Genomic DNA, 57,671 nt, shown 5'->3' with positions numbered 1-57,671 from the left:
AAAACTGGCTTGTGTCTGAGCATCGATCCCTACGGTAGGCTCATCCAACACAAGTAAGTCAGGATGGTTTATGAGAGCACGAGCTAGAAATACACGTTGCTGTTGTCCCCCAGAGAGCTCTCCTACACGTTTACTCGCAATATCTTGAATACGCATTACTTCTAATGCATCATCACACTGTTGGTGCATGGCACGACTCACTCGGCGAAAGAGTGATTTATTATTGTACATTCCCGAGAGGACTACTTCACGTACCGTTGCTGGAAAGAGCGGATTGAAATTATTTTTTTGAGGAACGTAACCAATTCTCTCCCAATCTTTAAACTTTTCAATGGGTTGACCGAATAGATTGATACTTCCTTTTTCCGTAGGCAGTAAACCCACAATCATTTTCATTAAGGTTGACTTGCCGGCTCCATTAGATCCAATGATGCCAACAAAATCGCGTTCTTTCACGACAAAATTGACGTCTGATAATACTTTCTGATTTCTATATGAGAAAGATACGTTATCAATTTCAATAATATGCTGATGACAATCTTGGGCCGCCAGTGACTGCATAAGTACTCCGCCCTTCTAAATTAAATTATACCTTTATTCTAAGGCTAACTTTAAATTTTGTAAATTTTTCTCCATTAAAGTAAAGTAATTGTCTTTGTTCTTTTCCTGTTCCTTGGTCAAGCCCTCAATGGGATTAAGAACCATCGTCTTTATCTTAGCTTCACCAGCTAACGTCTTCGCTAATCGATCTGAGACCAATTCTTCAAAAAAGATATATTTAATACCCTCTTCTTTTACAAGCTTCGCTAACTCAATCAGGTCCTGTGCACGCGGCTCTGCATCAGGAGATAACCCCATAATAGAATGCTGAGTAAGACCATAATCACGTGTTAAGTAACCAAAAGCTTGATGAGAGACGACAATTTCTTTATTGGGCATCTTCGCAAGCTCCGATTCAAATTTAGAATCCAATTCCACCAATTTATCATTTAAATCTTGAGATCTTTGTTCATACTGACTTTGATGGGTTGGATCAACCTCGATGAAGCTATTCTTGATATTCTCAGCCATTATAATGGCTGATTTAGGGCTTACCCAAGTATGTGGATCAATATGATGTTGGTCAGAATCTGTCTTCGTACTAGCTTCTTCACCCTCATGTTCATGATCAGTATCGGATTCAATGAGGTTCACACCTTTACTTACTTCCACAGCTTTAACTTCGCTATCTTTATCAAGAGCCTTTAAGAAGCCAGGAGCCCATCCTTCTAATCCGGCACCATTATACATAAATAACTGAGCCTTCGACGTATTTACAATTTCTTGACTTCTCGGCGTCCAATCATGAGGCTCTACACCAACCGGAAGAAGATTTACCACATGGGCATTATCTCCACCAATGAATTGAGCAAATTCATAGATAGGGTAGAATGTGGTCACCACATTTACTTTGCCTTCCTCCATGCCTCCATTTGATGTTTTACCACAACCGGTTATCATCAAAATTAAGATCAAACCTACAATGAAGGGTGTCATTCTATAGTTCATTTTCTTCAAGTTACTATTCAACTCCATTTGTTTAATCGTAATGATTACCATTGAATTATAGAATAGGCGCGATTCAATTGTCAACCAAAGCTTTTCCAAATAAAACGGTATCCTCATTAGAGGATACCGTTCGTGTATTCTAGAAGCAGCCGTTTTATTTCACAATAGCACCATTAGGCATATTGTCTGGAACAGTCGCTAATGTTAATTGGTCTCCATGAGAAGCAGCAAGTATCATCCCTTGTGATAATTCGCCACGCAACTTCACGGGTTTCAAATTTATAACACATATCACTTTACGTCCTACTAATTCCTCAGGAGTGTAAAATTTAGCAATACCTGAAACTACCTGTCGTTGCTCAAATCCTAGATCCAATTGAAGTTTTAGTAACTTATCAGCCTTCTTAACTGGTTCTGCTGAAATGACCTGAGCGACACGAAGCTCAACTTTAGCGAAATCTTCTATCCCAATTTCTTCACAATGTTCGATAGGTTCTTGATCGCTTGCTTGTTGAACAGCTGCTTCTGCCGCTTTCACTCCACCTGACATTGCCTCAGCAATATAAGCAACTTCTTGCTCCACATCGAGACGAGGGAATATTGGGTCCCCCTTCACTAACTTCGTTCCGCTAGGAAATAATCCGAATGTCTTACCACTATCCCAAGCCGTAAGCTCTCCTTGTTGTAAGCCTAGTTGCTCCCATATTTTAAGAGGAGCTTGAGTTAAGAAAGGTTGTAAGAGAATCGAAGCAATCCGTAGGCTTTCAACAAGATGTGTCATGACTGACGCAAGTTCATTGACTTTAGATTCATCTTTGGCAAGAACCCAAGGTTGAGTCTCATCAATATATTTGTTACAACGACTTACGAATTGTCCAATGACAGTCAAGGCAACCGAGAACTCCATGTTTTCCATAGATTCTTCCACTTTTTGATAAGTTGCTACTGCAGCTTCTTCCACTGCTTGGTCATATGGTGTTACTCCAGCTTGATATGCTGGAACAATTCCGTCGAAATATTTATCTACCATAGCCACTGTACGATTCAACAAATTCCCTAGATCATTGGCCAGATCCGAATTCACACGTTCTACGAAGCTCTCAGGAGTGAATGTTCCGTCTGCACCAAAGGGTACTTCACGAAGTAAGTAGTAACGAAGAGAGTCCAACCCATAGCGACTAATCAACGTGACAGGATCTACGACATTCCCTTTCGATTTGGACATTTTACCATCTTTCATTAGTAACCATCCATGTGCAAATACTTTCGTAGGCAACGGTAACTCTAATGCCATCAACATAATCGGCCAATAAATCGTATGGAACCGTACAATCTCTTTACTCATTAAGTGAACATCCGCTGGCCAATACTTGTCGAATAATTCCGTATTATCTGAGCCATATCCTAGAGCTGTAATGTAGTTAAGCAGTGCATCAATCCATACATAGATGACATGTTTAGGATCACTTTTAACTTTAATTCCCCATTCATACGTCGTACGAGACACAGCCAAATCTTCAAGACCTGGCTTAATGAAGTTGTTGATCATCTCATTCTTACGAGACACAGGCTGAATAAAGTCAGGATGATCTTCGTAATGCTTCAATAGACGATCAACATACTTACTCATCCGGAAGAAATAACTCTCTTCTTTCACGCGTTCTACAGGTCTGCCACAGTCAGGACAATTTCCATTTACAAGTTGACGTTCTAAGAAAAAGGATTCATCAGGTGTACAGTACCAACCTTCATATTCACCTTTGTAAATATCACCTTGTTGTAGTAAACGTTCAAATACATCCTGTACGACCTTTTTATGTCGTTCTTCTGTTGTACGAATGAAATCATCATTGGAGATATCTAGCGTCCCCCATAATTCCTTGATTCCAGCTACGATATCATCAACAAATTGTTGAGGTGTCTTGCCTGCTTCTGCCGCTTTACGTTCAATCTTCTGTCCGTGTTCATCTGTTCCCGTCAAATAGCGAACATCGTACCCACGAAGCTTCTTATATCGAACCAATGCATCCCCCGCTACTGTTGTGTACGCATGCCCGATATGTAGCTTGTCACTTGGATAATATATCGGAGTTGTTAAATAAAATGTTTTCTTCTCAGTCATTTGTCATCATCCTTTCACATTATAGTTAGAGCGTCTGATCTTATTGACCAAAAAACACAAAAAACTCCCATCCCAATATGGGACGAGAGTTATCTCACGTGTTACCACCCAAATTCCTTACACCCTCACAGGTGAAAGGCTCCATCAGTTCCTAATAAACCAGAACTGTCCATTAACGCTGGCACACGTTGTCCCCTTACGAAGAATAACCCGTAGGTTTCCTTCAAGCTCGAAAACAATTCCTCCCGGACCATATTCTGAGATATCCATTAGACCGGTTTACAGCTACCCCGGCTCTCTGTACTAAACGATATTCTCATACTCATCCGTTCCTCGGAAATCAACATATATTGTTTAATATACTTAAGACCGTAGCTATTTGTCAAGTCAACCGATTACCCACTCTTGATAACATCCTGATCCCTAGTCATTCCTTTCGTGGAGGCACTAGATCGACTCCTCCGGCATGGAAGGGTTGACATTTAGCTATTCTTCTTACAGCAAGCCAAGTCCCCTTAGCGGCACCATGGACCTCTATAGCTTCAAGGGCATAGGCAGAGCAGGTAGGATAGAATCGGCAAGTTGGTGGTGTTAATGGTGAAATGACTTTACGATAAAATATAATTGGTCCTTTCATTACCATACGTGGTAATTTCCTCATCACAATTCACCATTCATCCATTTAATTATCCGTTCAGTGGATAGCATTACGCCATCCTCCTAGTGTTACATGAAGCACAACAATTGCTTATTCAGGATTCCTACTATTAATAATGCAACAGAATGACACCTTCGTCAATTATGCACCGATTTCTTAAACAATAAAAAAGAACCTCACATATTCGTGAGATTCTCTATTTAGAAAAATATGAATGTATAAGTGCTTTATTTACGTTCAGGCATTGGTGTAAAAATAAAGTTTACAGGTAAGTTACTACCTGGTGCTGCTGTGAACCAAATCTCAACCTTTTGTTCATAATTACCTGTGCGGTAAATTACACTTGTATCATTTGGTGTAGAGAGAGAACCTGCAATACCACTTCCATCAGGTACAGCTACAATCTCACCATTCACTAGGACCATACCAGAATATTCTCCTCCACGCGGATTAAACGTGATGAGTGTATTAGCAGCGACACGATTCATACTAATCTTATACATCACTCCGAAATTACCAAGATTGGATTCAGGTAGACCTGTCATACCATCTACACCGATAAGATTAGCATCTCCTCTGTTATCACCCAAAGAGATCCGCTGAGGTGATGTACCCACAACTTCATTATATTCAATCAGACGTGTCGCATCAGGATACGTTCCACGATTGTGAACACCATCTCTTCCTATATCTTGTAGATACGGAAGACTTGTAAGAGCATCTTGGTTAGCATCAATCATAATAACTGTATATTCTACAGGTAAATTACTAAACACATCTGCCAATAAAGAAATAACCTGTGTAGGCTTCATCTTCAACTCGTTCAATTCGTTAAAGATAACCTTACTCTCACCTGGGGCAAGTGAAACGTCCTCTCTATCGGAATAGTTCTGCATAGATTGGAAGTAACGTTCTACAGACAACTTACCTACTAAAGTTGCATATATATTGGGTCCCGCAAATCCAGAGTCCTGAATATTGACGTTCACAGATTCTGTATTCTTATTGGTAGCAATTACATACATTCTTACATCTTTATCTAATGCATTTACATGATGGACCATAAAACGAGCGGAACCTACAGCAGTCTCACGATAAACCACACCTTCAGAATAGACTGTTTCTGGGCTATTACTGCGTATTAGCATACTAGGTTCTGAAGTCATACTATATGGAACTTGAGCCATAGCCGGAACTAAAGAACCATCGAATCTGTATTGGCTACCGATAGGTGCAAATAACTTATTGAAGTCCGTTTCATTGTACAATGTTTCACCAGTAATCGTAATCATTTTTTCAACAATATCCACTGCCCCTCGACCATCCGTTACTTTCAGTTGAATTGTCACTGGACCTGGTTTAAAAAATGCTAGTTGATTATTCATCCACTCGCGTTTCACAATGTTATTCTCATCATCTGTACTTAGATCTGTAATGGTAACTAATTCACCCATTTTATATTCTTGCTTATCTGTAGTGAACACAGCTACTGGCGGCAAGTTTGGCGCCTTCACTTCAATCGTTAACGAATAGGGATCACTCCAATTGCCACTGCTATCAAGAACAGAATACGTTACTACGTGTGATCCAGCCTCTTGGAATATCTCTTGATTCCCTTCCCATCGTTCTTCAATAACGGGTAGACCCGTTGGGGAATAAGAATACGTTTGATAAGTAACTGTTGTTTCTCCTGCAACGATCTCTTTCTGTGGAACCGTAAATGAAGCAACTGGTTTAGTAGAAAGATTAAGTACTACTCTTTTTTGTACAGCATCATAGGTATATGGAATGTTAAGGGCTTGTGTAATCGATGTCACAGGAACCATAAATATATTATTCTGCTGGAAAGATGCTCCCTTCATCACTTTCGATACACCATTGACTGTATATTTATTACTGTTGAGCTTGAAGCGTAATTCATTGCTACCACTTATAATAATAGTTTCTTTAGTCTTAGCATCATATGTAAGTTTTAGGCCCACACGATCAACCATTGAGCGAACCGCCACATAGGAAACACCTTGTTTCACCATCATAGGTTGACTCGCTGTATATAACTTACCGTTCTGATACATTTTGTTACTGTTCATCATCAAAATCAAATCACTTGATTTAATGGATTCTGTAGGTATATCAGTTTCATCCACAATCGGTGTGATGATCTCGTTGCCACTACTTCCGTACACATCTTCCGTTACTACCGGACTCGTTACTACCGCATTCGTTTCTGTCGCATTCGTTTCTACTGCTTCAGAATTATCTGCACTTGCTGTATTCATCCATGCGGTCTGAGATAATGTAAATACTGCCAATAAAGCTAACACTGTTATTTTCTTAAAATTCATTCGTAAGCTCCTCTATCTCCTAATTTCTCAACTCTCTTATCTTACAGTTAATAGACGCAAATAAACATAAAAAGTTGCTTCTCCAGAAAAAAAACCCCCTCTTATAAATAATGATTAAATTTTGGGCTGTTATCCAAGACAATTTTTCCTAATGAAATAGCTGCTCAAGGATTAAACACCTTGAACCACTAATTTTTTTGGGGAACCACTATTATATTGAATGAAAAATGGACTGCCTCATCAGTAGATTAGCCTACATCTGAGACAGCCCATTAAAATTATTTAACTATAATAGATTGCTTGCGTCCCTCTTCAATAAGTCGATAGGCTCGCTGTACTTCTTCTTCGGAAGGAGATGAAACACCCTCTAGTGGATAATCAATTCCAAGCTCTTTCCATTTGTAGATACCCATCTGATGATAAGGTAAAATCTCAAATTTCTCTACACCTTGTAATGTGCCAATAAACTGACCTAACCGGACAAGATCTTCTTCTTCGTTATGAATACCTGGTACATATACATGTCGGATCCACATCTTGTGACCGTGTTCTGATAACCATTCTGCCGTTTTTAGCGTTCGTTCATTACTCTTCGCAGTTAGTTTAATATGTTTCTCATCATCAATGTGTTTGATATCTAACAATACCAAGTCTGTAACATCCAATAGATCTCTAATTTTATCTGCATCATTGAAGCCGTTGCTATCTAATGTGGTATGAAGATTCCAGCGACTCTTGACTTCCTTAAATAGTTCCGCAACAAATCGAGCTTGTAAACTAGGCTCGCCTCCTGAAACCGTAAGTCCGCCTCCTGAAGAACGATAATAGTTAATATATGGCTCAATCTCTGACAGTACATCTTCTACTGTCATTTCTTTGCCCTCATTCAGTCCCCATGTATCGGGATTATGACAGTATTGGCACCGCATTAGGCAACCCTGCATGAATAGGACAAAGCGGATTCCTGGTCCATCTACTGTTCCGAAGGTCTCCATAGAGTGTACATGTCCTTTAATCATATGAAGTCACCCTTTCCGCATCCGCTGTCTTAAAAGTATAGTAATATTTACCCGTTTCCGTTACATCGAACCATGGAATGTACGATTGATAACATCCAATTGTTGTTCACGAGATAATTTAATGAAGTTAACTGCATATCCAGATACACGAATCGTCAACTGTGGATATTCTTCTGGATGTTCCATCGCATCAATCAACTGTTCACGATTAAAGACGTTGACATTAAGATGATGAGCACCACTACCAAAGTATCCATCCATCATGGAAACAAGATTAGATTTACGAGTTTCTTCTTCTTTACCCAATGCTTTAGGTACGATTGAGAATGTATTAGAAATTCCATCCAAGCTATCTTCATATGGAAGTTTAGCAACAGAACTTAATGAAGCCAAAGCACCCTTCTTGTCACGTCCGTGCATTGGGTTAGCCCCTGGTGCAAACGGCTCGCCTGCTTTACGTCCATCAGGTGTAGTACCTGTTTTCTTACCATATACGACGTTAGAAGTAATCGTCAAGATAGATTGTGTAGGTAACGCATTACGATACGCTTTATTCTGACGGATCATTCCCATGAATGTTTCAACCAATTCAATAGCAATGTTATCTACGCGATCATCATTGTTACCATAACAAGGATATTCACCTTCAATGATAAAGTCAACAGCGATTCCTTGTTCGTTACGAATCGGTTTAACAGTAGCATATTTAATTGCACTAAGTGAGTCAGCTGCTACAGATAGACCGGCAATTCCGCAAGCCATAGTCCGAAGAATATCACGGTCATGTAGAGCCATTTCAATTCTTTCATAAGCATATTTATCATGCATGTAATGGATGACGTTCAAAGAGTTCATATAAAGTTTAGACAACCATTTCATCATAGGTTTGAAACGTTTCAGTACTTCATCGTAGTTCAGAACTTCCCCTGTAACAGCTGGGTATTCTGGTCCAACTTGTGCTCCTGATTTCTCATCTACGCCACCATTGATTGCATACAACAAACATTTAGCAAGGTTGGCACGAGCACCAAAGAATTGCATTTGTTTACCAATTTTCATAGCAGATACACAACAAGCTATGCCATAATCATCACCGTAGATTGGACGCATTAGATCGTCATTCTCATACTGAATTGCACTAGTCTCAATTGATACTTTCGAACAATATTTCTTGAATGCTTCTGGAAGTTGCTCTGACCACAATACAGTTAAGTTAGGTTCAGGAGCTGCTCCAAGGTTATATAGCGTATGAAGGAAACGGAAGCTACTCTTTGTTACACGAGTCTGACCATTAACGGACATACCTCCGATGGATTCTGTAACCCATGTAGGATCTCCACTAAACAATTCATTATAGTCAGGTGTACGTAGGAATTTAACCATACGCAATTTCATAACGAAATGATCGACCATTTCTTGTGCTTGTTCTTCTGTCAAAGTACCTTCAGCTATATCACGCTGTACATATATGTCAAGGAATGAAGATACGCGTCCAAGGGACATCGCAGCACCATTTTGTTCTTTAATTGCAGCTAGGTATCCAAAATATACCCATTGGAATGCTTCTTTAGCTGTTTTCGCAGGTTCAGAAATATCGAAGCCATGCATATCAGCCATTTTCTTAAGTTCAGCTAGAGCACGAATTTGTTCTGAAAGTTCTTCACGAAGGCGAATAACATCTTCGTCAATAACATCTACTTCCATTTCATTCAATTCGTTCTTCTTATCTTTAATTAGGAAGTTAATACCATAGAGTGCTACACGACGATAATCACCAATGATACGACCACGACCGTATGCATCAGGTAGTCCTGTAATAATACCCGCTTTACGAGCAGCTCTCATGTCTGAAGTATAGGCATCAAAAACACCTTGGTTATGCGTTTTACGAATATCAGTAAATGTTTTAATAACATCTTCGGATAATTTAAATCCATATGCTTCACAAGCGTCAATCATCATCCGAATGCCGCCTTGTGGTTGAATGGAACGTTTAAAAGGTGCATCTGTTTGCACACCCACAATTTGTTCTTTGTCTTTATCTAGATATCCTGGATTATGAGAAACAATTGTAGCAGGTGTATTAACATCTACATCTAACACGCCACCGTTATCTCTTTCTTGCTTCGTTAAGTCTGATACGATTTTCCATAGATCAGTTGTGTTCTGTGTAGGACCAACTAGGAAAGCTTCATCGCCTAGGTAAGGAGTAATGTTGTTGATAATAAAGTCATTAACATTAACCTTCTTAGACCATTTACCTTTCTTGAACTCTCTCCAACCAGACTGTACTTCTTTCATTTCTTTTTCTGTAACCGACATTTAAAATCCCTCCATCTATATATTTTTATTTTATTTAGAGAAGTGAGCTTGAAGGTTATCTCAAATCTCTTGGATCCTAGAATAAATTCGACATTGTAACTTTTTTCACATTTATTATCGCGTCGTTGCCACATGAAACGAAATCCCCGTATCTACTATTACCCTAGGAACTCTATCCATAATCAATTATACTTCAAATCTTGGAAAACAACTGTGACAAATATCACTTTGGAGGTGATATTTGTCACGTTGGTTTAGAGCAGGTTCCTCTTATTCAAATCTACCGTAGAATGCATCTCTATATACGTCTGCAAGTTCAGTTACTAATGGTAGTTTAGGGTTCGCTGTTGTACATTGGTCTTCGAATGCACGATCTGCTAAGTAGTCAACACCTGATTCGAATTCCTTAGGATCGAATCCTAGTTGTTGGAATGATTCTTCGATTCCCAATGTTTTATTCATTTTACGGATTGCATTAATTAAGCTATTTACGCCTTCTTCTGTTGTGCGTGCAGGTAATCCTAGGATACGAGCAATTTCAGCATAACGTTCGTCAGCTACAAAGTGTGAATATTTAGGGAACGAAGCGAACTTCGTTGGTTTTTTCGCATTGTAACGAATAACGTGAGGCAATAGAATTGCATTCGTACGACCATGTGCTGTGTGGTATTTACCACCCCACTTATGAGCTAAGCTGTGGTTAATTCCTAAGAACGCGTTAGCGAAGGCCATCCCTGCAATCGTCGATGCGTTATGCATTTTCTCACGAGCCAATTTGTCGCCTTCCAATGCTGACTTCTCAAGATATTGAAATACCAATTGGATCGCTTTGATCGCAAGACCATCCGTATAATCGTTAGCCATAACGGATACATAAGCTTCAATCGCATGTGTTAGTACATCCATACCTGTATCTGCTACAGCAACGCGAGGTAGAGAGTAAACAAACTCAGGATCTACGATAGCAACATCTGGAGTTAACTCATAATCTGCTAAAGGATATTTCGTATGTCCATTATTCTTATCTGTGATAACTGCAAAAGATGTAACTTCAGAACCCGTACCAGATGTTGTTGGGATAGCTACAAACTTCGCTTTTTTGCCTAGTGATGGATATTTATATATACGTTTGCGAATATCCAAGAATTTTTGTTTCAAACCGTTGAAATCAGCATCTGGGTATTCATAAAATAACCACATTGCTTTGGCAGCATCCATCGGTGAACCACCACCAAGTGCAATAATACAGTCAGGATTAAATCTATTCATCATAGCTGTACCACGACTTACTGTATCTGTAGATGGATCTGGTTCTACTTCTGAGAACACTTCAATAGCAACAGGAACTCGACGTTGACGAAGGTAGTGTTCAACTTTCTCAACATAGCCTAGTTTTACCATCATAGGGTCAGTGATAATAGCTACACGAGTGATATCAGGCATTTGGGCAAGATACTGAGTTGAACCTTTTTCAAAATAGACCTTGTTCGGAATTTTGAACCATTGCATATTCACAGTACGACGAGCCACCCTTTTCACATTGATCAAATTGAGTGCTCCTACGTTAGATGAAACCGAGTTTTTACCGTAAGATCCACAACCTAATGTCAATGATGCTAAATTTGTATTATAAAGATCACCAATTGCTCCATGTGTCGAAGGTGAGTTGACTAGGATCCGGCATGTTTGCAAGCGAGCCGAGAACTTCATAATAACTTCTTCATTATTAGAATGAATAACAGATGAATGTCCCATGCCGCCAAATTCAACGATTTCAGCTGCACGTGCAATTCCTTGTTCAGCATTCTTCACTTTATAGCAAGCAAGTACTGGACTTAATTTTTCAGCAGACAATGGATACTTAGTACCCACACCTTCAATTTCAGCTACCAGAATCTTCGTTCCAGCTGGAACTTGAATGCCAGACATTTCAGCAATCTTCACTGCAGATTGACCAACAATCACTGGGTTAACAGCACATTTCTCTGTGATCATTGCACCTGCAGTTAACTTCACAACTTCTTCTTTATTTAAAAAGTAACAATTATTAGCGATCATCTTTTTCTTCACTTGATCGAAAATAGGTTCTTCTATTATAACAGCCTGTTCAGAAGCACAAATCATACCATTATCGAATGATTTAGAAAGAATAAGATCCGTTACCGCTTGATCGATATCAGCACTCTTTTCGATAAAGCAAGGAACATTACCAGGTCCTACACCAAGTGCTGGCTTACCGCAACTATAAGCTGCTTTAACCATTGCTGAACCACCGGTTGCTAAGATCATTGAAACACCAGGATGATTCATTAGGATGTTTGTTTTGTCCATTGTAGGTTCTTCAATCCATTGAATACAGTTAGCAGGAGCTCCGGCTTTCACTGCAGCTTCTACAAGGATTCTTGCTGCTTCACTACTACACTTTTGAGCGGATGGATGAAAACCAAAGATAATTGGGTTACGAGTCTTAATAGAGATGAGAGCTTTAAACATCGTTGTTGAAGTTGGATTAGTTACAGGAGTGATACCCATGATCGTTCCGACTGGCTCAGCAATTTTTTGGAAACTTTCATATGCATTATCTTCGATAACGCCCACTGTTTTTTCATTCTTTATTCCGTGGTAAACATATTCTGTTGCGAACATATTCTTAATGATCTTGTCTTCATAAACACCTCTACCTGTTTCTTCCACTGCTAATTTTGCAAGATACATATGTTGGTCTGAACCCGCGATAGCCATAGCCTGAACAATTTTATCAATCTGTTCTTGATCCATTTCCATGAATGCTGCTTGAGCGACATTAGCTTTGTCAATCAAGGACTGAATGTATTCCTCTGTTCCTTGTTTCTTATCTTGGACTACTTCATTTTTAACTGCCATTTCTCTCAGCTCCCCTGAAAAATTTGTTTATCTATTTCTTGAATTCATCATAACATAACTGTCGAATGATTCATAGTGAAAACTTTCACAATCTTTAATTTTTATTTGATTTGTTTTCAAAAACGCTTACATTTATATTTATAACTTATTATTCATCTTTATGTATTTATTGGTTTTTATTTGTTCCTTCTACTATTTAAACAATTTAAGCCTAGATAAATCAGGCATCTCTTCTATGTTTCATCATAAAATAAGCTTCAAAAAGTGAAATTTATCACAAAGTTTTTAAATTCGCCACTTTTTAATGCTTTAATACTCCCACAAATGTGATTTTTAACGGTATAATTAGTTTAAAATTTACTGAAAATTAAAGACAAGGGGATAACGAATATGAAAGAACATCTTAATGTTATCGAAGCCCATGGAAATACGAGCTGCTTTTCCGAATCGAATTTTAATCGTCTATTAGTTAGTATGAAAGACCGCATCGTTCCTGAAGGATCTCATCTTTTCTGGGAAGGTGATTTCTCGGATAAGCTCTATTACATTAAACGTGGCCGCATCAAATTAACTAAATCTACTGACGAAGGTAAAGAACTTATCCTATATATGTATCAAGCAGGCGATATGGTAGGTCAGGCTGATCCATTCTTTAGCACCAAACACAGCTTTAACGCTGAAGTACTTGAAGAGAGTGAGATCGGTGTTATTGAACATAAAGATTTAGAAATACTAATCTGTCAGCATTGTGAATTCGCTATTGATTTCATGAAGTGGATGGGGATTCATCATCGTTTAACACAAACGAAATTCCGTGATTTAATGCTATACGGTAAACCAGGAGCTCTCTGCTCTACCCTTATCCGACTTGGTAACACTTACGGAGAAGAACAAGGGGATAATGTTATTATCAACAAGAAAATTACCCATACCGATCTTTCCAATATGATTGGTGCCACTCGTGAGAGTGTCAATCGGATGCTAAGCGATCTGCGTAAAAAAGATGCGATCGAATATGACAGCGGCATGATTGTTATTAAGAATCTTTCTATGCTTCAAGAAATTTGCCACTGTGAGCTATGTCCAGACGAAATTTGCCGGATTTAGTTCTCATGTTAAAGAAAGTCCTTCCTCTACAAGAAACCTCTTGTGGAGGAAGGACTTTCTTTCTTCATAAGAACACTTCAGATAGATAACCATCATAACAAAAACGACAACCGATACGGAGCAATTAAGACTCCCTTCGACTGTCGTTTTTGTGATATCTAATATAATTAGACCACTTGCTTAATAATATTATTTCTTTTTATTCCGAACAGGTGAAATGAACCAATAAGCCATGCCCACGAACAGTCCACCACCAACAATATTTCCTAAAGTAACCGGGATCATATTATGTAACCATCCAGCTATAGATATTGTTTCAGGATGATTCGGTAATAAAGTAGCTATACTCAATAACGTCATATTAGCCACGCTATGCTCATAACCACTTGCGATAAAGGCAAATAGACACCACCAGATGAGAATTAATTTAGCGACTTCCTCTTTTGCTCGCATCGACATCCAGATAGCTAGACATACTAGCCAGTTACAAAGAATTCCTCGGAAAAATAACTCCATGACGGGGAGATTCATCTTTTTAGCTACAGCTGTAAAAATAAGGTGTTCCGCAGGGATATCTTTAAATAGGCCGGCTCCTAAAACCAATAAACAAAGTACCAAAGCACCTAGTAAATTACCTATAAATACGATGCTCCAGTTCTTAAGGGTATCCTTCACCGTTGTCTTCCCTGCTAATGTACTCATCGTAAAGAGCATATTATTCCCAGTAAATAACTCTGAACCCGCAAAGATGACCAAAGTCAGTGCAATTCCGAACGAGCCTCCCATAATGAGTGATTGGAATGGAGACTTTATTGCAGCTAGTGGGGCACCTAATGAGAAAATAAGGATAATCCCTATTCCCACATAGGCGCCAGCTAATGCAGCAGCTATTATATAACGAACTAAACTTTCATTCATCTTTTCTTTTTTCTTAACCGCTGTCTCCACCATGGTCTCTACACTTTGTGTATATATGTGGACCACCTCCTGGTATATCTAATGTCTATAGTAGTTACTTATAAAATCCAATTTGAATATCTCTATTATTTACAATAACAGGATAGGTCACAACTTGCCCAGAGTCTGGAGCTTGCACAGCTCCAGTCGTTAGGTCAATCTTCCAGTCATACAAAGGGTCATATATATAATGACCCGATATAATTCCTTCCGCTAATGGTCCGCCCTTAGGATGTGGAGATTTATTTGCCAATGCGTAAATGTTCCCATCCGAAGTCCGGAATATAGCAATCTCCTGACCTTCAATAATAACAACTCGACCTACCTGTACTAAACACTCATCTAGCGAACCAACAGAATAATATTGTGTTGTCATTTCCATTTGATCCATCTCCATTTCTTTCAAAAGCTCATGTGTGTTATTGTACAGAAATTATTGATTTTTGGTTTTCATACAAAGCTTTACGTGTTTTTTCATCATGAAGCATTTTTGCCCATGGTTCTTCTACTTGTTGTAGTGCAAGTTCAATTCGTTTAACGAGCTCTTTACGGTTATCAAGATTATCCAATACCGCTGACTGAATCTGTGCAAGTCCTACCCGTTCTACCCACTCTGATGTTCTCTCCAAGTAGTTGCCAGTTTCACGATAATATTGCATAATTGCTCCACAAATTTCAATTAATTCTTCATCACTCTTAACTTTACAGAAGCTATCCGCAATACGAGGTTTGATACCTCCATTACCACCGACAAAGATTTCCCATCCTCCATCATTTCCGACGATACCGATATCTTTCGTACACGATTCCGCACAGTTCCGCGGACAACCATTCACAGCGTATTTAAATTTAGCAGGTAAATCGAGTCTCTCGAATTTACGTTCTAACAGAGCACCCATAGCCATAGAATCCTGTGTTCCGAATCGGCAGAATTGAGAACCTACACATGTCTTCACCGTACGTAGTGACTTGGCATAAGCATAGCCTGAAGGCATATCAAGTTCTTCCCATACGCTAGGCAAGTCTTCTTTCTTAACCCCAATTAGATCCAAGCGTTGTCCACCTGTCACTTTTACTACCTTAACATCATATTTTAAGGAAACATCAGCAATCTTCTTGAGTTCCTCTGGTGTTGTTACGCCGCCGTACATCCGTGGAACAACGGTATACGTACCATCCTTTTGGATATTTGCATTCATACGCTCATTCACAAAGCGTGATTCTTTCTCATCTTCATGAGTCTCAGGGTTCAACATCCCTAGATAATAATTAATTGCGGGACGGCACTTAGAGCATCCTTCTTGATTACTCCAACCCAGTACATTCATTACTTCACGCGTTGTAGATAACCCTTTAGCGGTAATCTGTGCTACAACTTCATCTCTATCGAGAGTCGTACAACCACAAATTCCTTGTTTGGCTGCTGTCTTGAATCCATCTCCAAGAACATACTGCAATATTTGCTCAACGACTGGTTTACAGCCACCACATGATCGGGTTGCACCAGTACAAGCTTTAATCTCATCTACTGTTGTTAGACCCTGATCCGTTATAACATCAACAATTGTTTTTTTAGTTACACCATTACATCCACAAACAATTTCATCGTCAGCCATAGTCTCTACCGATGACTGTTTATTAGCGCCACCACCACAACATCCTGTTCCCATAATCGTGCTGTAAATTTCATCTGTCATTTCAGACTGTTGTTTAATCAATTTTTGTAGATTGGAAGACTCCGTTACATCCCCGAATAATACTGCTCCCACAATGACGTTATCACATAGAAGGACTTTCTTATATGTTCTTTTCCACTCGTCTTTAGCAGAGATCACCGTATGTTTGGGCTCTTCAACAAACTCTCCTGCTGAGAATACGTCGACACCAGAGATCTTTAGCTTAGTTGCCACGATAGAACCTTCATATGGATTCGTATCTACTCCGCAAATATGCTTAGCCAATACATTTCCTTGTTCAAATAATGGTGCTACAAGCCCATAACATATTCCTCTATGCTCTGTACACTCACCAACAGAATATACACCATCACATGAAGTAAGCATGTAATCATCTACAATAATACCTCGTCCTACTTCCATGTTACTAGCTTTGGCAAGAGCTATGTTCGGTTTAATACCTACAGCCATAACCACAAGTTCTGCATCCAAAATACTACCGTCGCTGAAACGCAACCCACTTACTCGATCTTCCCCAATAAGTTCAGAAGTTTGTTTTCCCATAGCGAATTTAATGCCTTGACGTTCCAATTCCGCTTGTAACATCGAAGAAGCGCTGTGATCTAGTTGACGCTCCATAATATCTTCCATAAGATGAACGACAGTTACATCCATTCCCAAATTCACAAGTCCTTTGGCTGCTTCTAACCCTAACAGCCCCCCACCAATAACCGCAGCTTTTTTATATTTCTTAGCAGCTTCAAGCATTTGGTTACAGTCACTAATATCTCGGAAGCCTACTACGCCCTCTTTGTCGCTGCCAGGAATAGGTAGAATGAACGGATTAGAACCTGTAGCAATGATAAGTTTGTCGTAACTTTCCGTCATACCCTTATCAGTTGTTATCTGTTTATTTGTTGTATCAATATGTGTCACTGTTGTCGTCGTATGCAATGTAATGTTATTGTCCTTGTACCAACTCCAATCGTTCAGAACGATATCGTCAACCGTTTTGCTACCCTCTAGAACGTAGGAGAGCATTATACGGTTATAGTTAGGATGTGGTTCACTACCAAATACCGTAATATCAAATGAATCACTTAATTTTAGAATTTGTTCAACTGTACTTATGCCAGCCATACCATTACCAATAACGATTAATTTTTCTCTTTTAGATGATACCATGTTCGATTGCCTCCCTCTCTGCCTTGCTTATAAAAATATTATAACATGGGAATGAACACTAATTGTGATTTCATTCACATGAATTGTGAATAATATCACAAATATGTTCACAATTTAAAATACATGTGAACATATCCCATGATAAATGACCTTGCTGTTTCGACATATCCGTTTGTCACAAGGTTAATATTTGCAAATATATTTTGAATACTCTTATAAGCTATGCTGAATTCCTACCTGTTATGTTTGGACTAGCAAATGGTAACATAGCAGAGTTCAGCACAGCTTAAAAACCAATTCCAACCAAATTCCATTCCCTTAGGAGGATTGCATTCCTACTATCTCAGGACTGAACCCGTCCCATGATAAGGAATTACCACAGTATCAGGCTTGAAAACGCGGAAACAATATATTGTTCTCTAAATGCACATGTTCATATGTCATTCGTTCAAGTTCAGCAAGTCTTTCGTACGTTAAACGATACGTAGTGCAAGCATGGATCGGAGGTGTGAAATCATTCGTGATTTCTCTGATCTCTTTTAGAATATCACCTGCTTTGTCATGCTCCTCCTCCAATGTCCCAATAGCATTGTTAAGCTCTTGGTTAGCAGATCCATCAAGTGATTGATCTAGGGCAACCATCTTAGGAAAGATTTGCTCTTCTTCATTAGATGTATGTTCAAGCAATTCATCCTTTAGCTGTGTGAACAGAACGTATAATTGTGCCAAATGAAGATCATGATCACCATGAACTCGATTAACTCTCGCCACATTCTTATATATAGCAGGAAGTTCCTCGCGTAAATAATCGTGATGTTTACTTACAATATAATGAATTAAAGCTTCTGAACTCATTTCAGTAAAATAGTTAGCTCCTTCATGATCTTCATTTAAGCCGGCATGGTTGTCTGCAAGATTGCGTAACTCCTCTAATACTTGATTAATATCCAAGCCTTTCTCCTCAACCGCTTCGATTAGTGGCCGTTTGCCACCACAACAGAAGTCAATTTTGTGATCTCGGAAATAATCGCTGGCTTTCGGAAATTGTATAACAATATCACTTACTATGTTATCACTACTGAAAAGGGGTTTAGTTGACATTATGAATTCCTCCTAGGGTTGCTTTCTTTCTTACCTTTTTAGGCTACACCTAGGAGAGAAGGAGGATTGTGATTGTACTCACAAGAATCATATTACTTTCAAATTAGTTGATAGAAGCTTCCATAAAGGTTCTGCATCCATTACTATTTTTAAGATATGGACCAATGCCTTGAAAGTTGGAACGGTTAATGTATACCCCTGTCATCCAAGTACCCTTCAAAGGAGTTCCTTCTGTTTGGATCAGTAAAGAGGGAGCTGGGATTAATTCTTGGTAGATCGGGAGCTTGGTCTTATGCTTCTTATAAGGTTTGCCAAGTTCAATAAGAGGATTAACACTCATATAGGTAGGTACAAAATACGAAGAGATCGTCTCTAGTTCTTCACTATTATAAAAGGCATCTTGCCCCAAAAAGGGATGCAGCAAAATGATTTTTTCAAATTGGGACCATATCATCATTTGTAGAATCATGCTTTGCAATTTGGCATTAGGTAGGCTTCTTTGTTCCTTATTCCCATCTATCGTTGTCTGCCACTCATAACCGATGCATTTCCAACCCTTTGGACCTTGAATCCATTTCTGAAATACACCCTCTTGATTGTGATTTGTTATCCTATGAGTAACAGTAGAATGAGTTGAAGGTGGGTCAGTACACACCAACTGAGGCAAATACCGACCAAGCAACTCTAGTGCCTTATCGTAGACATATTGCACTTTTATCGAGGCGTTTTCAAGTTCAGCAATGTCCTCTTTACCATATACGACTTCTTGGGTGGGTACATTTTTTCTCAATCTATCCCCTCCTTCAATACGTATTCAATCATTTTTTTCCAATTATACTACAAATCCCGCATATAGGTGATGAACATTAGACATTTAGAGCAAAAAACCCTCATTTCAATAAAGAAAAATGGGGGTTAACAATAGGGATAGGGTAGATATCCAAATTCTAAGTTAGACTCATTCTACCCAATTCTCAGCCCATGATTGGATTTGTTCCATAACAGGGCGAAGTCCTTTACCTTTTTCCGTTAATTCATACTCAATGCGTACTGGAGTCTCCGGGTAAACGTGGCGTACCACAATCCCCTCAGATTCTAAGTCTTTCATACGTTCTGACAACATCTTATCGCTCATGGTAGGGATTATACTAGATATATCTTTAAATCTCTTCGGGCCACTCATTAAGGTCTGAATAATTAATCCATTCCATCGTTTGCCCAAAAAAGAAAAAGCTGTTTCAAATCGTGGACACAAATGCATTTGATCAAATTCCATGAAACCCTCACCTCATTATATTGAAAGACCTAATAACTTCAAGTCAAATGAATAACTGTATCAAAGCTTTCGATTAGTTAGTATATTTCATTTTACCACATTTCTGGACATTTTAATACATTCGATTGAAATACTATACCATAATTCGTAACATCTAAACCTAACTTTTGTCACGTTGAATTCATTTTATCTACATATTGAAACGGGAATATCAAGCGAAGCTTATACTTTCTACTATTCAAAAAAGGACGGCTACCTCTCGGTAACCGTCCCATTATCTATTTCAGTTCGTACACTAACTCCTTCTATACCCACCACATGTCGCCAAGTGGCTCTTCAATTAGAACTTGTTGAAGATTCTGTACAGCTTTGGAGAAACCTTCTTCAACAGACATCAATCCATCTTCATGTTCAATACTTACGACATAATCATAGCCTACTAGACGAAGAGCACTAATGATATCTGCCCAAGTCTTAAGATCATGACCATAGCCTACACTACGGAACTGCCAAGCACGATCGAGCATTCTCTCATAGGATTGCATATCAGTAAGACCGTATCTATTTACATTAATCGGATCGATTACGGTATCTTTAGCATGGAAATGATGAATGGCTCCTTCGCGACCTAGAATGTGGATAGCCTGCACCGGATCAATACCTTGCCACCACATATGACTCGGGTCTAAGTTAGCACCGATGGTCTCACCGGCTGCTTCACGTAGACGAAGCAATGTAGCAGGTGTATGTACAGAGAATCCTCCATGAAGTTCAAGCCCTATCTTGATATGATGGTCTTTTGCAAACTTCGCTTGTTCGGTCCAATAAGGAATAACTTTATTCTCCCATTGCCACTTCAATACTTCTTGGAAATCGTTCGGCCAAGGAGCGACAGGCCAGTTCGGATACTTAGCATCCTCATGGTCACCCGGACATCCTGAGAACGTATTTACCACAGGTACTTCAAGTCTCTCAGCAAGTAGCACCGAATTCACGAAATCATCATGATCCGCTTTGGCTAAGTGCTTCTGTGGATGCAGTGGATTACCATGACAGCTAAGTGCGCTGATTGTAAGTCCGCGTGATTCTACTGCTTTTTTAAAATTCTTAAGTTCTGTCTCATTGTTTAGAAGATCCTCTGGTGTGCAATGTGCTTTACCTGGGTTCCCTCCACTTCCAATCTCAACCGCCTTAAGACCTTTAGAAGCTACATAATCTAACGCTTCCTCTAGCTTACGACCACCAAATAGCACCATGAATACGCCTAATTTCATCGTAACCCCTCCTTATTTGCTCTTCTCATTGTTTTATTCAAAATAAACAGCTTTACCTGTCTTAGCAGACTCATAGATAGCTTCTAGAATTTCGGTTACGACCAACGCCTGCTCTGGCTTAACGACAGGTTCTGTATCATCAATAACCGCCTGCAACCATAATCTCGCTTCACGATCTGCATCACCTTCTGTTTCTCCCGAGTAGAAAGCAACTCCTCCAGCACCTAAATCAACCTTAGTCTCGTACAAACGGCTCAAATTCTCACCATTGATACGCAAACCATCTTTCATATCTGCTCCGCCTTCTGTACCTGCAAGTATAGTCTGTGCTTCAGCGAAATCAAGTACATTCAGAGCCCAACTAGCTTCAAGAACAATGGTAGCTCCGTTCTGCATCGTAATGAACCCGAATGCGGAATCTTCTACCTTGAATTCTTCCGGATTCCAAGGACCAAAGGCATTCGCTGCATTCTCACGATGTCCAAGCTTATGGAACGTTGAACCCATAACACTTTTCGGCTTATAGTTATCCATTAACCATAATGTTAAATCTAGTGCATGAGTACCGATATCGATCAAAGGCCCTCCACCTTGCTTTTCTTCATCTAGGAACACGCCCCAAGTAGGAACTGCGCGACGACGAGTTGCTAGAGCCTTACCATAATACACGTCACCTAGGTCACCATTGTCACACATTTGTTTTAAGTATTGGCTATCATCACGGAATCTATTTTGATATCCGATCGTAAGTTTTTTTCCTGTACGTTTCGCAGCTTCAAGCATTTCTTTAGCTTGAGCTGTTGTTTTGGCCATTGGTTTCTCACACATGACGTGTTTGCCTGCTTCTAAAGAAGCAACGGTAATTACAGAGTGAGAGTCATTAGGTGTACATACGTGAATAACATCTATACTTTCATCTTTAAGCAATTCACGGAAATCTGTATAGACTTTAGCACCTTCAACACCATATTTCTTAGCAGCTTCTTCAGCGCGTTCTTGTACGATATCACAAAAAGCAACCATTTCTCCCGTAGATTGTTTTGCAAGGCTCGGCATATGTTTCCCTTTTGCAATACCTCCACAACCAATGATCCCAATTCTTAGAAGCTTAGACATTTATAGGTCCCCCGTTTTTCGCATAATTTTTTACCCATTTCATACTTGTAGCAATACTATCAAATGGTGGATTCTGACAAACATCTTGTTCTACAACAATCCACTCTGCTCCTACTTCATTAGCAGCTGCAGCAACAGCCGCCAAATCCACTTCGCCTTCACCAAATGAAACGGTCTGTGCCGATCCATCCTCTTGTCTTGTTACATCTTTCCAGTGTACAATCGGTAACCGACCCGCATACTTATGAATATATTCAACAGGTTCGTACCCTGCAAAGTGTACCCAACATGTATCCATTTCAACTTGGAGTAATGATGCAGGTACTTCTTCATACATTGCATCAAATACGGTCTGGCCATCGCGATAAGATTCAGTGAATTCAAAATCATGGTTATGATACATAAGTACCATATCTTGTTCTTTACACTTTTCACCAAGCACTTTCAGATTGGCAAAAACTTCATCCCATTTGCGTTGTTCTTCAGACAAAAAAGGAACAATAATATATTTATTACCAATTTCTTTATTGTACGTAATAATAGAGTCTAAATCTTCTAACATACTGACATATTGCGTGTGTGTACCGATAGCGACAAGACCATTCTCATCCAACAATTTCTTCACTTCAGTACCACTATGTCCAAAAAAGTCATGAAATTCTACACCTTTGTAACCTAATTCGGCTACCTTTTTCAGTGTTCCTTCGAAATCTTGCTCCATTTGTTCGCGGACTGTATACAGTTGTAATCCTAATTGTAACATTGACTACTCCACCTCTGTTTGGAATTGGTTAATATGGTTTTAGTATTCTGGATGTATTATATAAAGGAATTAATACACTGATTCAGATGCCAATTCTGGCACGTGTCCGTACTGGTAAGTGCTCTCCAGACTAATGTGTCTTCCTTCTAAGGAAGATTTCTGGAACGCGTACATGGCTTCAAGTACATGATATCCTAATCTTCCATTCGCTCGGTGGTCACGTCCTGCACGAATGGATTCAATCATCTCACAAACACCAAGTCCTCGTTCGTTGTGTTCACTCGCAAATACAGGTGTAAGCCATTCCCACTGCTCTTCACCTCTACGACGTAATTTCACATCACCATCAAAAAAGTTAGGATCAGGTACAACTAGCGTACCTTCTGTACCGTATATCTCCATCCAAGGTAGATCAGATCCACCTGGTATATCAAAACTCATAATCATAGTGACCATCGCACCACTCACGAAATCGAGCGTTCCTGAATAGTGTGTTGGTGTTTGAACTGGAATTGGCATTCCACTTTTAGGGCCAGACCCTATCACTCGATTAAGAATTTGTGCACCCGCTGAAGCGCTGACACGATGAATTGGACCAAGCATATCCACTAATGCTGTTAAATAATAGGGTCCCATATCAAGCAATGGCCCTCCACTAGGTGCGTAAAAGAACTCTGGAGACGGATGCCACCCTTCCGGACCTCTTCCCATCAAGAAACATGTTGCAGCAATCGGCTTGCCAATAAGTCCATCATCGATGGCTTGTTTGGCTGTCTGAATCCCTGATCCTAGAAATGTATCTGGAGCTGACCCAACACGTAAGCCTTTCTCCTTAGAGAGATTCAACACTCGTTTGCCATCTTCCAAAGTAGTCGCAAATGGCTTCTCTCCGTACACATGTTTGCCTGCTTCTAACACAGCTATATCAATCTCGGCATGTGTAGCTGGAAGAGTCAAATTAACAATGAATTCGATATCAGGATGAGCTAACATCTCTTCTACAGTGTATACGTTTGCAATACCATACTCTTTAGCTCTCTTCATAGCATGTTCCTTGATCAAATCAGCACAAGCAACAATTTCTACGACAGGACTATTCTTCAAATTCTCTAGATACACGGCGCTAATGTTACCACAACCAATAATACCGGCTTTCATTCTTTCCACTATATGTCACTCCTTTGAAACAAACCCAGTGAAGCCATGTCACCTATATAAATTCAACTATATTATGAGGCCGCACTCTCTCCTTGTGAGGATGTGAAACTCTAGCTCAATCTATCTAGTTACATGGTATTCTGAATTCGTTTATATTAAAATGAATAATATGCTTAAAACATGAACAATCTGGTCATTATTTTTATATAAATACTAGACCAAACCATTTAATGCAGATGTCCTGACTATTCGTCAGATATAAAAGGAGAACAGAAGAATGATTCCCGAAGATTCATGTCAAGTGTACGCAGCAGGATTCTCCTTTCATAGGAAACCTTTCTACACTTCACAATTAGACGGCGTAAACAACTACTTGATGCGCTTTCAAACCGATGGACGTTGTCGCGCTCGATATGATGGAAAGTTAGGTATGATCGAGACAGGTGATCTACTTCTTTACTCCCCATCTGAACCTTACGAATTAAAAATTGATAATGAAATCAATTCAATTGGCGAATTAACGATCGAAAGTGGAGATTACCATATTTTCTTTGGAGGCCAATGGATAGATAAATGGTGGAACTCTCAAGTTCGGCCTACACGTATGCATTTACCTCTTAATGAGGGGTTTTTGAGCTTAATTCGGCAGATTGTACTTGAGCAACGTCGTATGGAGAATCCCTATCCAGAAATTTCAGGGTACTATATGAGAATTCTATGCCTAGAAGTAGATCGTCAATTGAAAGAACAGCCAACGACTACACACAAGACTTATTTAGCATATCAAATCAAACACTATATTGAAGAGAACGCTTCCCATATGTTCAAGTTAGACGATGTCGCGACGCATGTCGGCATTAGTATCTCCCGTGCTGTTCACTTATTTAAGGAAACGTTCGGTACTACCATCATGCAATATACCCTTGACGTAAAACTAGACATGGCACGAGAGCGGATCATATTCAGCCCAATGTCTCTTGAGAATGTAGCGGAAACTTCAGGATTCGCTAACTACACTTATTTCCATCGGGTGTTCAGAGCACGATTCAACATGTCTCCTAAGCAATTTCGTATTGCTAATCGCGATCAATTGAAATAATTACAATGTACCTATGGAACAAATAAACAAGTGGTTCATCCCATCTCTGCATAGGTTCCACTTGTTTAGATGTTCATATAAGTAAATAATTATGAATCTTTGAGTATCAGTATTAGTATACCTTAGGGTCTTCGACTTATAGCTTCCGTAACAACAAAGGCTAGATCATGATTTCCGAAAAGCGAGAGCACGCCTAACAACGTATCGTCTGGAATATCTCCTGCCTCTTCCTTGGATACGGTAAGTTCTAGTACTTTTAACAATCGTTCATTATGTGGTTGATGCGGATACGCTTCGCTGTATAGTTCCTCTGGATCAATACTGTGGTTAATACACCATTGGGCAAAAACCAATATCATCATATCCTCGTCTTCACGATAGCTTTTCTTAATTTGTTCTTCCAAAGATAGTGCTGCAGTTCTATCGTAGTCCTCTTCCATGTTTCTCAACCTTTCTAAACCAATATAAAACCGTATACTTTCTATATTATAGCAAACCATTGTATTTAAGAAGACTTTATCAGAAGGGACTATCATTTTATTACACCAAATTGGTATGATACACAATGAAACCTTTTCACAGAAAGGACTTCTTATGAAGAAACTATTGCTACCGTTAGCCTATGTGCTCATATTAGGTGTAGCATTTATGTATAAATCCACCATTTGGGACTGGATGAACAATAATGACTCACTAACCACTCTGATTCTCATGGCGACATTGTTAGCCCTCTTCCCGATCATTCCATACAAAGTGATCATCGCTGTGCTGGGATATGCTTATGGTACCCTATGGGCATCTCTTATCGCTTGGTCTGGTACTACTCTCGCTGCAGTCATTGCATATGGCATTGTAAGATATGCTTTTCGCGAGCAAGGAAGACGTTATTTGGACAAAAGACGTTCTATCCAATCCTTCACTCGGATGACAGAGACCCATCCTTTTATGGCTATTGTCATTGCACGAATATTACCTATCGTTCCACAGATGATGGTGAATGTATTTGCGGGTGTCGCATCTATTTCTTTGTGGACATACACCTTCGCCTCAGGTCTCGGGAAAATTCCAGGCATTATATTATATGCTTATTTGGGCGGTAACCTAATAACTAAACCCTACATGTCCATTATCCTAATACTAGGATATCTATCCTTGATCGGCATAATACTCCTTGTGTACAAACAAAAGAACAAAGCATAACCCTTAGCAAACCAAGTAGTCACTAGGTTGAGTTCTTGGTTATGGAAAGCAAATGAATTATAATAGAAGTGACTTATATCATTTACAGTCAAAGAAAAGGAGTGATTTCATGAGCAACTCTCAATCAACAACTAATGAAAAGGCTACTTTTGCTGGTGGATGCTTCTGGTGCATGGTAAGTCCGTTCGAGGAACTTCCCGGCATTATAAGAGTCGTCTCCGGATATACAGGTGGACATACAGAGAATCCAACATATGAAGAAGTATGCACACATACAACAGGACATGTAGAAGCAGTCCAAATAACTTACGATCCTAGCGTGTTCCCATATGACAAGTTGCTTGAACTATACTGGCAACAGATTGATCCTACCGATGCCGGTGGACAATTCCACGATAGAGGAAGTTCCTACGGAACTGCTATCTTTTATCATACCGAAGAGCAACGTGAACTAGCGGAACAATCTAAACAAGCTTTAGAGCAGAGTCAACGTTTTGACCAACCAATCGTAACTCCAATTCTGCCCGCAGGCCCTTTCTATGAGGCTGAAGAATATCACCAAGGATACCATAAGAAGAATCCTGGACATTATAAGCGCTACCGTAAAGGTTCGGGACGTGAAGATTATCTTGATACCCACTGGTCAACACCCGTGAACAAAGATGAACTTAAACAACGTCTAACCCCGATCCAATATGCCGTTACACAGCAAAATGGTACAGAACCCGCTTTCAACAACGAATTCTGGGATCATCATGGAGAAGGAATTTATGTCGATATCGTCTCTGGCGAGGCTTTGTTCAGTTCACTTGATAAATACGACTCTGGTTGCGGTTGGCCAAGTTTCACTCGTCCTCTTCGTGAATATACCGTTCGAGAAAAGGTAGACTCCAGCCACTTTATGGTTCGTACCGAGGTTCGTAGTAAAGAAGGCGACTCTCATCTAGGGCATGTATTCAACGATGGACCCGGGCCTAGCGGATTACGTTACTGTATTAACTCTGCAGCGCTTCGTTTTATTCCGATCGAGAAGTTAGAAGAAGAAGGGTATGCTGAGTACCGTACCTTGTTTGAGTAATATAATATACTAACGATCAAAAGGTAGCTTCTTTCTCAAAAGGAGCTACCTTTCTTCATTTTTATAACATTATTTCAATAGTTATGACGAATCGTTTGATTAAACATGGACGGGGTAATATAGAATAAAGATATAATTTTTAATTATTGGAGGAATGATTATGCCTTGGACTAAAAATGATTACCCTTCTATGAAAAATCTAGAACCTCGAATCAGAGACAAAGCTATTGAAATGGCTAATGCCTTATTGGAAGATGGTTCCGAAGAAGGGCGTGCCATAGCAATAGCAACCTCACAGGCGGAGAAATGGGATGCTAACCATCCTAAATAACCTCTGGATACCAAAAAAACCACTAGTTCAATAACGAACTTAGTGGTTTTTATTTTGGCTCGGACAAGACTGTCCTAGAACTACTTATATTATGGTAATAGAGGGCTTTCCATCGTCCCACATCATTAATGCGCACTTTGCATAACCTGTGCAGTCTTCGACTTACCAGATTGAGGTGTAATCCCTTTAGGTAACGCCGGGCTAGTCTTAGTCTTCTTCGTACCATAAGCCACAGTCAACGTGATCATTCTTCCAGCAATACTAACAGCTAGAATGGTATACAACGTCTCTCTTAAAGGCATATAGAAGAGGGAGAATAATAATACAATCGCATCAAACAGAAAAAACACTGTGCCAACTTTTATACCAGTCCAACGACTGATAAGAAGAGACAATATGTCATCCCCACCACTTGCGCCACCAACACGTAATATAATACCGGTAGCAAATCCCGTCAATAATCCTGACAAGAGTGCGGCAATGAACAAATTCTGATGCAGATCAATAACCATAACAGAGTAACGCTCAACTAACGCGTAAAAGATTGAAAAGGATGTAGTCGCGATCATCGTATTCACAAGAAATTTACGTCCATTGAGAAATAACGAAAGTAACATCACAGGAATATCCAATGCGAGTACGCTTAGTGCAGGTGGCAGGCCTAAAACGTATTTGCCCAATAGAGCTAAGCCAACAAATCCACCCTCTGTTAAATGATTCTGAAAGTTAATGTGATAATACGTAAAAGCTAAAATAAGTGTTCCAAGTAATAGTATAGCCGTATGTTGCAACGTTGAAAGCAGTTGTTCTCTTTTCCTCATACAAGTTCCCTCTTCTTCGTAGATTGTTGGTCATAAATGAGACAACCCTCTACGGGGAGAAAACTTGGTGGAGGACACGGTCCTTCGCATACTTAGTTTCCTTCTTTCGCAGAGGTTTGTCATGAATTATCCGACGGGTCTCTACGAGAAAAGCTAAGTGTATGAGTGATCATAACGTTTCCAGATCGTCCTTTGGGGAATGTTCCTTCGGGGACACATGGTATCCTGATCCTTTCTCTTGTTAGATTTGTTCTGAAATGATTATACCACCATTTAGGGCATTCCTAAACAGCTAATTCAGAAAAAAATAATTCTATATTGCCTTTTCCATTCCCGTGTTTAGGATAATAGCCATGTGCCTTCAGATAACATCGTTTATTCCACAATTAGCTTCCCTACCATTTGATTGTGACCCGCACCGCAATGAGCAGCACACTTATATTCGAATTCGCCTTTTTTATTCGCTACAAATGAAATGGAATGATTCGGACGTACTTGTTTGTTATATCCCTTCAATTTGATCCCATGATATCCTTTCTTATTTTTTAATGTTATTTTGACTGTATCTCCTTGATTTACTTTGATTTCTTTCACATCGAATTCAAATGACGTAGCCGTAATTGTGAATTCCTTGGTATCTCCACCAGATCCCTTTTCTGATTCTTCCTTCACTTCTTTCCCACATGCTGTAAAGAGCACAAGAATAATGCTTAGGAGAACAGTAATCTTTATCCACTTCTTCATAAAAGAATCCTCCGTCATATTTATTTATCCCTTGCAAACCTTAATCATCTATAAATAATCGTAGATCAATCTCATTCCCAGCATTGTGATTATAATCACGATGCGAGTCACCTTTTCTTCTATAATAGGATTTGTAACGATAATGATTCTCAGGAGGAATTCAAAATGAACAATATTACCGTCACCGTCAACGCTACCGAATACCCACCGCAATTAAAGCACAAAGTTATCTTTCAAACGTTCAATGATCTCCAACCAACAGAGGCCATGTTATTAGTAAACGATCATGATCCAATCCCTCTACGTTTCCAGTTCGAATCTATGCACCCAGGTGCTTTCACTTGGGAATATATCGAACAAGGACCAGACATGTTCCGCGTCAAAATCAGCAAATTATAGGAGTGGGTAGATGTGGCTGAAATTACAATCGTAGATCCCCAAACAATAAAAATTAAAGTCAGCTTAGAAGATGCAATTATCATGGTAACGGAGGCATCTAGGGATCTTTCCCTATATGCTTCTGATATTGTAACCATTTATGAGAAAATGCCTGTTTTTGAATATACCTACTTCTGTTTCTACGCTTATGATAGTGCCGCTTTATTCGAATTCATGCTAGACATTGACCCTAAACAATACAACTCATTCTCACTGGATGCTCCGGATTCTTTCTTCTATGCATTGTACGGTGGGATGGCGGCTTTGTACGATGTGGCCAAACAACTGCAACCACCCGAAATTTAAAAATATGTAACGCTATAAAAACTTAAGTACATGCTTCCGATGCTAGTTTTTACGAAGTTCGTTCAAGTAGTAACGCTATAAAAACTTAAGTACATGCTTCCGATGCTAGTTTTTACGAAGTTCGTTCAAGTAGTAACGCTATAAAAACTTTTAGGAGTGGTTAACATGGATCGCACAGGACAGACGGTTGAGCTGGATGTTCGTCCGTATTTGAAGAAGAAAATCGAGCCCTTCAAGCTCATCATGGATACCGTAAAAACACTAAACAAGGAAGATATCTTTGTTCTACACGCCCCCTTTAAACCGACTCCTCTCTTTGGATTAATGAAAACTAAAGGGTATAACCATAAGATTGAGAAGCTAGAGTCTGATCACTGGGTCATTACATTCTTGCATAAGAGCAGCGACTTCAAGGTAGATACATTAAGTGAATACCTAGGTGTGGAGGACTTTCAACCTGAAGAGGAATGCCCAGCCGCCCAATCTCTTTCTCAGACCCATAAGTTGGATAACCGCGGATTAGAGCCTCCACAACCTATGATACGAACTTTAAAAAAACTTGAAGAAGCTTCTCTCGGGGACGAAGTTGTTATTCATAATGATCGGGTTCCTGTATTCCTTATCGAAGAACTCAATACTTTGGGCTACGACTACAACATCGAAGAGCAGCTCGACGGGTCAGCAATCATTCATATTCACAAAAAGTAAGGTGGTGTTTACTCCATGTTCCGCCTGCCATTTCTATTCATCATTACAGGTCTAATCAGTTTTGTGTTATTTCAGATCTTTTCCTTATTTGATTTGGCAACGTGGCTAACGGTATTTAGTGATGGACCTAGGTATCCTATCGGATGGACCCGTGTTCATCTGCTCGTTCTTGGTTGGGCAACCATGATTGCGATGGGTGCTGTGTATCAGCTCATTCCTGTCGTACTGCAGAACCATAGCTTATTTAGCAAAAAATTGGGCTATGTTCATTATTTCTTTTTTACAATCGGAACCGCAGGGTTACTCATTGGATTCCAAACGATGCAGGTGATGTGGATTGCAGGATTCGCCACTCTCGCATTCATCGGCATTTTACTATTTGCTGTTAATATTGGCGTAACTCTTGTCCGTGCTAAAAAGTGGAATACCATCACCATTAGCGTCGCCTGTTCTGTCACCTATCTTGTACTTACAGGAACCTCAGGTATGCTCATGGGGTTAAACTTCTATTTCGATCAGTGGGGAGACTTTCACGAGCAATTACTTGGAGCTCACATCTGTTTCGCAGCCTTCGGCTGGTTCGGTCTGCTTATCACAGGTTTCAGTTATAAAATGTTTCCTATGTTCTATCTATCTCATGGACATCCGGAGTTACTACAGAAAGTTGTCATTGCGTTATGGAATGCAGGTGTACTTGTGGGCGCACTATCCTTTTTATTCAATGGCCCTGGATGGCTAACATGGTCTAGTTCATTATTGATCGTACTAGGCATGGTTGCTTACTCCGTTCATCTATCTCAAATTGTTCAACATCGGCACAAACCTAATCCCGGAACAGGTATGAAATGGTCTCTATCACTGGCCCATACTGTAACACTAATCGGAGTCGTTATCGTTATTCTCTTCCCTTTCATTCCTGACATGATACATCAATCCCGAATGATCGTTATCCTTGGGTGGTTGTACTTATGGGGATGGGTCGGACTAACGTTGCTGTCTTATTTATCTAAAATTGTCCCTTTTCTATGGTGGACACAAAAGTATGGTCCTTTAATAGGCAAAAAAAAGATACCTACCATGTCCGATCTAATCAATGATCGCCATGTTCATATTGGATTAATCGTAATCGTGAGCTCATTGTTCATACTCCTGGTAGGCCTAAGTTGGAATCAAACATGGATCACATCCATTGGAGGAAGTGTTCTTGCTCTAAGTTCACTCATTTATATAAGTCTGATTGCTAAGGTATTTACGAAATAGATTAATTTAGGAGGATTTGATATGGAATCTATTACAGAATGTCTTAAGGAAGTATATGATCCAGAACTAGGAGTAAATATTGTCGACCTTGGACTTATTTACGATCTACAATTCGTAGAAGGACATGTGTCTGTAGTGATGACACTCACCACGCCAGGTTGTCCAATGCACGATATGATCGTTGGTGGCGTAACCCGAGCACTCCAAACCTTGCCTGATGTTCGATCGGTCGAAGTCGACGTTGTGTGGGAACCCGCTTGGTCACCAAGCCTCATGTCAGATGAGGCGAAAGAACATCTCGGATATATGTCATAGCTTCATTTCCCTATAAATAGCGATGGTTATCTCAAATTGGAGGCTGTTTACCATGTTCAACTGGAAGTTATACATCATTGTTTTGATCGGCTTTACTATTATTTTATCTGGTTTCTACGTAAATCCTATCCCTATCATCGAAGAGGAACCTGTTTTAGAAACACTGAATCAGCCTCCAGTTGAGCCTATCATCGTGCGAGATGGAAATGTTGTTAAAATCAATATGACTGCGCAAGTCACAAATGTCGAAATTTCTTCAGGTGTTTTCTATAATGCCTGGACGTTTAACGGTACGGTGCCTGGTCCTATCATTCGAGTGAAAGAAGGAGATACTCTCAACTTCACATTAAATAATATGGACCCTGACATGCCACACTCAATGGACTTTCATGCGGTTCAGACGTCTCCTAGTAAGAATTTTGTGGATATTATGCCACTTGAACATGGCTCCTTTACTTACTCAGCTAACATGCCCGGTGTGTTCATGTACCATTGTGGGACGGACCCCGTGTTAGAACATATAGCCAATGGAATGTATGGTTCTATTATCGTTGAACCCCGAGATGGATATCCAACGGATCATGAAGTTGATCGAGAGTATACTATTGTTCAAAGTGAGTGGTATGCAGAACATGATTTCAATGCTTTTTTAGATGGAGATCCTGAGTATGTCGTATTTAATGGAGATGACTTTACGTTAAAGGAACATCCTCTGTTAGCAAAAGTTGGAGACAGAGTTCGATTATATGTTAATAATGTAGGTCCCAATAAAGTATCTTCCTTTCATATCGTGGGAACCATTATGGATCGTGTATATATCGATGGCAATCCGAGAAATATAATGTATGGTCTACAAACAGTCTTACTCCCAGCGAGTGGAGGTGCGATTGTAGAGTTCATTGTAAACGAAGCCGGAGATTATCCTATTGTAACGCATCAATTCAACGATGCCACCAAAGGGGCAAGCGCTGTTCTCAGAGTCACTGAAGATGGATTAGATACAGGTGAACCAACGATGTCACATTGACTTTGGCATTTTTAATCTAGGATTGATTATCCAACAAGTGCAACAGGGATTTACAATTTTTCATAATATTTCGTACCTTTTTGTCGTATTGTGAGCAATGTCATTGCAAAATTTGTTTCGTTCACATTTTATCAACTTTTCATGTGACTAGAAACACACTTTCTTTCTCTGCCCTTCTATATGCTTAATTAGTAGCAAATATTTTATCGCAGGAAAGAGGTCGTTGTATATGTTAGATCAACAAACTATTGAGATAATAAAATCAACCGTTCCGGTATTACAGGTACATGGCAAGACCATCACAACTGCCTTTTACGGAATGTTATTTGAGAACCATCCTGAACTATTGAACATATTCAATCACGCTAACCAACGTCAAGGTAAACAGCAGACTGCCCTGGCTAACGCTGTACTTGCTGCGGCAGCCAATATCGATCAGTTAGAGAACATCCTACCCGTAGTAAAACAGATTGCGGAGAAACACCGTGCATTAGGTGTATTACCTGAACATTATCCTATTGTTGGTGAGACGCTATTAGCTGCCATTCAGCAAGTACTTGGCGATGCAGCGACTCCAGAAATTATGGATGCTTGGGCTAAAGCCTATGGTGTGATTGCCGATGCATTTATCGGTGTTGAAGTAGCTAAGTATCGTGAAGCTGCTGAAGCACCTGGAGGTTGGAGTGGATTCAGAAACTTTGTTGTAAGCCAAAAAATTAAAGAAACTGAGCTTATTACTTCCTTCTACCTTTCTCCTCAGGATCAAGGCGCTATTTCAGCATATTTGCCTGGTCAGTATATTACCGTACGTGTTAAACCTGAAGGTGAGGAATACACACACATTCGCCATTACAGTCTATCGGCCGCGCCTGGACAACCTTATTACCGCATCACCGTTAAACGTGAAGATGCAGCGACTGATAAACCAGCAGGTGTCGTATCTAATTATTTACACGAGGCCGTTCATGTCGGTTCTGTAATAGAAGTGAGCGCCCCAGCTGGAGAATTCACGCTGGATCAAAGTACGAATATTCCGGTAGTTCTTATTAGTGGTGGTGTTGGGTTGACACCAATGATAAGTATGCTTGAGACATTAGCTACGGAGCAGCCTGAACGCAAGGTAACCTATATCCACGCTGCCATTAATGGAAAATTACATGCCATGAAGGGAACAGTAGAGGAATTGAGTCAGTCCCATTCTCATCTGACATCCTATGTGTGTTATGAATTACCTGAAGAAAACGATACGTTCGATAAATTGGGTTACATGGATCTAGCTTGGCTTCAAGAAGTCGCAGATCCTAACGCAGACTTTTATTTCTGTGGACCTACTTCTTTTATGCGTGCTATATATAAAGCGCTATTGGAATGGAACGTACCTCAAGAAAGAATCCATTTTGAATTTTTCGGTCCCGCTGGTAGCTTAGAAGTGTAGAAATCATACATTGATTCGTAAACTATAACGATATCTTAGCCTTACTAAAAAGAGGATAATATGTTCATTATATGAGCATATTATCCTCTTTTTTATTTAAATAATTTAATTTCGATAAATTCACAAAGGTCTATTCCACAGGGTCGATAACACCCTAAGGAATAGACCCTTATTTGCTAGTAGTATGATTACTTTAATCGCAACAAGCGATTTACCGTTTCTCTACGAACACCAATCAACTGACCGATCTCCTCTTGTGTTAGCAGTTCGGTTACATCTACCCCATGAGAATAATCATGTAGCCATTCGCTAAGTAGTTCCAGTCGATCTGCAGGGTTACCCGCAGTCAGATGATCTACTCGTTGTTGCATAAAGCGCAATTTCGCCTGTAGCAACAGAGCCACTTCCATAGGTTTCGCAGGATCCTCCAACAATTGGCGATACCAATCCTTCGCAAGGATGACTTCAACCTCACTGTCCATCAACGCTATTGCTGTACCATGCGCTTCTTTAGCCGTAATAAGAGAGTGATGAGGAACCGTTTCGCCCGAATACAAAATATTAAACAGCACCATATTTCCGTTCTCGTGTAACCGCGTCACCTTAAATAGCCCACGTTTGATATGGTATAAATATTCACCACTATCCCCCTGACGGAACAAAATTTCGCCCTTATGTAGAATCATTTCCTTCCCCCCTGTTTTAACCACATTAATTTTATTATAGCAGAAATGAGGACAACCTTCCTTTAGCCTTCATTTTCATAAATAAGTTGTCTATATTTCATCAATATGAATCAAAATAAAAAGCCCTCTAAAGGGCTCATTTATCATTTTTATATTATTTTATCATTAATATTCTTTGATTAAGCAACGTTTTTCTCTGCCATCATTGCGGCATTATTTTTTTCATCTTGCTTAGCATGTAATTTGACCATCGCAAATCTTGCAATCGGTTGAATCACTAAACTCTCAGCTGCAAGTACAATCAAGAAATTTCTTGGCCAATTCGTTAACCAGTTACTAAATGTCTCGGAACTAAGACCGCCGTTACCTATGACCCCTCCGATAAATGTCATGCACGCTGACATACCAATTACCGTGAATAAGATACGGAATAATATCTTTGCATTAAAGCTATCTGTTGGTGCAGTAAATTTCGCAGCTAATTTCTCTGCAATACGACCTATAACTACCGCTTCAAGAAGCATCGCAATAACGATCATAATCGGATATATCTTCAGAATCGATAGGGCAACTTCTCCATCAAATTTCCCTGCACCTAGAATGGTACCTAGTGATGACATAAACAAAGCAGTTAAGGCACAAATGATCAGACCATACAGCGCTCCCTCTTTGCCGTTTCTTGGTAATCTTGTTTCCTGTTCCATGTTTTTCTTCCTTTCAATTCTTATATAGTTTACTAAAATTCCTTCAATAAGCTTGGTAATACCTGTGAAACTATTTTTAGCGGTTCACTTGTTTTTTTAGTTAAACAAAGCATAATACCACCTTCAATAGAGGCTGTGATCATTAGCGCAACGGAGTGTGCTGTTTCTTTCGAAAAACCATCTGTAACTAACTTGTTCGAATAAATCTCTTCCATCTTTGTGAATGAGAGTTCACATGCCGTTCTAACAGGTTCACTTAGTGATCCTATCTCACTAACGATACTACTAAACGTATACCCCGTAATCATCCCATTTCGATCATATTGATCGATCAATTTCTCAATCATCGCTTGCGTAGCATGTAAAGTAGATGAATGGTGTTGGAATATTTCCTTCATATCCGTTGTTATTGTGTCGTTCAATGAATGAAGACAAGCGATAAGTAATTCTTCTTTCCCATTTGGAAAGTGGTGATAAAGCGAACCTTTTGAAAGGTTACATGCTTTTAAAATTTCGTTTAATCCTACACCCAAATATCCTTTTTGCTGAAAAAGAGATGTTGAGATGTCGATAATTAGCGACTTTGTATCCATTTCCGTAGTGTACCTCCTCCATACCGACCAGTAGGTATGTAAATATATCATAAATTTATTTAGTAGGTCAAACTTTTTTACTTAACTAATCGTAGTTATTTTCACATTTTAGACAAATATCCCCCCTTTAAAACTTCCTCTTAGGACTCTCCAGATCTCACTCTAACTGCACGATAATCAAGTATTATTCCGAAGCTACAAAAAGAGTGTGTCACTATATGAGATGAAATATTTACCTGTGCTCCAATACATGCGAGTTCTGAATTCCACCTAAAATAAATGAGGCGCCTTGTGTTTACAAGACGCCTCATTTATTTAGGTGTTATAGATTCCCATCCTCGGCATCGAACCCTGCTTGAGGGGGTTATTCTTTGACGCCTCCGAGCGCTACGCCCGCGATGATATACCGAGATAACAGGAAGTAAACCACAAACAGCGGTAAAGCCGTCAAAGCCAGACCCATATAGATTGAGCCGAACTCCGTCTTATAAATATCACCTCGAAGCAAGCTAACCATGATTGGCATTGTATACTTTTCCTTCTGTGTCAGTAGAATCAGCGGCATGAACAGGTTGTTCCAATTGGCTACAAAGGCAAAAATAGCCTGCGTCGCCACTGCCGGCACCATGAGCGGCAGGATAATCCGGTTAAAGGTTTTGAACTCACCGGACCCGTCTACGCGTGCTGCTTCCACGATCTCTATCGACAGCGTGGCTAGCAGGTATTGCCGCATAAAGAACACGACCGCTGGCGCTGCAATCGCAGGGAGAATCAGTGGAAGAAAGCTGTTTGTCCAATGAATTTTATACATGAATTGATAGAATCCAATTGCACTTGCTTGGGAAGGAATCATCATCACGCACAAAATAAAGGTAAAGAATGGCCCACGCAACTTCCAGCTATAAGTCACAAGTCCATAAGCTGCTAAGGACGAGAAATAGACCGTTAAGAGGGTTGCTGAAGCAGAGATAATAAATGAATTCATAAACCCTTGAATGGGATCGAAACTCTTGTCAAGCAGCACCCGCAGGTTGCTCATAAAGTGTGTCGAAGGAAGCAATGAAATACCGCTTTGAATTTCTGCTGTAGAGCGAGTGGCGTTCACAAACATGACCCAAAACGGGAGGATACTAATTACCGCCAAAGAGATACAGACGATATAAATAACCGTCTTGTTTATTTTACGGGTGACGGTTCCGGTTTTGTGATTATTGCTCATGTGTTACGCCCCCCTCTTGTCCTTTTTTCGCTGATTTTCTATGCATTTTTTCTATTTTTTTCATTTTTGCCGCGTCACGGTCACGCATTAAATAGAATACGAGTGCAGATAAAATCGCTGAAATCACGAACATGATCATACTCGCCGCTGCAGCACGATTATATAAATAGCTTCCCTTAAAGGCTTGCCCATAAATGAACATGGACGTGGTAAGCGTGGAGTCATCTGGTCCGCCTGCAAGGAAGAGCTGCGGAATATCAAACATGGTCAAACCACCGACCATCGATGTAATCAGCGTAAATAACAAAATCGTCCGAAGACTTGGCAATGTGATACGGAAGAAGGTTTGAAATCCGTTAGCGCCGTCAATCGACGCAGACTCGAAGAGTGCAGGATTTATACCCATAACGCCTGCGATAAGAATGACCATGGTATTACCGTACCACATCCAGAACTGGATGAACGCTACAATGCCCCGTGCTGTCGTCTTATCCTGAAGGAAGAAAATCGGAGCGTCGGACCATCCCATCATTTCAACGAAACTGTTTATTGGACCCATCGGATAGGCAAACAGAGTGCTGAAAAGCACGGCAATTGTACCTGCTGTAATAATATTAGGCATATAGAGTAGAACCTTGAACATACCCTGTCCCTTTATTTTAAGACGCTGGTTCGTGAACCATGCGGTGAGTAAGAGTGCTAGAAGGATCTGGGGAACGAAGTTGGCAAACCAGAGCAACCCGGTGTTAATTAGGGACTTCCTGAATGAGACGTTATCAAAGAGCAGATCTTTGAAGTTTTGAAAAGGGTTATCCAAAATATGTATTGGTTTTGGTATTAATCCCTTTAAATCAGTGAACCCGATGAATGCGGTGTATAAAATAGGATATAGCGAGAAAATAACAAATGCCAAAACAAACGGAAATGTAAAGATATAGCCGTATTTAGAGTAGTTCACACCTTTGCGGCGCATACTCTCACCCCTTTAGTTGATATGAAGGGGCGGGATAACTTCCCGCCCCTTCGATTTCTTTTTATTCGCTGTCGATGTCAAGTTGATCTTTGACTTGCTGCTTGAAGGTTTCGATCGCTTTAGCACGATCCTTGTTGCCTGCAGTATATTCGCGTACTTGATCACGCCAGAGTTTGTTTATTGTTTCGTCGAACTGGGTCAAGTTCTTGCCTGAAGCATTAGCGTTAGCCGGAACAAACACGTCGAACATGTTCTGTCCACCAAGCAATGGAACTTCGCCGTTAGACTTATCCATGACAACGGAGGAAGCAACGCTGTCCTTCGTGCCTTGTTCGCCGTCTTTCATCGTTCCGTTAGCCCAGTAATACTGGAGGCCGGTTTCGGATGTATCGAGTGTTACCCACTTGATAAAGTCCGCAACAGCTTGTTTCTTGGCATCATCCTTGGTTACTTCTTGGTTGGCAAGCAACCAAGTGCCTCCCCAGAAGAAGCCTGTAGGTGGCTCAGTAACTGCCCAGTCACCATTTGTATCTTTTACTTGTTCACTCATTGTATAGTTAATGAGCCAAGCAGGACCGAAGAAACCAAAGGTCGGTTGGGACCCACTACCGGACATATCAGCGAACCAAGCTTCCGACCAGTCTGTTGTATCGTTGTGGAAGCCATTGTCTTTCAGCTTCTTGGAGAGATCAAGGAACTCTTCGCGCTTCGGATCAATATGAAGTTTTCCATCAACAATCCAGCCTTTCTCAGAACTATTCTCGATCGCGTGCCAGATATCGCCATCTCCAGAAACCATGCCATATCCTTTAGTTTTCAGCTTCGCAGCTGCATCGTAGAATTTATCCCAGCCTGGACCGATTTCAGTCTTGATGGCAGCTGGATCATCTGTTCCAAACACTTCTTTGGCGAGCGAGCGGCGATAGATAAAGGCTCCGCCCGTTGCTTGATAACCGAGGCCTTTCAGTTGGCCGTCTTTGCTACCAATATCAACAGAGTACTGAGCAATGCCAGCATCCTTAACCATTTGATCGTCAAGACCTAGATCCGCATAGTTGGCGGAAAAGTTGGATGCATCGCCTTGTGTATACTTGAGCACGAATGCCGCTTCAGCTGCAAAAATATCCGGAGCATCTTTCCCACCAGCAGCCAGAGCCTGGTCAAGCGCAGGTTGATAAGCTCCATCGGTAGTTGCGACAACCGTAGTTTTGAACTCTACGTTTGCGTCAGGATGGGTTTCCATATACTTTTTAGTCATGTTCGGAATCTCGTCCGTGAAACTCCAAAGATTGACGGTCACTTTCTCGCCATTCCCTTTTGCTGGAGTCTCAGTTGCATTGGTTGTTGTTGCTGGACTTGTGCTTGGGCTAGCTGAGTTTGAGTTTGAATTTGAGTTTCCGCCACATGCTGCAAGCGCAGATGACATTACGAGCAATGTAGAGACCCCTACTAAAACACGCTTCATACTTTTCATACTTTGCCTCCCCTTTTTATTGTTTCTTCGGCTTTTTGTAACCGCATACACAATTATAATCCCAAGCTCCTTTGGATATAAGGAACCTATCTTTGGGGAAACTTCCACTATTTTTTGATTTCGTTCCGTGAAAAGCATAAAAAAAGACACCAAAGGTTTTCTTCCTTGGCATCGTCTCCATTTATCTAATAGATTAGTGAACATTTGCGGGAACTTGTCGGTCGCAGTATTTACTTTCGTATCTAGGATAATATCCTACGAATCATTACTGAATCAGGCCTTCAATTCCGTTTCTCATCGATCGGTACCGCCCCGGACTCATTCCTTCGTACTCCTTAAATAGTTTGTTAAAATATTTGACGGCCTGATAACCTGTGCGACTTGCAATTTCTGCTATGGGCAGATTTGTTTTCAGCAACATTTCCTTCGCTTTCTGTAGTTTTCTACGGGCGACGTATTCGCTGAAATTCATCTGACACTGCTCTTTGAAAAGTGCGCTGAAATAACTCCCATTGAGATGTACATGCCCGGCGATTTCCTGCAGACTGATTGGTTCCATTATGTGCATTTCTATATAGTCCATCGCTTGGCGAATCGGATCACTTAGTGCGGCTTCTTCGTCCCTTACGGCCATCAATTGCGGATCTGCCATCTTCTGCATGAAGACGATGTGTTCCCGTTCTTCTCCTGCTTTCAGGGCATTCTCCACAGATTCGATCAGCTTCTCCGGGCTGGCCGGCTTGAGCAGATAGTCCACTACAGACAATTGAAGCGCTTGCTGAGCATACTCGAACAGGGCATGTCCAGAGATAATAATAACGGATGGCTGACGCTGAATTCTCTTCTCCCTCATCTGGGTAACTAGAGCAAGCCCGCTGATTTCAGGCATGCGGATGTCCGTTATCATGAGTTCCACGGGAGTCTCCTCCAGAATTTGCATAGCAGCTAACCCATTACTGGCCGTAAGGATCTCATATTGACCTGCTGCCCATACCCCAAGTATTTTCTTCATTCCTTCTCTCGAACGCGGTTCATCGTCAACAATAAGAATCGTTCGACTCCTCATAACTCTCTACCTCCTTGGACAGGAATTTGGATGCTTATCCGAGTGCCTTGGCCCTTCCAGCTATCAATAGCCATTACCGCACGCTGCTCGTTCTTTCCCGAGAAAAATAGTTGAAGCCTCTTCTTCACATTGGCGAGTCCGAGACCAGAATCTTTAGAAGAGGACACCTTCCCGCTGTCTAGCTCTTCTAATAGGGAACGTAGCTTTTCCTCGTCCATTCCCCCACCGTCGTCTTCCACCATAATAATGATCCGTTCCCCTTCACGAGTGACCGTCACCCTGACCAAGCCGGGTTCAATCTTACTCTCAACTCCATGCAAAATAGCATTCTCCACGAGCGGTTGCAGCAATAGTCGAGGTAACTCAACATCTGTAAATTCGGGCGGAGCCTCGATTTCCCATTCCAAGCGGTCTCCAAATCGCATCTTCATGATGGATAAATATCGACTCACATGCTCCAATTCGTCGCGAAGCTTCACCCATCCCTCTTTACTTGACCCCGTAATGGTATATCGGAATAAATCAGACATGGCCACAACATATCCTGCCAGTTGGACTTCATCCTTTTCCAATAACGACCAGTGTAGAACATCCAGAGAATTAAACAAAAAATGCGGATTAATTTGAGCTTGAAGTGCCTTTAGCTCCGTATGGCTCCGGGCTACCTCTTTCTCATAAACTAACTGAATCAGTTCGTTGATGTTATCGACCATTTGGTTATAGGAATAATTCAGTTCCTGAATTTCCATGGTGAACGACATGTTCTCGATGGGTTTCAGAATGCCGAGACGGGTCTCTCTCATGGCTTTGATCAACTTGAACACAGGCCGTGTGATGAGGGTAGACAAGAAAAAGGAGAGCAAGGCGAACAGCAAAGAACCCATGATAGCTGATACAACCATAGTCATCCGCAAGACCGGTATACCTTGGGTGATAACGTTAACTGGCGTTAAGATGAGTAGCGTCCATCCAGTGACAGAAGAACGTTGTTTGACGACGATAAAAGAGTTCTTATCGATGGTAGCGACCTGATGGTTAGCCCCCTCCACCAGTACGGCCGCTGTCTTTTGCGAAATGCTGTCATCATTGGACGTGATGAGCTTACCGTCGGAACCTATGAGCAAGACCGTTTCCGTCTCCGCTTCCGTCTCCCCCTCTCCAGACAACGAGCCTTTCAGAGCGAACTTGTTGCGGTCTGTACGGATGAGCAAATACCCACCTGTCGCGAAATTTCGATCAATGATGCTGATTTGTCGAATCGCCAAAACCGATGTGGTATCCAACGGATCGATGCCGAACCATATGAGCCCACCTTTATTCTCCGTTGCCTGCTTAATCCAAGCCTCAGGCACCTTATCTCTCAGGTTGCTGCCGTCAAGAGGGTATAACCTTGCCCCGTCCTTCTTGTACAACTCCACAGACTTGATGCCGTCGGTATACATTTGGACTAGATTAATAATGGTTGGCAACGCCTGCCGTTCCGTAAAGGTCGCGCTCTGACCCTCTATATCACGTAAAAGCAGTTGCTGGATATAATCATTGGTCGATACTAACGTCGTCAGAGAATTGATCTGTTCGAGAATACCTTCCAGGCGGCCGTTGGCCTGAACCGCAGTTTGCTGAATATGCTTCTCCGCGTTGTTCTTGAGCATCGTCGAGACTGAATGAAATGTTATCCCCCCGACAAATGTCAGAATGATGAGCATAACAGCAAGAAAACCAAGCAACATCTGATTCCGCAGCTTATTTAACTTTAACCACAATAGCATTCGCCGCACATAGCCTCTTCCTCTCCACGTCATGAGATCATAGAATAATCTCACTCGTATCTGAATAAGTAAGGGCTTACAACCCTTTCTGTCATAATATAACATGTTTATTAATTATCCGCTAAGAGAATTGTAGAACAATGCCTGACCACCAATCCGTGCACTACTACAATTACAGATAGATCAATCGCAACCTTTTTTACGCTCCATATATTGAGAAAAACTCTTTCCTAAATGGAAAGAGCTCCGATTTTCATAATTGATGAGAATATTTCTTTAAATACGGCTTTAATATACTTTATCACCATTAAAAATAGAGTTTTTGACAATAACATAATCTACGTGACGAATGGAGTCTACAGTAGTTCCACCAGCATACGAAATAGAAGATTGAAGATCTTGTTCCATTTCAGTTAGCGTATCCTGTAAGGAGCCTTTATGCTCAACGTACATTTTCTTACCTTCTACGTTCTTCTTTTCACCTTTTTGATATTCAGAAGCAGAGCCAAAATATTCTTTAACAAACTTTCCATCTTTTTCGATAGTTTCGCCTGGTGATTCTTCATGTCCGGCAAAAAGAGAGCCAATCATGACCATCGATGCACCGAAACGGATTGATTTGGCTATATCACCGTGTGTTCGTATTCCACCATCAGCAATAATCGGTTTACTTGCTGCCTTTGCACACCCACGAAGTGCTGCCAACTGCCAGCCTCCAGTCCCGAATCCTGTTTTAATTTTTGTGATACATACTTTACCTGGTCCAATCCCAACTTTTGTCGCATCAGCACCGGCATTCTCAAGTTCCCGCACAGATTCAGGAGTACCCACATTACCAGCAATGACAAAGCTCTTCGGTAGGTTTTTTTTAATATGCTGAATCATATTAATGACAGCATTTGAATGACCATGTGCAATGTCGATCGTTATGAATTCAGGTGTAAGCCCTGCCTTTACAAGCTCTTCAATGAATTGATATTCTTCTTCTTTCACTCCAACACTAATTGAAGCGTAGAAACCTTTTGCCTGCATATCCTCTACAAATGACAGCCGCTTTTCTGGCTCAAAACGATGCATAATATAAAAATACTTATTTGCAGCAAGATAAAGGGCTATCTTTTCATCAATGATTGTTTGCATATTGGCTGGCACAACAGGAAGTTTAAATTGATGGCCTCCTAATGTCACAGTTGTATCACACTCAGAACGGCTGTTAACCACACATTTAGCAGGTATTAACTGAATATCTTCATAATCAAATACTTTTTCCATGATATACACTCCTTAAAGAAAGATTATTAGTCATTTTGGCTAAAGCAACAAAAAAAAGGATCCTAACTATAAATGGGTAGAGTAATCTCACCCATTCGTAGTTAGGATTATTAGGCTCCTAGTAGAGACTCTTAGACCATATTCTAAGAATATACGAATGCTGTTAAATAATTAATTTTTAAACACAAGTTTGATTATAAACGAACTTTTATTACATGTAAATGTTTATTATTCGGGTTTAGATCGATAATTAAAATGAATTTGAACAATATCATCAAAAAAATCCCTTTTTCATAAAATGGGAGGGCTAAATGAAATCAATATATATTTTCCGTTTTTTCAGCCGATACACTCTTTAGATTCAGATTAACTCACTTCCAAAAAATACACTTGCATAACGAACTCATGTTCGGTGTATAATAAAACAAGAATATACGTTCCCATTGTGGTGGTGTTGAAATATGCATGTTAATCCAAGTATAGAAACAGAAGAAGATATTCAAATTATCAAGGAATATACCCTGCTCCCTGTATTGCTCGATATGTTAGCAAGGGATATTGACCATTTAACGATCTATAAAGACAAAATTGTATATAACTATGTTATCTGTCATCTGAGAGATGTTGAGCAATCCATCTACCCTCGATTACAGAACCTTAGGAACCAAATGAAACAGCGACATATTAGCATCTTGAATACAGACATGAATACACTCGGCATTGAGGTTGAATATAAAGTTCGTGGTTATATCCATCATTTCAATATGTTGAGAAGTCTAATAAAGGCAGAAGTATTCACCATGCTTATGAGTTTACGTGGAGGCGGTTAATATGAGCGATCAACGTGAACGGGTTATTTTCCTGGCAGATTGCCAAAGTTTCTACGCTAGTGTAGAGAAAGTCGAACATCCTCAATACAAGAACAGACCTGTGGCTGTAGCCGGTGATCCCGCGCGTCGCTCAGGTATTATTCTAGCTGCCTGTCCTATAGCCAAGAGCTTCGGAGTCACGACAGCAGAACGATTAGGTGAAGCCCTGAACAAGTGCCCTGATCTTGTCGTCATGCGTCCACGGATGCAGCATTATATCGATGTTTCACTTATGATCACTCAAATTTATAAGGAGTATACCGACCTCGTAGAGATATTCTCTATCGATGAGCAGTTTCTGGATGTCACCGGAAGTCTAGGTATCTTCGGGGATCCTGTCAGAATAGCCCAATCGTTACAACAGAAGGTTCTTAAACAAACGGGGGTGAACATACGGGTAGGCATTAGCTCTAACAAAATACTGTCCAAAATCGCAACTGACATATGGGCAAAAAAGAACGAGAGTGGCATTTTCACCTTACCTAAATCAGACATTGAAACGTTATTATGGTCACAGCCTATAAACAAAATGTTCGGAGTTGGATCTCGCATGACTTCCCACTTCTTACGTCTCGGAATGCATACCATTGGGGATATTGCAAGAACACCTTTACCCCGCTTAAAAGAGAGATTTCGAGCGCGCTTCGGCAAACAAAGTGATATTCATGCCGAGGTCATGTGGCGAACGGCTAATGGTCTAGATGACTCCCCTGTGACACCCGGTACTTTTAATACAGCACCCAAATCAGTCGGTCATATGATTACTTTACCTACAGACTATGCCGAATCGGATGATGTGAATACGATACTTCTAGAACTCACAGAAGAAGTCTGTCGCGATTGTCGACGTAAAGGCTATATGGGTTCCGTCATTTCAGTAAGTTGCACGTGTAGCCCTTATGAAGATCCTACAGGATTCTCTCGGCAAATGAAGATGCTTGATCCAACCAATAACACGAACGTCGTCTACGAAGCTGCCAAAACACTCTTTTATCAGTATTGGAATACACTTCCTGTTCGTCGCATTGGGATTACCCTTAGTAACTTTGCATCTGACCAGGAATATCAATTGACTCTATTTGAAGACCAGATCAAGTTACGCGCCTTAGATAAAGTGACCGATACGATAAAAGATCGTTATGGCAGTGCAGCTATTATAAGAGCCTCATCACTAACAGCTTCAGGCCAGGTATTTGAAAGAAGTCATAAAATTGGAGGTCATTATAAATGAGTAAAAAACTAGAAGGCAACGGATTATGGGAATCCAGTCGTATGATGCTTCCTCAACATAAAGAACAATCGTTAGCCATGTCCATTCAGAATGACACTACTCCCCAATCTAAAGAACCCCTTACAAAAAAGGAAATGGAGATGATGCGTGAATACGTCCTTCTTCCTGTCACACTCCACATTATTGAGAAAAAAATCCTTGAAGTAGAAATCTCCCCTCAAATGCTTAAGTTATTGTACTCCACAGCGGCCAAAGTACTAGCCAACCATATCCGAAAGGATATGCAACAATCTAAAAAGAATCTATTCGAACGAAATATTCGCATATTTGAAGACACCAAGAATGATTCCGAACTCACCTATCGCTATACTTGTCGCGGATTAGAGGATCGATTTACGATGACTAAAGACTATATGCGAGCTGAGGTCAGCGTTAGAATTGGACGTTATGTGAGAAAGCTAGCTACAGATATGAAAGAGACCGCCATGTCACATTGATTCAAGCGTAACTTATGCTCAGTGATGCCGCGTAGCTGTATGGGAGTCTAATATTAAAAAAAGAACCCTCTCGGGTTTGGTATCCACGAGGGTTCTTCAACGATCTAAGTACTATTGAACTACCGAAACATGCTCCACAGCTTAATAAGATGGAACGTATTATTGGGATCAATACGTTGACTCATGATAAAGCGGACAATTTGTTCTTCTTCAGCAGGAGTGAGCTTCTCCTTTACAAGGCTCGCTGTTGTTTTCACTAACTTCTGTACCTTAGGACCACTCTGTAAATCCTGCTTAGTGACACCATCAATTAGGTCTTTGACACGCTCTTTTGTCGTTGGATTCTTCATTTTAAGTTTAATCCGCTCTACTAACTGTGGGCTGATTCCATACTGCTGATAACCCAAAGATTGGCACCTCCCGTCAATTCAACCTTTCTCAGTATATGACGGTAGGCTTGTCTAATGTGCCTAATCAATCAGATTTTCTTGGAAAACCTCTTCTCGTTGTAGATAGTGCCGAAGTGCTTCATAAGAGGTTGATGTCCAAAAAGAAGCATCTCCCACCAATGTAGCTACATCATCCCGTGCTTGTTCCAATACACCAAAGTCACTTACCATATCGGCTAGTCGGAAATCGGGTAGTCCACTCTGCTTCGTGCCGAAGAAGTCTCCCGGTCCACGTAAATCAAGATCACGGCGAGATACTTCGAATCCATCATCGGTCTCCGTCATGACTCTCATCCGTTCTTGTCCTACTTCTGATTTGGGATCAGCAATTAAGACACAAAAGGATGCATGCTGTCCCCGTCCCACACGCCCACGTAACTGATGCAACTGAGACAGCCCGAATCGGTCAGCATCCATAATAATCATAAGCGTGGCGTTAGGAACGTCGACTCCTACTTCAACCACCGTTGTCGATACAAGTAGATTGACTTCATTTCGGTTGAAGGCCTGCATAACTTCTTCCTTCTCTGCGGGTGACATTCGTCCATGTAACAACCCCACACGATAAGTAGGAAAAGCCTGTTGCATCTGAATATGAAGATCAATTACATTCTGCACGTCCAACTTCTCTGATTCCTCAATCAACGGACAGATCAGATACGCTTGGCGACCTTGATCCACTTCACGCGCAATAAGTCCAAGCACTCTATCCATCAGGCTATGCTTCACCCAGTACGTAGTGATGGGTATACGTCCCTTAGGGCGTTCTGTAAGGGTAGAGACATCCATATCACCAAAGGCCGTAATAGCTAGTGTACGTGGGATGGGTGTCGCCGTCATGGTCAATACATCCGGGTTGTAGCCTTTACGTCGTAACACACTACGCTGATTCACTCCAAAACGATGTTGCTCATCCGTAACAACTAACCCTAGGTTACGGAAGAATACTTCATCTTGTATCAAAGCATGCGTTCCAACGACCACATCAACCATTCCCATTTGTAGTGATGCTAACAGATCCTTACGCTTACGTCCCGTTACACTACCTGTCAATAAGCCGACTGAAATTCCAAAAGGTTCGAACAATCGGACTAATGATCGCAAGTGTTGCTCGGCTAGTATCTCGGTAGGTACCATCAGCGCACCTTGAAATCCCGAACGCACTGTAGAGTATAGAGCAATGGCTGCAATGATTGTTTTCCCAGATCCAACATCCCCTTGAAGCAATCGGTTCATACAATACGTCGCTCGCATATCACGCAATATTTCAAGTTCCACTTTCTTCTGAGCATCAGTCAGTTCAAAAGGTAGACTCCTAACAAACTCGCGCACCACAGCATTCTCCATAGTATGTACTACGCCGTCCATCCGACCTCTCGTCAAAGCTCGGAAAGCTTGCATCTTCAACTGAAATAAGAATAACTCCTCGTACACCATCCGTTGCCGGCCTTGTTGTCCTTCCTTCGTGTCCTCAGGCTGATGGATCATTAAGATTGCCTTTTTACGCGGTAAGAAGTGATACTTCTGCAGAATCTCCTGAGGAAGAATCTCTGGAATCATATCGCCATATTGTTCTAATGCTTGTCCTATGATTTTACGAATCCACGTCTGTGTAATCTTAGCTCCTACAGAATAGACCGGTTGTAGCGAACCACTCCGCTTTACCCCTTGATCTGGGAACTCCGAATCAGATACCGTTAATTGCATTCGTCTTTGTTCCCATTTGCCATTCAATACAATCTCGCGACCAGCTGTCAATTGATCACGTAAGAAGTGACGGTTAAACCATGTCGCAGTAAACATCAGATCTTCAGCCATCATCTTGCAGCTCAAGCGTGATTTGGTACCATAACGTTGCAGCACAGGTATCCCCATTACTTTAGCCTGTACGGTGATTTTATCTCCACTCTGAACTGCACTTAAAGAACGAAGACGATAGTCTTCATAACGATAGGGATAATACTCCAACAAATCTTTAACCGTAAAGATGCCAAAGGCGTGAAGCTCCCCCTCTTTAAGGGCACTCACGCCACGAACCTGTTTAACTGAAATCTGATCCAAATGAAGGCTCATATTCATGTTCTATACCTCAATTCAAGCGGGCCATATATATACGCCGATCGTCCCTACTCCCACATGACTTCCTATAACAGAACCAATGTTATGGAATACGACTTCCTCTACCTGGTAATGGCCTGAAAGTTCTTCTAAAAAGGACTCAGCCGAAGCAAGATTTGCCGTATGACCCACTGCCACATTTATTTTTTGAATGTTTCCTAGATCCTGTTGGAAGAGTTCGATCATTCGAGCAATGGCCTTTTTACGACCTCTCACCTTCTCAACGGGATATATAATGCCTTCTTGGTCAATAGAAAGAATGGGCTTAATGTTAAGTAACGTCCCAAATAAAGCTGCTGCTTTACCGATTCTTCCACCTTTTTGCAAGTATTCTAATGTATCTACAAGGAAATATAACTTACGTTCTTTACGTAGTTCTTCTACGGCTACGACAATATCTTCTACTGCCACACCTTGGCTAGCAAGACGCGCTGCATGTACAACAAGTACACCGAAACCGTATGAAGCTGAAAGAGAATCAACGACGGTAATATCTACATTCTCCTCCATCATCGATTTAGCGATCAGTGCGGATTGATAAGTTCCGCTTAACCCTGAAGAAATATGAATAGAAAGAATAGATGCATCTGGATGGTCTTGTAAAATTTGCTCATACGTCCGGACATAATCCGCTGGAGAAGGCTGAGATGTTGTAGGTAACTTCTCAGCCTGAACCAACCTTTCATAAAATTCCTTCGCGGATATCTCTACTCCGTCTAGTAGCGATTCCTCTCCAAATTGCAATCGTAATGGAACAACATGAATCCCATGTTTCTTAGCTAATTCTTCTGGAATATCAGACGTACTATCCGTAACAATAACGGTATGTGTCAAAGAAATTCCCCCTCTTACACAATGAATTTTTAGGACTCTACTGAAAACAGATAGTAATAAATAGGCTGTCCACCCTCATGAATCTCCACTTCAGCTTTAGGATACATTTCGTGTATCCATGCACCCATTTGTGCTGTCATTTCGGGGTTAGCTTCTTCACCTGCTAGCACAGTCACAATCTCATCATTATTCACTAACATTTGGGAGAGAAGACTCTGACAAGTGGTTAGCAAATCTTCATTAGCCGCTACAATTTTTGAATTCTGTATACCAATAAATTGACCAGCCTTAATCTCTAACTCATCAATAACCGTATCTCGAATCGCATACGTAACTTGACCCGATTTCACATGCGCAATAGCAGCTAACATGTTCTCCGTATTGACATCTACACTTTCCTCTTCTAAGAAGGCAAAAGCGGCAGCCATCCCTTGAGGTATGCTCTTACTTGGAATAACCGTAACACTTCGTTCTCCTTCTAACAACTCACGCGCTTGCTGAGCAGCCAGTACGATATTAGAGTTGTTTGGCAAGATATAGATGTGTTGAGCAGAGATCGTTGCAATGGCATTCACGAAATCTTCTGTACTTGGATTCATAGTTTGTCCACCAAAGAGAACAGCATCTACACCCAAGCTAGTGAAAATATCTGAAATACCTTGTCCAGAAGACACGGCAATGAAACCAAACGGTGCCATTTCATCAGCAGGAGGTTCCACAGCTACTGGAATGGGAGCCTCTTCTTTCACTGGAATTGCAGCAAAAATTTCTGGCATTGGTGAAACATCCAATCCTGAAGACAGCAAATCGCGATGCTGTTCACGCATATTCAGGATATGAATTTGCGTTATTTCCCCATATTTCAAAGCCAAGTTCAGAACTTCACCTGGTGTCTTGGAATGTACATGAACTTTAATAATTTCTTCATCAGGAATAACAATAATGGAATCTCCATTAATTGACAACGCTTTCCGAAAATGCTCTTCATCAAAAACACTAACTTCTGTATCTGCAATTTGACGGTTAATGAAGAATTCCATGTCATATAGAAATTCAATATCTTCCGTCTCCAAACGTGATTGTGCACTCATCGGAATATCTAAGCCCATCTTAACGGCTTGAACGACGGGAACCTTATTCACTTCCGGAGCTTTTATTGAAGAGAATGCCTCTTCTGTTCTTAGAGCAGTTCCATACTTTAAATGTTGTAGGAAACCTTCATAAATATATACAAGACCTTGTCCGCCAGAATCTACTACTCCTACCTGCTTAAGTACAGGTAATAGTTCAGGTGTCTGAGATAATGTTTCTTTGGCTTGCAAAAGCACCTGCTCCATCAATTCAACGATGTCACTAGTACGTCTAGAGAAGTGTACAGCATGTTTAGCCGCTTCCTTAGCTACTGTGAGGATTGTCCCCTCAACAGGCTTAACAACGGCCTTGTACGCCGTCTCAACCCCTACCTGCAATGCTGCAGCGAATTGTTGCGTATTCAGTTCTTGATAAGGAGCTGCATAACGTCCAAACCCACGGAATAATTGAGAGAGAATAACGCCTGAATTACCACGTGCCCCCATTAAGAGACCTTTAGATAATACCCCTGCGCTATGTCCAATAGAATCCGAATTATTCTTCTTCAATTCAGTAACACCAGCAGTCATTGTCAAATTCATGTTTGTTCCCGTATCTCCATCTGGCACCGGAAATACATTAAGGGAATTGACATGTTCTGCATGTTGCTGTAATTGTTCCGCTCCGAGCAATACCATCGCGGTAAAATCTGTTCCATTCAAAGAACGCTTACTCAAGTGAGAAATCCCCTTCCTACCTTCATTACAAAAACAAATGGCATTTTTTATTTATATTTCATCATACTACTTTTACATCCAATTACTTTCTAACATTTCACATTTAAAATTAAGTAGATTTTTTTGGTTATGTCCACCCCTCGGACTCTATGTTATCATCGTAGAAAAAAACTGCTACGGTAGCTCAATTCAATCGAATTTATGCATACAATATTGACTATATAATATTGTACTATAACTACCAAAAGAAATAAATGTTTTTAGGATAGTTGACGAAGCAATTTTTGCTGTGATATTATATATAAGTATTGTTTTATGCAGGTGTATTGGAACAAGGAGGTGTAATCTATGTCTCGCAAATGTTATATTACAGGTAAGAAACCAGGCACTGGTAACCATGTATCTCACGCCAACAACCGCAACCGTCGGAGTTGGGGCGTTAACGTCCAGAAAGTTCGCATTTTGGTGGACGGTAAAGTAAAACGTGTCTACGTTAGTACTCGTGCTTTGAAGTCAGGTAAAGTCACTCGCGCCTAATATCTCCATAGCATATAAGCAAAAAGCACCTTGTTTTCATCAGGTGCTTTTTTCATGCCTCAGACCGTGTGTACAGTGATTCTATCCTAAGCCGCGGTCAGAGGTTTTTTCCATTGGACGGCATGCCTGACTGAGAACGATAACGATCAATTCTTGTGAAATGTGTTCAGAATGGCTTTGACAAACCCTCCCAAAAACCTTGGTAACTTGAATGTATAAAATTTCATGTCTCACCCTCCCCATCATTCTCATGCCTTCCGATATTCATCCACTGAGCCTTCACTGTGACTGACAACAAAAAAGGCTACATGAGAATTCTGCTCATGTAACCATATTTATGCAGGGACAGCATGCCCTATGACTCATACTAATCGAGACTAAAGGGTTAAATTGAACTTATATACCGAAACCATAAATATAAAAAGGACGAAATAGAGTACTGTCAAAACAATATAACCAATTCTCATGCCCTTTTGCTCAAAATGACGGAAGAAATAAATCGTTATAACGACTGCTAAAAGTGATGTAAGAGCATTGAGAGGGGTCTTCAGCACTGAGAACGTCCCAAGTAGCATCCCCGCCCCCATACTTGCGAATGTAAGCCATAGAGCTTGTTTGAAAGTCATACGATTACTTTCCCCCTATACTACCTCTGATCTGAGAAATCGCTAAAGCTCTGTTGCTTTGACCAAACACAGCACTACCTGCTACCAATACATCTGCCCCTGCTTCTACAACTTGTGGAGCCGTATCCACAGTCACTCCACCATCGACCTCTATATGAACATCAAATAACGAAGCTTCATTGAGAGCTTGGCGAACCTGACGTATTTTGTGGAGTGTGCGAGGGATAAAGGACTGGCCCCCAAACCCAGGGTTCACAGTCATAATGAGTACTAGATCAAGATCTGGTAACACTTCTTGTAATACCGAAGTAGGAGTTCCAGGATTAATAGCAACCCCAGCTTGTACTCCTAATTCTTTAATCATATGTACTACACGATGCAAATGTGTACAAGCTTCAGCATGTACGGTAATAACCTTGGCGCCAGCCTTCGCAAAGTCGGCAATATACCGTTCAGGTTGTTCGATCATTAAATGCACATCAAGTGGGAGTGTTGTATAGTGCTGAATAGAGTTCACAATTGGTGCCCCTAATGTAATGTTCGGAACAAAATGCCCATCCATGACATCCACGTGAATCCAATCTGCTCCCCCCGCTTCAACTTCGGCAATCTCCATTCCTAACTTGGCAAAATCAGCTGACAATATAGATGGCGCAATTTTGATCATTTCTGTCAATACCTCCGCTTTTTGTCTTTCATTTCAGCATAGAACTGAACGTAGCTGTCATAGCGTATCTGTGCTATCTCACCTTTATCTTTAGCTTCGATCACTTTACAACCAGGTTCGTGAAGATGACTACATCCCCTAAACTTACAATTCATTGAATACGATTCAAATTCTCTGAAACAAGCGGACAAATCCCCGACTTCCATTTCCAAGAAGTCAAGCTGACTAAACCCTGGTGTATCTGCCACAAATGCTCCATTATCAAGTTCAATGAGTTCCACATGTCGGGTCGTATGTTTACCTCTGCCCAGCTTCATGCTGATCTGGTTCGTTTCTAAATTAAGACCTGGCATTAATGCATTGATTAAAGATGATTTGCCCACTCCTGATTGCCCAGAGAATACACAAATGTGTCCAGCAAGACGCTCACGCAATTGTTCTTGTCCTCTACCAGAACGAGTGCTCGTTACAATAACCTCATAACCAATCCGTTCGTAGAGCTCTTGTACATAATGAGTAGGATCATCCTTATCAACCTCTTCATCATCTAACAAATCCTGTTTCGTAAGACATATTAACGTATTAAGTCCTGAGTGCTCAATATGCACAAGGAATTTATCCAGGAGCGGTAAGTTCAAGTCTGGCTCACGTAAAGAAAATAATAATACTGCAAACTGAACATTGGCTACCGGAGGGCGAATCAATTCAGAATGACGTGGCAAGATTTCATTCACAGTACCTTCATCATGATCTGATAAAGAATACACGACATGATCTCCTACCAAAGGAGTGATTCCCTTATTTCTAAATACGCCACGAGCTCTACATTGAATCGCTCGCTGCCCTTCAGTAGTTACCGCCTTACCGTTTAATATCGGCTTAACGTAATAATATCCGCTCAGCGCTTTTACGATTACACCATCTGGCATTCTTGAATGGCCTCACTTTCCAGGGATGTTTATACGTTAATTCAAGGTTTTCCCGACGTCACTTTAATATCATTGCTATTATTTATGTTATCTGATTTATGTTTGCCTTTATTCTTACCCGGAGAGTTCATGGCTGTTGGATCCACAACTTCTCCATCTCCCGGGTCAGCATTGGGATCTACATTAGGATCTACATTAGGATCTACATTAGAATCTACATTAGGATCTACATTAGGATCTGTATTAGGATCTGCATTAAGATCTGCATTAGGATCAGGTTGCGGTTCTACATCAGTCTCATCGGTTGGCAACACGGGATCAGTCTGAGGAATAACGACCTCTGGTACTGAACCATTCTTAGCATCACTATAAGAGATAGGATACGTATCAAAGAGTTCTCCATCCCGGAAGATCGTTACATAAGCATTCTTATTTGGAGCTAGAACGAGATCAATCGAGAAGACTTGAGTAGACTTAATGGTCTTTGTTCCCCAATCCTTTTTCTCTCCATCTTCATTCCGTGCATCCGAATATTCTATACGGATCTTACTGCTCTTCCCATCTTCTACAGGTGCTACAGGTACATTAAATGTGTAATTCAATGCTTCTGGAGGATAACCAGTACTAACCGTAATACTAACCTCTGAACCCACTGATACAGGAGTATTAGGATCAAAAGGGAATTGTTTAATTACTTCGCCTTTTTCATAAATAAAACTAGAAGATTCCTCGACCTTACCCAGTTTTAATCCAGCTTGTTTTATTATACTTTCGGCTTCCTTCTGTGTCTTGTTAACCAAATCAGGCATCATAAACGATTCCTCGCCTTGGCTGACCGTTAGAACAATCTCAACCGTCGATGCATCAAATTCGGAACCAGCTTCTAGATCTTGCCCAATAACCATGCCAGAGGGTTGATCACTGTACTCGTCCTTCTTAGTAATATTTCCTTTTATTATTCCTTTGTTTATCAATAAATCAGATGCCTCATCAAAGGTTTTACCCTTAAGTTCAGGCATTATAGGCAGAGGCTTCTTTATACTAACCGAAAGCTGAATAGAGGCACCTTCTTTAACCATTGCTCCCTCTTTCTTACTCTGATCAAACACTACACCTTCATCAAAACCTTCTTTATAAGTGCGAATTATAGGGTCTTCAATAACAAGTCCAAGTGCAGTTAATTCTTTGACAGCAACATCTTCTTGTTTCGTAATAACATTCGGAATCTTTACATCTTGTACGACTAACATTGCCTTTACATACCAGATGACACCAACCATACAAATTAATATAAACAACGTTAATGATATCCAAAGGGTAGGCTTTACCCACCTTTTGGTAGGTTGTTTACCATTCACTGGCTTCTCGTCCTCATCTTCTTCATCAAAGAGCGCCTTGTTGTTCCGTTTACTAGACACAGCTCCCTTAGATACGGCCTTAATTGCAGGCATAGCTCGTGTCTGATCTGCATCGGCATCAGCAAACTGGATTCTAGGTTCATTACGTCTCTCAGGAAGAAGACAAGTCTCTAGATCTTGTAACATCTCTTTAGCCGATTGGTAACGTTCCTGTGGGTTCTTACGCATAGACCTCAAAATAACATTCTCTACACTTTGAGGAATAAGAGGATTCGTATCTCTTGGATCATCAAAATCCTCTTGCAAATGTTTTAAAGCTACGCTAATTGGGCTTTCTCCCAAAAAGGGTAGCTTCGCGGTTAGCATTTGGTATAGTACAATACCAAGCGAATACAAATCCGACTTTTCCCCTGTACTAACGCCCTTAGCATGTTCAGGAGAAAAATAATGGACGGATCCAATGACCGAACCTGTCTGAGTAATCGTTGTTGAGGTTACCGCACGAGCAATCCCAAAATCAGTTACCTTTACACGACCATTCCGACCAATAAGAATATTATGAGGTTTAATATCTCTGTGAATGATCTGATTGTGATGTGCGTGGTCGAGTGCATCACAAATCTGTGAAGCAATTCTTACAGCCTCTTCCACCTGTAAAGGTGCTCGTTCCTTAATGATCTCGTTTAGATTATATCCTTCAATATATTCCATCACGATATA

Annotated in this window: 55 protein-coding genes, 1 riboswitch and 1 other annotated feature (2 of these 57 only partly in view); of the genes, 16 read left to right on the top strand and 39 right to left on the bottom strand. The window is 40.6% G+C overall.

The window, feature by feature from the left end; all coding sequences use genetic code 11:
- The 8 genes from AC1D69_RS01635 to adhE form a co-directional block, all read right to left on the bottom strand.
- Positions 1-561 carry the 5' portion of a metal ABC transporter ATP-binding protein gene (locus AC1D69_RS01635; RefSeq protein ID WP_495454400.1) on the bottom strand. Its footprint begins 198 nt before the window's first position, so only the first 561 of its 759 coding nucleotides appear in the window; the start codon lies at positions 559-561; the stop codon falls past the left edge of the window.
- 33 nt (positions 562-594) lie between these two features.
- Complete coding sequence (locus AC1D69_RS01630) at positions 595-1,575, bottom strand: metal ABC transporter solute-binding protein, Zn/Mn family (RefSeq protein ID WP_495454739.1); 981 nt, start codon at positions 1,573-1,575, stop codon at positions 595-597.
- Positions 1,576-1,702: 127 nt separating this feature from the next.
- Positions 1,703-3,670, bottom strand: a complete 1,968-nt coding sequence (gene metG, locus AC1D69_RS01625) for a methionine--tRNA ligase (protein WP_495454399.1) — start codon at positions 3,668-3,670, stop codon at positions 1,703-1,705.
- Positions 3,671-3,745: 75 nt separating this feature from the next.
- Positions 3,746-4,013, bottom strand: a binding site (T-box leader).
- An 84-nt stretch (positions 4,014-4,097) separates the two neighbouring features.
- Entirely contained in the window at positions 4,098-4,331 is a 234-nt protein-coding gene (gene yidD, locus AC1D69_RS01620; protein WP_495454738.1) for a membrane protein insertion efficiency factor YidD, read from the bottom strand.
- A gap of 224 nt (positions 4,332-4,555) precedes the next feature.
- Positions 4,556-6,673 (bottom strand): copper amine oxidase N-terminal domain-containing protein, encoded by a 2,118-nt coding sequence (locus tag AC1D69_RS01615; protein WP_495454398.1) that lies wholly within the window; start codon positions 6,671-6,673, stop codon positions 4,556-4,558.
- Between the two features lie 278 nt (positions 6,674-6,951).
- On the bottom strand, positions 6,952-7,692 hold the full coding sequence (gene pflA, locus AC1D69_RS01610) for a pyruvate formate-lyase-activating protein (RefSeq protein ID WP_495454397.1): 741 nt from the start codon (positions 7,690-7,692) through the stop codon (positions 6,952-6,954).
- 60 nt (positions 7,693-7,752) lie between these two features.
- Positions 7,753-10,014, bottom strand: a complete 2,262-nt coding sequence (gene pflB, locus AC1D69_RS01605) for a formate C-acetyltransferase (RefSeq protein ID WP_495454396.1) — start codon at positions 10,012-10,014, stop codon at positions 7,753-7,755.
- A 270-nt stretch (positions 10,015-10,284) separates the two neighbouring features.
- Entirely contained in the window at positions 10,285-12,897 is a 2,613-nt protein-coding gene (gene adhE, locus AC1D69_RS01600; RefSeq protein ID WP_495454395.1) for a bifunctional acetaldehyde-CoA/alcohol dehydrogenase, read from the bottom strand.
- Positions 12,898-13,287: 390 nt separating this feature from the next.
- On the opposite strand from adhE, the gene AC1D69_RS01595 reads away from it, so the two are divergent.
- Positions 13,288-14,004 (top strand): Crp/Fnr family transcriptional regulator, encoded by a 717-nt coding sequence (locus AC1D69_RS01595; RefSeq protein ID WP_495454394.1) that lies wholly within the window; start codon positions 13,288-13,290, stop codon positions 14,002-14,004.
- A 189-nt stretch (positions 14,005-14,193) separates the two neighbouring features.
- Here the strand turns inward: AC1D69_RS01595 and AC1D69_RS01590 are convergent, their stop codons facing one another.
- The 10 genes from AC1D69_RS01590 to AC1D69_RS01545 form a co-directional block, all read right to left on the bottom strand.
- The gene (locus tag AC1D69_RS01590) at positions 14,194-14,979 is read right to left on the bottom strand and encodes a formate/nitrite transporter family protein (protein ID WP_495454737.1); all 786 of its coding nucleotides are present in this window, start codon (positions 14,977-14,979) and stop codon (positions 14,194-14,196) included.
- A 37-nt stretch (positions 14,980-15,016) separates the two neighbouring features.
- Positions 15,017-15,343, bottom strand: coding sequence for a nitrite reductase small subunit NirD (nirD, locus tag AC1D69_RS01585; protein ID WP_495454393.1), 327 nt, complete (start codon positions 15,341-15,343; stop codon positions 15,017-15,019).
- 37 nt (positions 15,344-15,380) lie between these two features.
- A complete protein-coding gene (gene nirB, locus AC1D69_RS01580) occupies positions 15,381-17,822 on the bottom strand; it encodes a nitrite reductase large subunit NirB (protein WP_495454392.1) in 2,442 nt (813 codons plus the stop codon).
- 384 nt (positions 17,823-18,206) lie between these two features.
- Positions 18,207-18,923, bottom strand: coding sequence for an iron-sulfur cluster repair di-iron protein (gene ric, locus AC1D69_RS01575; protein WP_495454391.1), 717 nt, complete (start codon positions 18,921-18,923; stop codon positions 18,207-18,209).
- A gap of 103 nt (positions 18,924-19,026) precedes the next feature.
- A complete protein-coding gene (locus AC1D69_RS01570; RefSeq protein WP_495454390.1) occupies positions 19,027-19,713 on the bottom strand; it encodes a hypothetical protein in 687 nt (228 codons plus the stop codon).
- Between the two features lie 168 nt (positions 19,714-19,881).
- The gene (locus AC1D69_RS01565) at positions 19,882-20,199 is read right to left on the bottom strand and encodes a winged helix-turn-helix transcriptional regulator (RefSeq protein WP_495454389.1); all 318 of its coding nucleotides are present in this window, start codon (positions 20,197-20,199) and stop codon (positions 19,882-19,884) included.
- Positions 20,200-20,504: 305 nt separating this feature from the next.
- A complete protein-coding gene (locus AC1D69_RS01560) occupies positions 20,505-21,473 on the bottom strand; it encodes a sugar phosphate isomerase/epimerase family protein (protein WP_495454388.1) in 969 nt (322 codons plus the stop codon).
- 33 nt (positions 21,474-21,506) lie between these two features.
- The gene (locus AC1D69_RS01555) at positions 21,507-22,589 is read right to left on the bottom strand and encodes a Gfo/Idh/MocA family protein (RefSeq protein WP_495454387.1); all 1,083 of its coding nucleotides are present in this window, start codon (positions 22,587-22,589) and stop codon (positions 21,507-21,509) included.
- A complete protein-coding gene (locus tag AC1D69_RS01550) occupies positions 22,582-23,352 on the bottom strand; it encodes a sugar phosphate isomerase/epimerase family protein (protein WP_495454386.1) in 771 nt (256 codons plus the stop codon). The genes AC1D69_RS01555 and AC1D69_RS01550 overlap by 8 nt, the downstream gene beginning before the upstream one ends.
- A 69-nt stretch (positions 23,353-23,421) precedes the next feature.
- Complete coding sequence (locus AC1D69_RS01545; protein ID WP_495454385.1) at positions 23,422-24,519, bottom strand: Gfo/Idh/MocA family protein; 1,098 nt, start codon at positions 24,517-24,519, stop codon at positions 23,422-23,424.
- Between the two features lie 268 nt (positions 24,520-24,787).
- On the opposite strand from AC1D69_RS01545, the gene AC1D69_RS01540 reads away from it, so the two are divergent.
- On the top strand, positions 24,788-25,609 hold the full coding sequence (locus tag AC1D69_RS01540) for a helix-turn-helix transcriptional regulator (protein WP_495454384.1): 822 nt from the start codon (positions 24,788-24,790) through the stop codon (positions 25,607-25,609).
- Between the two features lie 122 nt (positions 25,610-25,731).
- Here AC1D69_RS01540 and yxiS read toward each other — a convergent pair whose 3' ends face one another.
- Positions 25,732-26,049: a protein YxiS gene (yxiS, locus tag AC1D69_RS01535; protein ID WP_495454383.1), complete on the bottom strand. Its 318-nt coding sequence runs from the start codon at positions 26,047-26,049 to the stop codon at positions 25,732-25,734.
- Between the two features lie 115 nt (positions 26,050-26,164).
- On the opposite strand from yxiS, the gene AC1D69_RS01530 reads away from it, so the two are divergent.
- From AC1D69_RS01530 to AC1D69_RS01520, 3 genes are all read left to right on the top strand, one after another.
- Positions 26,165-26,809 (top strand): TVP38/TMEM64 family protein, encoded by a 645-nt coding sequence (locus tag AC1D69_RS01530; protein WP_495454382.1) that lies wholly within the window; start codon positions 26,165-26,167, stop codon positions 26,807-26,809.
- A 109-nt stretch (positions 26,810-26,918) separates the two neighbouring features.
- Complete coding sequence (gene msrA / locus AC1D69_RS01525) at positions 26,919-27,887, top strand: peptide-methionine (S)-S-oxide reductase MsrA (protein ID WP_495454381.1); 969 nt, start codon at positions 26,919-26,921, stop codon at positions 27,885-27,887.
- A gap of 160 nt (positions 27,888-28,047) precedes the next feature.
- Positions 28,048-28,218 carry a DUF2188 domain-containing protein gene (locus AC1D69_RS01520; RefSeq protein WP_495454380.1) on the top strand — a complete coding sequence of 57 codons (171 nt, stop codon included), beginning with the start codon at positions 28,048-28,050 and terminating at the stop codon, positions 28,216-28,218.
- Between the two features lie 125 nt (positions 28,219-28,343).
- Here the strand turns inward: AC1D69_RS01520 and AC1D69_RS01515 are convergent, their stop codons facing one another.
- Together AC1D69_RS01515 and AC1D69_RS01510 are read right to left on the bottom strand one after the other, a co-directional pair.
- The gene (locus AC1D69_RS01515; RefSeq protein ID WP_495454379.1) at positions 28,344-29,039 is read right to left on the bottom strand and encodes a YitT family protein; all 696 of its coding nucleotides are present in this window, start codon (positions 29,037-29,039) and stop codon (positions 28,344-28,346) included.
- Positions 29,040-29,414: 375 nt separating this feature from the next.
- Positions 29,415-29,783, bottom strand: coding sequence for a cupredoxin domain-containing protein (locus tag AC1D69_RS01510; protein WP_495454378.1), 369 nt, complete (start codon positions 29,781-29,783; stop codon positions 29,415-29,417).
- Between the two features lie 165 nt (positions 29,784-29,948).
- On the opposite strand from AC1D69_RS01510, the gene AC1D69_RS01505 reads away from it, so the two are divergent.
- The 7 genes from AC1D69_RS01505 to hmpA all read left to right on the top strand — a co-directional run bounded on the left by AC1D69_RS01505 (position 29,949) and on the right by hmpA (position 35,272).
- On the top strand, positions 29,949-30,182 hold the full coding sequence (locus AC1D69_RS01505; RefSeq protein ID WP_495454377.1) for a DUF2249 domain-containing protein: 234 nt from the start codon (positions 29,949-29,951) through the stop codon (positions 30,180-30,182).
- A 12-nt stretch (positions 30,183-30,194) separates the two neighbouring features.
- On the top strand, positions 30,195-30,527 hold the full coding sequence (locus tag AC1D69_RS01500; protein ID WP_495454376.1) for a hypothetical protein: 333 nt from the start codon (positions 30,195-30,197) through the stop codon (positions 30,525-30,527).
- Between the two features lie 165 nt (positions 30,528-30,692).
- Positions 30,693-31,235, top strand: coding sequence for a DUF2249 domain-containing protein (locus AC1D69_RS01495; protein WP_495454375.1), 543 nt, complete (start codon positions 30,693-30,695; stop codon positions 31,233-31,235).
- A gap of 15 nt (positions 31,236-31,250) precedes the next feature.
- Positions 31,251-32,495: a hypothetical protein gene (locus AC1D69_RS01490; protein ID WP_495454374.1), complete on the top strand. Its 1,245-nt coding sequence runs from the start codon at positions 31,251-31,253 to the stop codon at positions 32,493-32,495.
- 21 nt (positions 32,496-32,516) lie between these two features.
- Complete coding sequence (locus AC1D69_RS01485; RefSeq protein ID WP_495454373.1) at positions 32,517-32,810, top strand: metal-sulfur cluster assembly factor; 294 nt, start codon at positions 32,517-32,519, stop codon at positions 32,808-32,810.
- A 52-nt stretch (positions 32,811-32,862) separates the two neighbouring features.
- A complete protein-coding gene (locus AC1D69_RS01480; protein WP_495454372.1) occupies positions 32,863-33,837 on the top strand; it encodes a multicopper oxidase domain-containing protein in 975 nt (324 codons plus the stop codon).
- 229 nt (positions 33,838-34,066) lie between these two features.
- Positions 34,067-35,272 carry an NO-inducible flavohemoprotein gene (gene hmpA, locus AC1D69_RS01475; protein ID WP_495454371.1) on the top strand — a complete coding sequence of 402 codons (1,206 nt, stop codon included), beginning with the start codon at positions 34,067-34,069 and terminating at the stop codon, positions 35,270-35,272.
- A gap of 188 nt (positions 35,273-35,460) precedes the next feature.
- Here hmpA and AC1D69_RS01470 read toward each other — a convergent pair whose 3' ends face one another.
- From AC1D69_RS01470 to guaC, 9 genes are all read right to left on the bottom strand, one after another.
- Positions 35,461-35,958 (bottom strand): Crp/Fnr family transcriptional regulator, encoded by a 498-nt coding sequence (locus AC1D69_RS01470; RefSeq protein WP_495454370.1) that lies wholly within the window; start codon positions 35,956-35,958, stop codon positions 35,461-35,463.
- 179 nt (positions 35,959-36,137) lie between these two features.
- A complete protein-coding gene (locus AC1D69_RS01465) occupies positions 36,138-36,662 on the bottom strand; it encodes a DUF2798 domain-containing protein (RefSeq protein WP_495454369.1) in 525 nt (174 codons plus the stop codon).
- Positions 36,663-36,694: 32 nt separating this feature from the next.
- Positions 36,695-37,255 (bottom strand): TetR/AcrR family transcriptional regulator, encoded by a 561-nt coding sequence (locus tag AC1D69_RS01460; RefSeq protein ID WP_495454368.1) that lies wholly within the window; start codon positions 37,253-37,255, stop codon positions 36,695-36,697.
- A gap of 364 nt (positions 37,256-37,619) precedes the next feature.
- The gene (locus tag AC1D69_RS01455; RefSeq protein WP_495454367.1) at positions 37,620-38,474 is read right to left on the bottom strand and encodes a carbohydrate ABC transporter permease; all 855 of its coding nucleotides are present in this window, start codon (positions 38,472-38,474) and stop codon (positions 37,620-37,622) included.
- A complete protein-coding gene (locus AC1D69_RS01450; protein ID WP_495454366.1) occupies positions 38,464-39,447 on the bottom strand; it encodes a carbohydrate ABC transporter permease in 984 nt (327 codons plus the stop codon). The genes AC1D69_RS01455 and AC1D69_RS01450 overlap by 11 nt, the downstream gene beginning before the upstream one ends.
- Positions 39,448-39,508: 61 nt before the next feature.
- Positions 39,509-40,921: an ABC transporter substrate-binding protein gene (locus AC1D69_RS01445; protein ID WP_495454365.1), complete on the bottom strand. Its 1,413-nt coding sequence runs from the start codon at positions 40,919-40,921 to the stop codon at positions 39,509-39,511.
- Between the two features lie 265 nt (positions 40,922-41,186).
- A complete protein-coding gene (locus AC1D69_RS01440) occupies positions 41,187-41,987 on the bottom strand; it encodes a response regulator transcription factor (RefSeq protein WP_495454364.1) in 801 nt (266 codons plus the stop codon).
- Positions 41,984-43,756 carry a sensor histidine kinase gene (locus AC1D69_RS01435; RefSeq protein ID WP_495454363.1) on the bottom strand — a complete coding sequence of 591 codons (1,773 nt, stop codon included), beginning with the start codon at positions 43,754-43,756 and terminating at the stop codon, positions 41,984-41,986. The genes AC1D69_RS01440 and AC1D69_RS01435 overlap by 4 nt, the downstream gene beginning before the upstream one ends.
- Before the next feature lie 288 nt (positions 43,757-44,044).
- Positions 44,045-45,028: a GMP reductase gene (gene guaC / locus AC1D69_RS01430; RefSeq protein WP_495454362.1), complete on the bottom strand. Its 984-nt coding sequence runs from the start codon at positions 45,026-45,028 to the stop codon at positions 44,045-44,047.
- A 78-nt stretch (positions 45,029-45,106) separates the two neighbouring features.
- Positions 45,107-45,205: riboswitch (purine riboswitch) on the bottom strand.
- Positions 45,206-45,489: 284 nt separating this feature from the next.
- Between guaC and AC1D69_RS01425 the strand changes: the two genes are divergently transcribed.
- From AC1D69_RS01425 to AC1D69_RS01415, 3 genes are read left to right on the top strand one after another with little or no spacing between them, the layout of a single operon-like run.
- Entirely contained in the window at positions 45,490-45,858 is a 369-nt protein-coding gene (locus tag AC1D69_RS01425; protein WP_495454361.1) for a YhjD family protein, read from the top strand.
- Position 45,859: 1 nt separating this feature from the next.
- Positions 45,860-47,128: a DNA polymerase IV gene (locus AC1D69_RS01420; RefSeq protein WP_495454360.1), complete on the top strand. Its 1,269-nt coding sequence runs from the start codon at positions 45,860-45,862 to the stop codon at positions 47,126-47,128.
- Positions 47,125-47,625, top strand: a complete 501-nt coding sequence (locus AC1D69_RS01415) for a YhjD family protein (protein WP_495454359.1) — start codon at positions 47,125-47,127, stop codon at positions 47,623-47,625. The genes AC1D69_RS01420 and AC1D69_RS01415 overlap by 4 nt, the downstream gene beginning before the upstream one ends.
- Before the next feature lie 119 nt (positions 47,626-47,744).
- On the opposite strand, the gene AC1D69_RS01410 is transcribed toward AC1D69_RS01415, so the two are convergent.
- The 4 genes from AC1D69_RS01410 to AC1D69_RS01395 all read right to left on the bottom strand — a co-directional run bounded on the left by AC1D69_RS01410 (position 47,745) and on the right by AC1D69_RS01395 (position 52,834).
- Positions 47,745-48,032: a stage VI sporulation protein F gene (locus AC1D69_RS01410; RefSeq protein ID WP_495454358.1), complete on the bottom strand. Its 288-nt coding sequence runs from the start codon at positions 48,030-48,032 to the stop codon at positions 47,745-47,747.
- 63 nt (positions 48,033-48,095) lie between these two features.
- Complete coding sequence (gene recG / locus AC1D69_RS01405; protein WP_495454736.1) at positions 48,096-50,147, bottom strand: ATP-dependent DNA helicase RecG; 2,052 nt, start codon at positions 50,145-50,147, stop codon at positions 48,096-48,098.
- A 21-nt stretch (positions 50,148-50,168) separates the two neighbouring features.
- On the bottom strand, positions 50,169-51,026 hold the full coding sequence (locus tag AC1D69_RS01400; RefSeq protein ID WP_495454357.1) for a DegV family protein: 858 nt from the start codon (positions 51,024-51,026) through the stop codon (positions 50,169-50,171).
- Positions 51,027-51,055: 29 nt separating this feature from the next.
- Positions 51,056-52,834, bottom strand: a complete 1,779-nt coding sequence (locus tag AC1D69_RS01395; protein WP_495454356.1) for a DAK2 domain-containing protein — start codon at positions 52,832-52,834, stop codon at positions 51,056-51,058.
- Positions 52,835-53,182: 348 nt separating this feature from the next.
- On the opposite strand from AC1D69_RS01395, the gene rpmB reads away from it, so the two are divergent.
- Positions 53,183-53,371 (top strand): 50S ribosomal protein L28, encoded by a 189-nt coding sequence (gene rpmB, locus AC1D69_RS01390; protein WP_495454355.1) that lies wholly within the window; start codon positions 53,183-53,185, stop codon positions 53,369-53,371.
- A 146-nt stretch (positions 53,372-53,517) separates the two neighbouring features.
- Here rpmB and spoVM read toward each other — a convergent pair whose 3' ends face one another.
- The 5 genes from spoVM to pknB all read right to left on the bottom strand — a co-directional run.
- On the bottom strand, positions 53,518-53,598 hold the full coding sequence (gene spoVM / locus AC1D69_RS01385; RefSeq protein WP_068537489.1) for a stage V sporulation protein SpoVM: 81 nt from the start codon (positions 53,596-53,598) through the stop codon (positions 53,518-53,520).
- 150 nt (positions 53,599-53,748) lie between these two features.
- Complete coding sequence (locus AC1D69_RS01380; RefSeq protein ID WP_495454354.1) at positions 53,749-53,997, bottom strand: hypothetical protein; 249 nt, start codon at positions 53,995-53,997, stop codon at positions 53,749-53,751.
- Positions 53,998-54,001: 4 nt separating this feature from the next.
- Positions 54,002-54,664, bottom strand: coding sequence for a ribulose-phosphate 3-epimerase (gene rpe / locus AC1D69_RS01375; protein ID WP_495454353.1), 663 nt, complete (start codon positions 54,662-54,664; stop codon positions 54,002-54,004).
- Positions 54,665-54,669: 5 nt separating this feature from the next.
- Positions 54,670-55,593, bottom strand: a complete 924-nt coding sequence (gene rsgA, locus AC1D69_RS01370; RefSeq protein ID WP_495454352.1) for a ribosome small subunit-dependent GTPase A — start codon at positions 55,591-55,593, stop codon at positions 54,670-54,672.
- Between the two features lie 41 nt (positions 55,594-55,634).
- Positions 55,635-57,671: the 3' portion of a Stk1 family PASTA domain-containing Ser/Thr kinase gene (gene pknB / locus AC1D69_RS01365; RefSeq protein ID WP_495454351.1), read on the bottom strand. The gene runs 249 nt beyond the window's last position; the window shows 2,037 of its 2,286 coding nt (coding positions 250-2,286); its start codon lies beyond the right edge, outside the window; its stop codon occupies positions 55,635-55,637.

The sequence above is a fragment of the Paenibacillus sp. Y301 genome (assembly GCF_059445505.1).
The sequence above is the reverse complement of the archived record's forward strand: the minus strand, read 5'-3'. Positions and strand labels throughout refer to the sequence as shown.

Bases quoted from the DNA above. Each gene is read 5' to 3' on its own strand.
- AC1D69_RS01630 (WP_495454739.1), bottom strand. From the start codon at position 1,575: ATGGAGTTGAATAGTAACTTGAAGAAAATGAACTATAGAATGACACCC.
- metG (WP_495454399.1), bottom strand. From the start codon at position 3,670: ATGACTGAGAAGAAAACATTTTATTTAACAACTCCGATATATTATCCA.
- yidD (WP_495454738.1), bottom strand. From the start codon at position 4,331: ATGAGGAAATTACCACGTATGGTAATGAAAGGACCAATTATATTTTAT.
- AC1D69_RS01615 (WP_495454398.1), bottom strand. From the start codon at position 6,673: ATGAATTTTAAGAAAATAACAGTGTTAGCTTTATTGGCAGTATTTACA.
- pflA (WP_495454397.1), bottom strand. From the start codon at position 7,692: ATGATTAAAGGACATGTACACTCTATGGAGACCTTCGGAACAGTAGAT.
- pflB (WP_495454396.1), bottom strand. From the start codon at position 10,014: ATGTCGGTTACAGAAAAAGAAATGAAAGAAGTACAGTCTGGTTGGAGA.
- adhE (WP_495454395.1), bottom strand. From the start codon at position 12,897: ATGGCAGTTAAAAATGAAGTAGTCCAAGATAAGAAACAAGGAACAGAG.
- AC1D69_RS01595 (WP_495454394.1), top strand. From the start codon at position 13,288: ATGAAAGAACATCTTAATGTTATCGAAGCCCATGGAAATACGAGCTGC.
- nirD (WP_495454393.1), bottom strand. From the start codon at position 15,343: ATGGAAATGACAACACAATATTATTCTGTTGGTTCGCTAGATGAGTGT.
- nirB (WP_495454392.1), bottom strand. From the start codon at position 17,822: ATGGTATCATCTAAAAGAGAAAAATTAATCGTTATTGGTAATGGTATG.
- ric (WP_495454391.1), bottom strand. From the start codon at position 18,923: ATGTCAACTAAACCCCTTTTCAGTAGTGATAACATAGTAAGTGATATT.
- AC1D69_RS01565 (WP_495454389.1), bottom strand. From the start codon at position 20,199: ATGGAATTTGATCAAATGCATTTGTGTCCACGATTTGAAACAGCTTTT.
- AC1D69_RS01560 (WP_495454388.1), bottom strand. From the start codon at position 21,473: ATGAAATTAGGCGTATTCATGGTGCTATTTGGTGGTCGTAAGCTAGAG.
- AC1D69_RS01555 (WP_495454387.1), bottom strand. From the start codon at position 22,589: ATGTCTAAGCTTCTAAGAATTGGGATCATTGGTTGTGGAGGTATTGCA.
- AC1D69_RS01550 (WP_495454386.1), bottom strand. From the start codon at position 23,352: ATGTTACAATTAGGATTACAACTGTATACAGTCCGCGAACAAATGGAG.
- AC1D69_RS01540 (WP_495454384.1), top strand. From the start codon at position 24,788: ATGATTCCCGAAGATTCATGTCAAGTGTACGCAGCAGGATTCTCCTTT.
- yxiS (WP_495454383.1), bottom strand. From the start codon at position 26,049: ATGGAAGAGGACTACGATAGAACTGCAGCACTATCTTTGGAAGAACAA.
- AC1D69_RS01530 (WP_495454382.1), top strand. From the start codon at position 26,165: ATGATACACAATGAAACCTTTTCACAGAAAGGACTTCTTATGAAGAAA.
- msrA (WP_495454381.1), top strand. From the start codon at position 26,919: ATGAGCAACTCTCAATCAACAACTAATGAAAAGGCTACTTTTGCTGGT.
- AC1D69_RS01520 (WP_495454380.1), top strand. From the start codon at position 28,048: ATGCCTTGGACTAAAAATGATTACCCTTCTATGAAAAATCTAGAACCT.
- AC1D69_RS01515 (WP_495454379.1), bottom strand. From the start codon at position 29,039: ATGAGGAAAAGAGAACAACTGCTTTCAACGTTGCAACATACGGCTATA.
- AC1D69_RS01510 (WP_495454378.1), bottom strand. From the start codon at position 29,783: ATGAAGAAGTGGATAAAGATTACTGTTCTCCTAAGCATTATTCTTGTG.
- AC1D69_RS01505 (WP_495454377.1), top strand. From the start codon at position 29,949: ATGAACAATATTACCGTCACCGTCAACGCTACCGAATACCCACCGCAA.
- AC1D69_RS01495 (WP_495454375.1), top strand. From the start codon at position 30,693: ATGGATCGCACAGGACAGACGGTTGAGCTGGATGTTCGTCCGTATTTG.
- AC1D69_RS01490 (WP_495454374.1), top strand. From the start codon at position 31,251: ATGTTCCGCCTGCCATTTCTATTCATCATTACAGGTCTAATCAGTTTT.
- AC1D69_RS01485 (WP_495454373.1), top strand. From the start codon at position 32,517: ATGGAATCTATTACAGAATGTCTTAAGGAAGTATATGATCCAGAACTA.
- AC1D69_RS01480 (WP_495454372.1), top strand. From the start codon at position 32,863: ATGTTCAACTGGAAGTTATACATCATTGTTTTGATCGGCTTTACTATT.
- hmpA (WP_495454371.1), top strand. From the start codon at position 34,067: ATGTTAGATCAACAAACTATTGAGATAATAAAATCAACCGTTCCGGTA.
- AC1D69_RS01470 (WP_495454370.1), bottom strand. From the start codon at position 35,958: ATGATTCTACATAAGGGCGAAATTTTGTTCCGTCAGGGGGATAGTGGT.
- AC1D69_RS01465 (WP_495454369.1), bottom strand. From the start codon at position 36,662: ATGGAACAGGAAACAAGATTACCAAGAAACGGCAAAGAGGGAGCGCTG.
- AC1D69_RS01460 (WP_495454368.1), bottom strand. From the start codon at position 37,255: ATGGATACAAAGTCGCTAATTATCGACATCTCAACATCTCTTTTTCAG.
- AC1D69_RS01455 (WP_495454367.1), bottom strand. From the start codon at position 38,474: ATGAGCAATAATCACAAAACCGGAACCGTCACCCGTAAAATAAACAAG.
- AC1D69_RS01450 (WP_495454366.1), bottom strand. From the start codon at position 39,447: ATGCGCCGCAAAGGTGTGAACTACTCTAAATACGGCTATATCTTTACA.
- AC1D69_RS01445 (WP_495454365.1), bottom strand. From the start codon at position 40,921: ATGAAAAGTATGAAGCGTGTTTTAGTAGGGGTCTCTACATTGCTCGTA.
- AC1D69_RS01440 (WP_495454364.1), bottom strand. From the start codon at position 41,987: ATGAGGAGTCGAACGATTCTTATTGTTGACGATGAACCGCGTTCGAGA.
- AC1D69_RS01435 (WP_495454363.1), bottom strand. From the start codon at position 43,756: ATGCTATTGTGGTTAAAGTTAAATAAGCTGCGGAATCAGATGTTGCTT.
- guaC (WP_495454362.1), bottom strand. From the start codon at position 45,028: ATGGAAAAAGTATTTGATTATGAAGATATTCAGTTAATACCTGCTAAA.
- AC1D69_RS01425 (WP_495454361.1), top strand. From the start codon at position 45,490: ATGCATGTTAATCCAAGTATAGAAACAGAAGAAGATATTCAAATTATC.
- AC1D69_RS01420 (WP_495454360.1), top strand. From the start codon at position 45,860: ATGAGCGATCAACGTGAACGGGTTATTTTCCTGGCAGATTGCCAAAGT.
- AC1D69_RS01415 (WP_495454359.1), top strand. From the start codon at position 47,125: ATGAGTAAAAAACTAGAAGGCAACGGATTATGGGAATCCAGTCGTATG.
- recG (WP_495454736.1), bottom strand. From the start codon at position 50,147: ATGAGCCTTCATTTGGATCAGATTTCAGTTAAACAGGTTCGTGGCGTG.
- rpmB (WP_495454355.1), top strand. From the start codon at position 53,183: ATGTCTCGCAAATGTTATATTACAGGTAAGAAACCAGGCACTGGTAAC.
- spoVM (WP_068537489.1), bottom strand. From the start codon at position 53,598: ATGAAATTTTATACATTCAAGTTACCAAGGTTTTTGGGAGGGTTTGTC.
- AC1D69_RS01380 (WP_495454354.1), bottom strand. From the start codon at position 53,997: ATGACTTTCAAACAAGCTCTATGGCTTACATTCGCAAGTATGGGGGCG.
- rpe (WP_495454353.1), bottom strand. From the start codon at position 54,664: ATGATCAAAATTGCGCCATCTATATTGTCAGCTGATTTTGCCAAGTTA.
- rsgA (WP_495454352.1), bottom strand. From the start codon at position 55,593: ATGCCAGATGGTGTAATCGTAAAAGCGCTGAGCGGATATTATTACGTT.